Here is a 57671-nt window from a genome sequence, read left to right as displayed (position 1 = left end):
GCTGGACGACGACTCCGGCGACTACGGCATCGAGATCGACCCGCGCGAAGCCGACTGGTCGACCATGGGCCTGCTCCGCGAGCTGGGCTTCAACCGCGTCAGCCTGGGCGTGCAGGACCTCGACCCGGCCGTGCAGCGCGCGGTAAACCGCCTGCAGAGCCTGGAGCAGACCCGCACCCTGATCGAAGCCGCGCGCACTCTGCAGTTCCGCTCGATCAACCTCGACCTGATCTACGGCCTGCCCAAGCAAACCCCGGAAGGCTTTGCCCGCACCGTCGAAGAAGTGATCCGCCTGCAACCCGACCGCCTGTCGGTGTTCAACTACGCCCACCTGCCCGAGCGCTTCATGCCGCAACGGCGCATCGACAGCAATGACCTGCCCTGCGCGGCCGCCAAGCTGGAGATGCTGCACGCCACCATCGACCAGCTGACCGCCGCCGGCTACCGCTACATCGGCATGGACCACTTCGCTCTGCCCGACGACGAGCTGGCCATCGCCCAGGAAGAAGGCACCCTGCAGCGCAACTTCCAGGGCTACACCACCCATGGGCACTGCGACCTGATCGGCCTGGGCGTATCGGCCATCAGCCAGATCGGCGACCTGTACTGCCAGAACAGCAGCGACCTCAACACCTACCAGGACAGCCTGTCCAACGCCCAGCTGGCTACCCAGCGCGGCCTGCTGTGCAACCACGACGACCGCATCCGCCGGGCAGTGATCCAGCAACTGATCTGCCATTTCGAGCTGGATTTCGAGCCGATCGAACAGGCCTTCACCATCGATTTTCGCGGCTACTTCAACGACCTCTGGCCAGAACTGCTGACCTTGCAGCGCGACGGCCTGATCCGCCTGGACGACAAAGGCATCCGCATCCTGCCGGCCGGCCGCCTGCTGGCGCGTTCGGTATGCATGGTGTTCGACGCCTACCTGGCGATGCACAACCGCCAGCGCTTCTCGCGGGTGATCTGAACCGAGTCGTTCAACCGCATGGACAAAGTTCCTTGCCAGGCACACCATGGGCACAGCGAAGGCCCCGGCGCACACCCGCCGGGGCCCGGCCAGTTCGCACCACAACAGCGCACGCTGGCCTACAACCTACGCCGTGAGTTACCCTTACGTCTTATGTGTGCTTTCCCACAAGGATCGAATGAAAATGTCCGAGCCAGTCAAACTGCGCCCACACAACCAGGCCCATTGCAAGGACTGCAGCCTGGCCCCCCTGTGCCTGCCTCTGTCCCTCAACCTGGAAGACATGGATGCACTGGATGAAATCGTCAAGCGTGGGCGGCCGTTGAAAAAAGGCGAGTTCCTGTTCCGCCAGGGCGACAATTTCGGCTCGGTCTACGCGGTACGTTCCGGCGCGCTGAAAACCTTCAGCCTCAGCGACAGCGGCGAAGAGCAGATCACCGGCTTCCACCTGCCCAGCGAGCTGGTCGGCCTGTCGGGCATGGATACCGAAGCCTACCCGGTGTCGGCCCAGGCCCAGGAAACCACCTCGGTGTGCGAAATCCCGTTCGAACGCCTCGACGAGCTGTCGGTGCAGCTGCCGCAGCTACGCCGCCAGCTGATGCGGGTAATGAGCCGGGAAATCCGCGACGACCAGCAGATGATGCTGCTGCTGTCGAAAAAGACCGCTGACGAGCGTATTGCCACCTTCCTGGTCAACCTGTCGGCGCGCTTCCGCGCCCGCGGCTATTCGGCCAACCAGTTCCGCCTGAGCATGTCGCGCAACGAAATCGGCAACTACCTGGGCCTGGCGGTGGAAACCGTGTCGCGGGTGTTCACCCGCTTCCAGCAGAATGGCCTGATCCGTGCCGAAGGCAAGGAAGTGCACATTCTCGACCCGATCCAGCTGTGCGCGCTGGCCGGTGGCGCAATGGAGGCCTGAGGCCGGCGTTTAGCGGGTATACTTGGGCATTCGTTTTCCCAGGATACCCGCAACAATGCACAGCGACGCCTTCGACCTCAAAGCCCTGATCCGCCCGGTAGTGGACTTCCCCAAACCGGGCGTGATCTTCCGCGATATCACCCCGCTGTTCCAGTCGCCACGCGGGCTGCGCTATGTGGCCGACCAGTTCATCGAACGCTATGTCGAAGCCGAGTTCAGCCACATCGGCGCCATGGACGCGCGGGGCTTCCTGATCGGCTCGATCATCGCCCACCAGCTGAACAAGCCACTGATCCTGTTCCGCAAGCAGGGCAAGCTGCCGGCTGACGTGCTGAGCGAAGGTTACCAGACCGAGTACGGCGAAGCCTTCCTGGAAGTGCATGCCGACAGCCTGTGCGAAGGGGATTCGGTGTTGATCTTCGATGACTTGATTGCTACTGGCGGTACGCTGCTGGCAGCGGCCAACCTGGTGCGCCGGACCGGTGCGCAGGTGTTCGAGGCGGCGGCGATCATCGATCTGCCGGAGCTGGACGGGTCGCGCCGGCTGCAGGCGGCCGGGGTACCGACTTTCTGCCTGACCGAGTTTTCGCTCAGCGAATACTGAGTTGGGTTTTGGGGCTGCTTTGCAGCCCATCGCGACACAAGGCCGCTCCTACAGTATCCGAAAATTGCGCGGCCCCTGTAGGAGCGGCCTTGTGTCGCGATGGGCCGCAAAGCGGCCCCAACCATTCTGAATCAGAGCGAAATCGGCCGACGCCCCGCAAACGCATGGGCCAAGGTCCCACCATCCACCAGCTCCAGCTCGCCGCCCAGCGGCACGCCATGGGCAATCCGCGACGCCACCAGGCCCTTCTCGCTCAGCAACTGGGCAATGTAATGCGCCGTCGCCTCCCCTTCCACCGTCGGGTTGGTCGCCAGGATCACCTCGGTGAAGGTGCCCTGCTCCTCGATCCGCGCCATCAGCTGCGGAATCCCGATCGCCTCAGGCCCCAACCCATCCAGCGGCGACAAGTGGCCCTTGAGCACGAAATAGCGGCCACGGTAGCCGGTCTGCTCCACTGCATACACATCGGTCGGCCCTTCGACCACACACAACTGGGTATCGTCACGGCGCGTGTCGGCGCATTGCGGGCACAGCTCCTGCTCGGTCAGGGTGCGGCACTGACGGCAATGCCCAACCCCCTCCATGGCCTGGGTCAAGGCCTGGGCCAGGCGCAGGCCGCCGCTGCGGTCACGCTCGAGCAGTTGCAGGGCCATGCGCTGGGCGGTTTTCTGGCCGACACCCGGGAGAATTCGCAGGGCATCGATCAGTTGGCGGATGAGAGGGCTGAAGCTCATGGGAAAGGCCTGACAAATCAATAAGAGGCGGTTTATACCCAGCGGGGGCAGTGGCGTCAAATCAGCCATGCGCACATCGCAAGGCTTGCTCGGTCCCTGTAGGAGCGGCCTTGTGTCGCGATGGGGCGCGAAGCGGCCCCAGGTTATCAGCTTCACAGCATGGATTGCCGGGGCTGCTGCGCAGCCCTTTCGCGACACAAGGCCGCTCCTACAAAGACCGCGCAGGCTGCAGGAACGCACAAAAAAACCGCCGCTGTCATCAGCGGCGGTTTTCGGTAACGCAAATGCCCTTAGAACGGCATCTTGAAGCCCGGCGGCAGCTGCATGCCGGCGGTCATGCTGCCCATCTTGTCCTGGCTGTTCTGCTCGACCTTGCGCACGGCGTCGTTCAGCGCGGCGGCGATCAGGTCTTCCAGCACTTCCTTGTCGTCTTCATCAGTCGACATCAGGCTCTGGTCGATGCTGACACGCTTGACGTCGTGACGACCGGTCATCACCACGCTCACCAGGCCACCACCGGACTGGCCGGTGACTTCGGCGTTGGCCAGCTCTTCCTGCATCTTCTGCATCTTTTCCTGCATCTGCTGGGCCTGCTTCATCAGGCCGGCCATGCCACCTTTCATCATGGGGGTATACCTCGATTGGGTCATGTGATGCGGCCCGGCACCGGGCCGGCCGCATGGTTATCCGTTACTGGCCCTGGTTAACCAGGGCATCTACAGGCTCAATAGTATCCTGCCGCACCTTGGCGCCGAACAACTTGATCATCTGCTGGATCAACGGATCCTGCTCGATCGAGGTGACTGCGTCCTGCTGGCGCTCGGCGCGTTTGCGCGCCGCTGCCTGGGCTGGGGTTTCCTGCTCGGGCAGGATCAGCTCGATGCGCAGGTTCAGCGTGCGCCCCAGGTGCTGGTTGAGCGCTTCGTTGAGGCGCCGCTGCTGGGTGGCGTTGAACAGCGCACCCTGGCCAGGGTCCAGGTGCAGCAGCCAGTCGTCGCCATCGGCGGCAATCAACGTACAGTTTGCCGCGATGTTGCCTGTCATCCCGGATACAGGCAACTGTGGGAATAATTCCAGCCATTGCAGGGCCAGGCCGGTGGCCGGCTTGGCTGCGGGCAGCGGTTCGGCTGCCCGCTTGGGTGCTTCTTCCTGGACGTGTTCGGCCAGTTCGTCCAGGTAGCTGAAGCCGACCGGGTCGCTTTCGCCGCCGTAATAGTCTTCGTCCAACGGCGGTTCATCGTCGCGGTCCATGCCCACGGCGGCATAGGCGGACGGGTCGAAGGGTGGCTCGTCGTCGTGTGCCGGGGCGGCAGGTGCCGGCGTGGGTGGAGCGGGCGGTGCAGGAGCAGGAGCCGGCGCAGGCTCGGCCACTACCGGTGCAGGCGCTGGCGCGGGCTCTTCCCATGGCAGGTCAACCACCTCTGCCACAGGTTCTGGTGCTGGCTCAGGTTCGCTGACCGGGGCAGGCTCAGCCGCCACCACAGGCTCGACAACCGGCTGTGGCGCTGGCTCGACCGGTGCGGGCGCCTGCACTTGTTGCGCGGCAACCGGTGCAACAGGCTCCACGACAGCAGCGGCCGGCGGCGCCATGGCAACCGCCGGCGCTGCCACCGGTGTTGCAGGATCAGCTGTGGCCTGGCTGATCCCCACTGGCTTTAGTACCGGCTTCGGCGCGTCGTCGGTGTCGGCCGGGCGGAACGCCAGCATGCGCAGCAGGACCATTTCGAAACCACCGCGCGGGTCCGGCGCAAGTGGCAGGTCACGACGGCCGATCAGGCCCATCTGGTAATAGAACTGCACGTCCTCGGCTGGCAATGCCGAGGCCAGCGCCAGCACCCGCTCACGGTCACCCTGGCCGTTGTCCACCGCTTCCGGCAGCGCCTGGGCAATGGCCACGCGGTGCAGCACATTGAGCATCTCGGCCAGCACGCCCGCCCAGTCCGGGCCCTGCTCGGCCAGGTTGCGCACGGCCTCGAGCAAGGCCCGGGCATCGCCTTCGAGCAGCGCCTGCAGCACCCCGTAGACCTGGCCATGATCGAGGCTGCCGAGCATGGCCCGCACATCGGCGGCCAATACCTTGCCTTCGCCAAAGGCGATGGCCTGGTCGGTCAGGCTCATGGCGTCGCGCATCGAACCATCGGCCGCGCGCCCCAGCAGCCACAGGGCATCTGGCTCGAACGGCACGTTCTCGGCAGCCAGAACATGGCTGAGGTGCTCGACCACGCGCTCCGGGCTCATGTTCTTCAGCGAGAACTGCAGGCAGCGCGACAGGATGGTGGCCGGCAGTTTCTGCGGGTCGGTAGTGGCGAGGATGAACTTGACGTAGGGCGGCGGCTCTTCCAGCGTCTTGAGCAAGGCGTTGAACGAGTGGGTCGAGAGCATGTGCACTTCGTCGATCAGGTAGACCTTGAAGCGCCCACGGCTCGGGGCGTACTGCACGTTATCGAGCAGTTCGCGGGTGTCCTCGACCTTGGTGCGGCTGGCGGCGTCGATCTCGATCAGGTCGACGAAACGGCCTTCGTCGATCTCCCGGCACACCGAGCAGGTGCCGCAGGGCGTGGAGGTGATGCCGGTTTCGCAGTTCAGGCACTTGGCGATGATACGGGCGATGGTGGTCTTGCCCACACCCCGGGTACCGGTGAACAGGTAGGCATGGTGCAGGCGCTGGTTGTCCAAGGCATTGATCAAGGCCTTGAGCACATGGGTCTGGCCGACCATTTCGCGGAACGAGCGCGGACGCCATTTACGTGCAAGAACCTGATAACTCATCGAAAAACCATCGTAGCCTGATCGAGCGGAAGATCGCTAATGCTAGCGGAGCGGGGGCAAAATTGCACCCTGCGCAAGTCGTCTAAGCTTTGAAACTGGCGCGCCATCCAGGGAGGATTGCCTTTGCGAAGACTGCTGGCCCTGTTGCTGCTGTGGAGCACCTACAGCCAGGCTGAACAGCCCGTGTTGCGTTTTTCTGTCGCCGAGAGCTGGAGCATGCCGCTGGTGCGCATCGAAAGCGACCAGCCGGTGGAAGGTTTGCTGTACGACCTGATGCAGGCCTTGGCCAAGGAGGTGGGCGTACGCCCCGAATACCACGTCATGGCCCGCCTGCGCCTGCAGGAGGCGATGAACAGCGGTGATATAGATGTGCGCTGCTATGTCAGCACCCAGTGGTTCAATGACCGGCCGGGGGATTTTGTCTGGAGCATCCCGCTGCTGCACCAGCGAGACCTGCTGGTAGGCCGCGCTGGCGACAGTACTCCACTGCCCCCGGAGCAACTGCCTGCCCAGGCCATCGGCACAGTGCTTGGCTACACCTATTCGACCTTGCAACCGCTGCTGGACCAGGGCCGCCTGCACCGCGAGGACAGCCGCAGCCAGTTGCTGGTACTGCAGAAGCTGCAAGCCGGGCGCTATCGGCATGCGGTAAGCAACCAGCTGTCGTTGCAGTGGTTCAACCAGGGGCTACCCGCCGAGCAGCAATTGCAGGCGCTGGCGGTGCTGGAGGACCAGGACCTGGGGTGCATGGTACGCAATGACCCGGCGATACCGACCCAAGGGCTGCTGCGGGCACTGGTGCGGATGAAGCAGTCGGGAGAGATCGAGCGGATTGTGCAGCGGTATGGGGGGATGGGCAACCAAGAACCCATGTCTGTGGCTCGCCCCTGAGCCACGCGTACCTGATGAAAGACAAACCCGCCCGAAGCTTGCACGCCCGCTGTGGGAGCGGGTTCACCCGCGAACACCGGCAAAGCCGGTGCCATCCATCGCGTCGCGTTCTTCGCGGGTAAACCCGCTCCCACAGGGTTAATTGATATCCCTGCTATCTCTACTTACTCCAAGGCCGACTTCACTGGCTTCTACGCTCAACTGCCAGTGCCACAGCATCCGCCTGCCCCCAGGCAATCTGCATGGCCCGCAACCCGTGCTCCAGCAACTGCCGCGTCTCCTCGTCCTGGATACGCTCCAGCGCCCGCCGGCTGTCGCTATAGGCAAACATCAGATAGTGGGTGACATTCATCAACGCGAACTCCATCGGCACGATGCCTTCGCTGATGGCGCGGGAAAGGGATTTACCTTGGGGAAGCTCGAAGACGTGGGGTGGATCGGGGACTAGTTTTTTCATGGGTTCACCATACCGGGCTGAGAACACCCTTTCGCTTCCACACGTAGGGCGACAGTTGTACGCGGGGTGGAAGACCAGGGGTATGGTGAGCCCGGCAGGCCGGAGGCCTCCCACGTACAACTGTCATGACGACAGCCACCACACCCCAGGCTTCCACACCCGATCGCTGAACCGACAGCGACCGCAAAAGCCTAGTGGGTGGTGATTCCCGGGACAATCAGACGGGAGTCGACGCAGTGCGTAGGATATTTCGACACCTCCTACAGAAAAAGCGGGAAATTGCCCTGACCGTTGTAGGAAGCATCCTGAAAGCAGATCGCATTACTGCTACCGATTGCTCGTCTTGAGGAATGTCGCTCTCACACAGCCGCAACCAAACCCGCACTCAAGAACATCCCCACGCCAAACACAGAATGCGTGGCCAGGCTCTTCAGGCAGTTGCGCGCAGGCGTCGGCGTCCTCGACGCAAAGAACCCCGCACCCATCGCCGGTTGCATGAAGCACAAAGGCGCCACGACCGTCACCACACCAACAACCAGCGCAGGCAACAATGTAGGTGCCAGCAACCAGCCCTCCCCCACGATCATGACCAGCAGCATCGCGAACAGCACGCCGATGGCGTAATGAATCCCCCATCCCAACGCCAGCTCATGCCGCACCGGTTCCGCCTTGGCAATCGCCTGGTGCCGCACACGCCCGTGCAGTAAATGCCCCGCCCAACGCCCGACCATGGCGAAGTTCAGCGTGGCGACACCCATCCGCCTCAGCAGCAGCCCCCACAAGTCCATCACCATCGTGGCACCGATACCAATTGGCAAAGCAGCGGAAAACATCGCAGTAAACGTCATTGAACAAGCCCTCGAAGATTGACGGTCATCACCATGCCGCGCAGCATAGAAGTTGAAGTCAACTTCAAGTCAAGGGCCCGAAATGGACATTGCCGACGTCGCCAAACGCACAGGCGTACCCGCCTCGACGCTGCGCTACTACGAGAAGAAAGGCCTGCTCAAGTCACTCGCCGGGCCTGGCCAGCGGCGGCAGTTCGCAGCCGATGTTGCAGACCGGCTGGCGTTGATCGCCCTGGGCCAGGCTGCGGGGTTTTCGCTGGATGAAGTGGGGACGATGCTGGTGGACCTGCAGGTCGACCGGCAGATGCTGATCGCCAAGGCCGACGAACTGGATGCACGAATCAGGCGCTTGCAGGCGATGAGCAAGGGCCTGCGGCATGCGGCGCAGTGCCCTGAGGAAGATCACCTGGAATGCCCGAAATTCCAGCGGCTGATGAAGCTGTCGGCGGCGGGGCATGGGAAAAAACAGGGCAGTTCAATATTTGTCTTGAAGCGGCCAGATTAAATCACCACCCGACTGCATCGGGACGGTCGCGGCAGGAAGGCAGTCAGAAGGCACCTACCGGCGCCGGGCACATGCCTGCGTCTTGCAGCCCCCGAAGGATTGCTTCCTGGAAGGTACCAAGCCTGTTGCCCGGAGATCGAACACCAGCACCTGCGCATCAGTAGCGTGGCTGAACGTGACCGCCTGGGTTTCCGTCAGCTTCAGTCCATCGCCCTCCACAACAGTTTCTCCGTTCACCCGGAGCCTGCCAGCGACAACGTGGACATAGGCGTGTCGTCGCCCTGCGAGGGCCAAAGTATGCGACTCACCTTGTGAGAAGTTGCCCGCATAGATTTTCGTATCCTGGAGGATTTTCAGCGATCCGGCTTGCCCCGTTTTCGAGGCGATCAGCTGGAGCTTTCCATGCCGTTCTCCGGCCGGAAAGTGCTTCTGTTGGTATGAAGGCTTGGTGCGAGACAAATGAGGGGTCAGCCAGATTTGTAGCAGGTGCACAGGCTGGGTAGCGGAGGCATTGAATTCGCTGTGCTCGATACCTGAGCCGGCGCTGATGAGCTGAAAGTCGCCTGCGTGAATCCTGGTGCTGTTTGCCAGGGTGTCTCGATGGGCCAATGTTCCCTTGAGGACATAGGTCAGGATCTCCACATCACGATGGCCATGTTGACCGAAGCCTTTACCCTGTGAAATCCAGTCTTCGTTGATGACGCGCAGGTCCGAGAAACCACTCTCTTGCGGGTTTCTATAGCTTCCAAACGAGAAGGAATGCCGGGATTTCAGCCACGGCAAACGGGTCGCGCCCCGATCACCTGCCTTGCGGATCTCTTTCATGCTCACACCGAAATGCATTGCTTCAAAGAGGACGCAGCTTAGAGGAGAGTTTGATCGAATAAAAATATCAGAAACTGGTCTGAATCATCGATCTGATAGATTTAATAGACATTCGGTGATCCTGAGACGCTCGTTACTCATCAAAATCAATGATAGGTAACATCGATATTTGCCTGTTTTCTATCAGCCAAATGAAATGGAGAATGGCGCCTGAACTCAAATCTGGAACTGTCTGATGCGCTTTCTGCCTCTTGCTGCTGCCTCCTTCACTATCACACTGCTGGCGGGGTGCGCATCCGCGCCTAACCAGCCGACAAAGGAGTTGCTGACCGCAAAATCTCCAGAAGCTTTTTCCGCCTGCGTCATGCAGAAGTTGCAAGAGAATCAGCAATCGCCGAACGTCACCCATTCGAGCCGAAGCTATCGCGTGATCCTGAGCAGCCCTGTTGCGGCGGACAATGTGATCGAGACGTTCAAAGGAGACACGGGCGGGAAAGTCTACGTTTATCAGCGAGGGCTCTTTTCTGAAAACCTCGTTCGCGTAGCTTCCCAATGCGCTTGAGGAGAGGAAGGCTCTCACCAGGCCGAAGTTGTCGAGTTGGGTAATGCGAGGAATCCTTGAGAATTCAAGGACCTGAAATGGAGGCGGCCCCACCAGCCACACCCCGGCACTCGATGTTCCCGCTATGGCTGCTCCCTTCCGGGCCTGACCAGGTTAACGGGTAATCAATGCGGGGGGACCGATGGGGCCACCACTACAAGGCTCGCTGAACAGCGAGTGGCGCCATTGTACCGGTCTTGGGGGCAGATACAACCTCTGGAGCAGAAAAAGTCATCATTTCTCAATGACTTGTCCGGGTCGGGGTGGCCTGGAGCTGCCAATTCGCGGGTGAACCCGCTCCTACAGGGGTAGCGTTGACAGCAAGACCAGCGCAGGACCTGTGGGAGCGGGTTCACCCGCGAAGCAGGCGCCGCGGTGGATGGCACGGGCTTCGCCCGTGTTCGCGGGCATGCCCGCTCCCACAAGGACCGCGCAAGCCACAGGGGATTGCGCAGGGCGTTAGACAGCGATGCCCTGCTCGCCCAGGAAGGTGACGAAGGCATCTTCATCAAGCACCTTCACCCCCAACTCACTGGCCTTGGCCAGCTTGGACCCCGCCCCCGGCCCCGCCACCACGCAGTGAGTCTTGCCGGAAACCGAACCCGCCACCTTGGCCCCCAGGCTTTCCAGCTTTTCCTTGGCGATATCACGGCTCATGCGCTCCAGGGTGCCGGTCAGCACCCAGGTCTGGCCGGCCAGCGGCAAGCCTTCGGCGACTTTCTTCTCGCTGCTCCAGTGCATGCCGAACGCCAGCAACTGTGCCTCGATGTCCCGGGCCAGTTTCTGGTTGGCTTCATCCTTGAAGAACTCGCGCACGGCTTCGGCCTGCTTGGCCGCCAGGGCCTGGCGCAGGTCGATGCCGTCGGCGGCGATGATCTTGTCCAGGCTGTCGAGCTTGGCCACCAGCTTCTCGGCACCGGTCGGGCCAACCGAGGCGATATCGAGCTTGGCGATCATGCCGGCCAGGGTGGTGCTGGCGGCGAATTCGGCAGCCAGCTCGCCTTCGTCCTGCAGTTGCATGCCGCTGTCGAGCAACTGCTTGATGACCTTGCGGTTGTGCTCGTCCTCGAAGAAGTTGTGGATCTCGTACGCCACCTCCAGGCCGATGTCCGGCAGGTAGGTGAGCACTTGCGGCAGCGCTTGCTGCACGCGCGACAGGCTGCCCAGCGAGCGGGCCAGCACCTTGGCGGTCTCCTCGCCTACGTCCGGGATGCCCAGGGCGTAGATGAAGCGCGCCAGGCCCGGGCGCTTGCTGGCTTCGATGGCATCCAGCAGCTTCTTGCTGGACACTTCGGCAAAACCTTCCAGGCCGACGATCTGGTCGAATTCCAGCTTGTACAGGTCGGCCGGCGAGCCGATCAGGCCTTCGTCCACCAGCTGCTCGACGCTCTTCTCGCCCAGGCCGTCGATGTCCATGGCGCGGCGTGACACGTAGTGGATGATCGCCTGCTTGAGCTGGGCGCCACAGGCCAGGCGACCGACGCAGCGGTACACCGCCCCCTCGCTGGTGGTTTCCTTGCCCTTGCTACGCTTGACCAGCTGGGTACGCTCGACCTGCGAGCCGCATACCGGGCATTCGCTAGGCACCTGCACCGGGCGCGCATCTTCCGGGCGGCGCTCCAGCACTACCTGCATCACCTGCGGAATCACGTCACCGGCGCGGCGGATGATCACCGTGTCGCCAATGCGCAGGCCCAGGCGGGCGATTTCGTCCATGTTGTGCAGGGTGGCGTTGGACACGGTCACACCGGCGACCTTGACCGGCTTCAGGCGTGCCACGGGCGTTACCGCGCCGGTGCGGCCGACCTGGAACTCGACATCCAGCACCTCGGTCAGCTCTTCCATGGCCGGGAACTTGTGGGCGATCGCCCAGCGCGGCTCACGGGCGCGGAAGCCCAGTTCGCGCTGGGCGGCCAGGCTGTTGACCTTGAACACCACGCCGTCGATTTCGTAGGGCAGGCTGTTGCGTCGCTCGCCGATGTCGCGGTAGTAGGCCAGGCATTCTTCAATGCCAGCGGCATGCTTGAGTTCGCGGCTGATCGGCAGGCCCCAGGCCTTGAGCTGCTCGAGGATGCCGATGTGGCTGTCGCCGATGCTCGCGGACACCTGGCCGACGCCATAGCAGCAGAATTCCAGCGGGCGGCTGGCGGTGATTTTCGAATCCAGCTGACGCAGGCTGCCGGCGGCGGCGTTGCGCGGGTTGGCGAAGGTCTTGCCACCGGCTTCGGCCTGGGCGGCGTTGAGCCGGTCGAAACCGGCCTTGCTCATGTACACCTCGCCGCGCACCTCCAGCACCGCCGGCCATCCCTCGCCTTGCAGCTTGAGCGGGATGTTGCGCACGGTACGCACGTTGGCACTGATGTCTTCGCCAGTGGTGCCGTCGCCACGGGTGGCACCCTGCACCAGTTGGCCGTCGCGGTACAACAAGCTTACGGCCAGGCCGTCGAGCTTGGGCTCGCAGCTGTAGTCGACCGCACCGGGCTGGTCGAGGCCGTCTACCACGCGGCGGCCGAACTCACGCAAGTCGGCTTCTTCGAAGGCGTTGCCCAGGCTGAGCATGGGCACTTCGTGGCGGACCTGGCTGAACGCGGCCAGGGCTTCGCCACCCACGCGCTGGGTGGGCGAGTCGGGGGTTACCAGGTGCGGGTGTTCGGCTTCAAGCGCCTTGAGCTCGTTGAACAGGCGGTCGTATTCGGCATCGGGCACGCTTGGCTCATCGAGCACGTAGTAGCGGTAGTTGTGCTGGTCGAGCTCGGCACGCAGTTCGTGGATACGGGTTTCGGCGGTCATGGGATTTGTCTTCTCTTGCAAAGCAAAAGAGCAGCCTGGGGGTGGGTGCCGGGGGCTTGAGGTATTTATTGCCTGTCCGGCCTCTTCGCGGGTAAACCCGCTCCCACAGGGACATCACAGCCCTTGAGGTTTGTGGTGTCCCTGTGGGAGCGGGTTTACCCGCGAAGAGGCCGGCACAGGCGATAACAACACCCGAACCGACCAGCACGCCCTCAGGCTGCTCTTTCGTCTGGATCTGTCAGCGCTTCTGGGTCAGCGCACGGCGCTCGAACTCGACGATGCGCTGGCGGTAGTGCTCGATGGTCTGGGCGGTCAGCACGCTGCGCTGGTCGTCCTTGAGCTCACCGTTCAGTTCGTGCGCCAGCTTGCGCGCCGCAGCCACCATCACATCGAAGGCCTGCTTCGGATGACGCGGGCCCGGCAGGCCGAGGAAGAAGCTCACCGCGCGGGTGCTGAAGTGGTCGATGTCGTCCAGGTCGAACACGCCGGGCTTGACGGCGTTGGCCATGGAGAACAGCACCTCGCCGTGACCGGCCATGCTCTCGTGACGGTGGAAGATGTCCATTTCGCCGAAGCGCAGGCCGCTTTCCAGAATGTTCTGCAGCAGCGCCGGGCCCTTGAAGCCACCCTCGTCGCGGGAGATGACGCTGATCACCAGCACTTCCTCGGCCGGCGGCAGCTCCTTGACGCTGTTGCTGGCAGGCGCCGCACCGTTGCTGCGGGTATTTTCCGCGGCAAAGTCGTCATCGCTGTCGGCAAACAGGTCGGGCTCGCGTGGCTCGGCGCTCAGGTTCAGGTCGCCCTGCTGTGCATCCGCAGCAGCGGTGGCGCGCTTGCCGCGCTTGGCAGCCTTGGCCGGCTTGGGCTCACGCTCGCGATCACGCGCAGAAGCACTGAGCGACGGCAGGTCGCTTTCGTCCAGCTCAGGCTCCTTGTGGGTATCCAGCACCCGCGACGGGCCAAGCACTTCGGCATTGCCCTCTTCGTCCGGCAGGTTGGAATAACTGCGATCCAGACGGAATTTCAACTTGCCTTTCCCGCCGCGCATGCGGCGCCAGCCGTCGAAAAGAATCCCGGCAATGACAATGATGCCGATGACGATCAGCCACTCGCGCAGACCGATTTCCATGTAATCCCGTGCCTCTATAAAAATATGCTTGAAAACAAAGGGTTCAAAGCCCTTTAACACGTGGCGCCAACTCTATGTTCTGACAGGCGTTTTACCCACGCAAAAAACGAGTGACATTAAGCTAGCACGACCAAAGACAACTTTACACCGTCTGTCGCACATGGCGGGGGCATTTCGCTACGGAATATGCCCTTATCGTCGAGCATCAGGCATCGACCATGGCCATGGCCTCCTCCACATCGACGGCAACCAGACGTGAACAGCCCGGTTCATGCATGGTCACCCCCATCAATTGATCCGCCATCTCCATGGCAATCTTGTTATGGGTGATGTAGATGAACTGCACGCTTTCACTCATTTCCTTGACCAGACGGGCGTAACGCCCGACGTTGGCATCGTCCAGCGGCGCGTCGACTTCGTCGAGCATGCAGAACGGTGCGGGGTTCAACTTGAAGATGGCAAACACCAGCGCCAATGCGGTCAGTGCCTTCTCGCCGCCGGACAGCAGATGGATGGTGCTGTTCTTCTTGCCCGGTGGTCGCGCCATGATCGTTACCCCTGTATCGAGTAGATCTTCGCCCGTCAGTTCCAGATAAGCGCTGCCACCACCGAAAACTTTTGGGAAAAGTGCCTGTAATCCGGCATTTATCTGATCAAAGGTATCCTTGAAGCGGTTGCGGGTTTCCTTGTCGATCTTGCGAATGACGTTTTCCAGGGTCTCCAGGGCTTCGACCAGGTCGGCGTCCTGGGCGTCCAGGTAGCGCTTGCGCTCGGACTGCTGCTCGTACTCTTCGATGGCCGCCAGGTTGATCGCCCCCAGGCGCTGGATACGCGCCTCGAGCTGCTCCAGCTCCTGTTCGGTGCCCTGCTCGCTGGCCTCGGCCTCCAGGGTGGCGAGCACGCCTTGCAGGTCGTAGCCATCGGCCAGCAACTGCTCCTGCAGGGTCTTGCGCCGCACATCCAGGCCCTGGCACTCCAGGCGCAACTGCTCCAGCTGGCCACGCAGCAACTGGGCCTGCTGCTCGGCCTGGGTACGGCGCTTTTCGGCGTCGCGCAGTTCGCGGTCGGCTTCGTCCATGTGCAGGCGAGCCTGGCGCATTTCCTCGTCGACGCTCATGCGCCGCTCCAGCAGCTCTTCCAGCTTCAGGCGCAGTTCTTCCTGTGGGGCCTCGCCCTCTTCCAGGTTCAGGCTCAGTTGCTCCTGGCGCTCGGTCAGGCGCGCGGCCTGCTGCTCAAGGCGCTCCAGGGCCTGGCGGGTGGAATCATGCTGTGCGCGCAGCGAGCCCAGGCGTACAGCCAGCTGGTGGGCGTGATCCTTGTGCTGGCGGGCCTCCTGGCGCACGCGATCGAGGCTTTCGCGCAGGGTGTCGCGGCGGGCCATCAACTGCTCGCGCTGCTCGGTGTCCTGGGCCATCAGCTCCAGGGCCTCCTGCAGCAGCAGGCGGGCTTCGCCCAGCTGCTCATGCTCCACGGCGCGCTGTTCTTCCAGCTCGGTCAGCTCTTCCTGCAGGCGCCGGCGGCGCAGCTCGACCTGCTCGGCACGTGCGCGGCCAGCCGACAGGTTGGCCTTCAGCTCGCCATGCAGGCGGTTTTCTTCCTGGGTGCGACGGCGCAGTTGTTCACGCTGTTCTTCAAGGTCCAGCTGCTGCTCGCGCAGGGCCTGCAGTTGCTGTTCCAACTGCTCCAGCGCCGCTTCCTGCTCCAGTTGCTCCTGGCCCAGGCGCTCGATCTCCTGGCCACGCGCTAGCACGCCGCCTTCGGCTTCGCCGCCACGGCGCACCCGCAGGAAGTGTCGGCCAACCCAGTAGCCATCGCGGCTGACCAGGCTCTGGCCTTCGCCGAGCGACGCGCGCTGCGCCAGCGCCTGGGCAAGGTCTGCCACGGGCTTGACCTGGCCCAGCCAGGGCGCCAGGTCGACACGGCCTTCGACCTTTTCCAACAGGCTCCCGGGCAGCGACGAGCCGGTACCGCTCGCCAGCAGCAAGCGCAACTCGCCCTGCTCCAGGCCGGCAAAATCCAGATTACTGAAGTCGTCCACCAGCACAGCCTGCAGGTCGGCGCCGAGCACGGTTTCTACCGCAAGCTCCCAGCCCGGCTCGACCCGCAACCCTTCAGCCAGCCGCGGCTGTTGCTCCAGGCCTTGGCCCTGGAGCCAGTCCGCAGCACCTGCACCCGGCTCCAGGGCGGCCTGCTGCAAGGCTTCGAGCGAGGCCAGGCGCCCGCCCAGGCGTTGCAGGTCGCCCTGCGCCTGCTGTTGGGCCTGGGTGGCCTGCTGCAGTTGTTCACGCGCGCCTTCCAGGCGCTCGACCACCTGCTCTTCCGACAACTGCAACTCTTCCAGCAACATTTCGCTGCTAGCCAGCTGCTCGGCCAGTTCGAGCATGGCCGCATTCTGCGGGTCGCTGCCCAGCAGCTCACGCTCCTCGCCCAGCTTGCGCTGGCGCTCGGCCTGGCGTTCCAGGCTGGCCTCCAGCTGTTGCAGGCGCGCCTGCTGCACTTCGGCCTGGCGGCGCGGCTCGGCGGAACGGCTGTTGAAGCTGTCCCACTGTTCCTGCCAACCGTGCATGCCCAGCTCGGCCTCTTCAAGGGCGGCAGTGGCTTCTTCGGCAGCGGCCAGGGTCATTTCCTGCTCGGGTTCGAGCATGGCCAGCTCTTCGCCCAAGGTAGCCAGCAGGGTACGGTCGTGGCCCAGGTGCGACTCGGTTTCCAGGCGCGTGCGCTCGGCTTCCTTGAAGTCATCCTGCAGCTGGCGCAGGCGCTGCTGGCCGTGCTGGATGCTCTGCTCGACCCGGGCGATGTCACCGGCCACCGAGTAGAAACGGCCCTGCACCTGGTTGAAGCGTTCGGACAATTCGTGATGGCCATCGCGCAGGCGCTCGATGCTGGCATCGGCATTGCGCTGCTCGGCCACCAGCGCCTCATGGGACACATCCTGGTCGCCGATCACCGCCTCGCGCTGGCGCACCCGGTCGTCCAGGTCGCGCCAGCGCAAGGCCGACAGGCGTGCCTTCAGCTGGCGTTCCTGGGCCTTGTATTCGCGGTACTTCTCGGCCGCCTGGGCCTGCCGGTGCAGGCGCTCCAGCTGGCGCTCCAGCTCTTCGCGCAGGTCGGTCAGGCGCGCCAGGTTTTCCTGGGTGCGGCGGATGCGGCTCTCGGTTTCACGGCGGCGTTCCTTGTACTTGGAAATGCCGGCGGCTTCCTCGATGAAGTTGCGCAGCTCCTCGGGCTTGGCCTCGATCAGCTTGGAGATCATGCCCTGTTCGATGATCGAGTAGCTGCGCGGCCCCAGGCCGGTACCGAGGAAGATGTCGGTGATATCGCGCCGGCGGCACTTGGTGCCGTTGAGGTAGTAGCTGTTCTGCCCGTCGCGGGTGACCTTGCGGCGGATCGAGATCTCGGCGTAGGCGGCATATTCGCCGACCAGGGTGGTTTCGCTGTTGTCGAACACCAGCTCGATGCTGGCCTGGCTGACCGGCTTGCGGCCACTGGAGCCGTTGAAGATGACATCGGTCATCGACTCGCCGCGCAGGTTCTTCGCCGAACTCTCGCCCATCACCCAGCGCACGGCATCGATGATGTTGGATTTGCCACAGCCGTTGGGGCCGACCACGGCCGCCATGTTGCTGGGAAAGTTGACCGTGGTCGGGTCGACGAACGACTTGAACCCGGCCAGGCGAATGCACTTCAGGCGCATCGGTCAGCCTCGGGCCAACGCCGCCAGCACCAGTTCGCAGCTGCGCTGGCCATAGGCGGTGAGCACCTCGCGAATGCGCGGCAGATCACGGGCGATCACGGCGTCGAGCAGGCGGGCGAACAGGTCCAGGTAATCGATCATGTTGGCCTGGCGCTGGTCCAGCGACAGGTAGTAGGCACGGCTCATCGCCGGCTGCAGGTTTTCCACGGTTTCCTGCAGGAACGGGTTGTCGGCGAACGGATAGGCCGCCCGCATGACCGCGAAGCTGTCGGCGACGAAGGCCTTGATGTCCAGCTGGTCATGGGCCCGCTGCAGGCGCTGCTGGATCTCCAGGAACGGGCGCAGGTCGGCATCGGTGCGCCATTTTTGCGCAACCGCGTTACCCAGCAGGATGTAGAACTCACCCATCAGTGCGCACAGGCTGCGCACACTGCGCTCGTCGAGTTCGGTCACATGGGCACCCCGGCGCGGCAGGATCGCCACCAGGTGGCGGCGTTCGAGGATCAGCAGCGCCTCGCGCACCGAGCCGCGGCTGACGTTGAGAGCCTGGGTGACCTTCTGCTCCTGGATACGCTCGCCTGGCGCCAGCTCGCCGCGGATGATGCGTTCGGCCAGGTAATCGGCAATCTGCTCGGAGAGGCTGTCCGGGGCCTTGAACGTCATGGTTTTCCTTCAAAATCATTGAACTGGGCACAAGAAGCGGATTGTAGCGTACTTGGCCGGTAATCGCGCAGAGGGGCCTGGCGGTTTATTTGACCTGCAAGGCATCCAGGCGCCCGGCGCGATCTATGCTTGAAATATGGGCAATGTGTGCGGCCGGGCTCGGACATGAGCAATTTCTTGACCTTTGAGTCAGAAAAATATTGACCAGCTGGACAGCTCTTGCTTAGAGTCCGCCCAACAACAATAAAACCATTGCGAGGCCATCCCCGTGATCCAGTTTCTCGTCAACCAGGAGCTGCGTAGTGAGCATGCCCTGGACCCGAACATGACGGTGCTGCAGTACCTGCGCGAGCACCTGGGCAAACCTGGCACCAAGGAGGGCTGCGCCAGTGGTGACTGCGGCGCCTGCACCGTGGTGGTCGGCGAACTGACCCAGGACGACCAGGGCAACGACAGCCTGCGCTACCGCAGCCTCAACTCGTGCCTGACCTTCGTTTCGTCGCTGCACGGCAAGCAACTGATCAGCGTCGAAGGCCTCAAGCACCAAGGCCAGCTGCACAGCGTGCAACAGGCCATGGCCGATTGCCATGGCTCGCAGTGCGGCTTCTGCACCCCCGGCTTCGTCATGTCGCTGTTCGCCCTGCAGAAGAACAGCAGCGGCCCCGACCTGCACCAGGCCCAGGAAGCCCTGGCCGGCAACCTGTGCCGCTGCACCGGCTACCGGCCGATCCTCGACGCCGCCGAGCAGAGCTGCCGCCAGCCTTGCCGCGACCAGTTCGATGCCCAGCAGGCACAGACCATCAGCCGCCTCAAGGCCATTGCGCCAACCCAGACCGGCGAACTGAACAGCGGCGACAAGCGCTGCCTGGTACCACTGACCGTGGCCGACCTGGCCGACCTGTACAGCTCGCACCCCGAGGCGCGACTGCTGGCCGGCGGCACCGACCTGGCCCTGGAAGTCACCCAGTTCCACAAGACCTTGCCGGTGATGATCTACGTCGGCCATGTGGCCGAGCTCAAGCGCATCGAGAAAACCGCCAGCCACCTGGAAATCGGCGCCGCCACCCCGCTCACCGACTGCTACGGCGCGCTGAACGAGGAATACCCGGACTTCGGCGCCCTGCTGCACCGCTTCGCTTCGCTGCAGATCCGCAATCAGGGCACCCTGGGCGGCAATATCGGCAACGCTTCGCCAATCGGCGACTCGCCACCCCTGCTGATTGCCCTGGATGCGCAGATCGTCCTGCGCCAGGGCGAGCGCCAGCGGGTGATGCCACTGGAAGACTACTTCATCGACTACCGCATCACTGCCCGCCAGGACAGCGAGTTCATCGAGAAGATCATCGTGCCGCGCGCCACCAGCGACTGGGCGTTCCGCGCCTATAAAGTGTCCAAGCGCCTGGACGATGACATTTCCGCCGTGTGCGGCGCCTTCAACCTGAGCATCGAAGACGGCGTGGTCAGCGGTGTGCGTATCGCCTTCGGCGGCATGGCGGCGATCCCCAAACGGGCCCTCGCCTGCGAAGCGGCGTTGCGCGGCAAGCCGTGGAACCAGGCCGCCATCGAGCGCGCCTGCCAGGCCCTGGCGGAAGATTTCACCCCGCTCAGCGACTTCCGCGCCAGCAAGGAATACCGCCTGCTGACCGCGCAGAACCTGCTGCGCAAGTACTTCATCGAACAGCAAACGCCGTACATCGAAACCCGGGTGACCGCTTATGTCTAACCATCACGTAGCCAAGAGCCAGGCCGAGATGGCCGAACTGTTCAGCCAGGACCTGACCACCGGGGTCGGCCGCAGCGTCAAGCACGACAGCGCCGACAAGCATGTGTCCGGCGAGGCGGTGTACATCGACGACCGCCTGGAATTCCCCAACCAGCTGCACGTCTATGCACGCACCGCCGACCGCGCCCACGCGCGCATCCTGCGCATCGACACCACGCCGTGCTATGCCTTCGAGGGCGTGCGCATCGCCATCACCCACGAAGACATCCCCGGCCTCAAGGACATCGGCCCGGTGGTAGCCGGCGACCCGCTGCTGGCCATCGACAAGGTCGAGTTCTTCGGCCAGCCGGTGCTCGCCGTGGCCGCCCGCGACCTCGACACCGCACGCCGTGCGGCCATGGCCGCCATCGTCGAGTATGAAGACCTGGAGCCGGTGCTGGATGTGGTCGAAGCATTGCGCAAGAAGCACTTCGTGCTCGACAGCCACACCCACCAGCGTGGCGATTCCGCTGCTGCCCTGGCCAGTGCCCCGCACCGCATCCAGGGCACCCTGCACATCGGTGGCCAGGAGCACTTCTACCTGGAAACGCAGGTTTCCTCGGTGATGCCCACCGAAGATGGCGGCATGATCGTCTACTGCTCCACGCAAAACCCCACCGAAGTGCAAAAGCTGGTCGCCGAAGTACTCGACGTGCCAATGAACAAGGTGGTGCTGGACATGCGCCGCATGGGTGGCGGTTTTGGCGGCAAGGAAACCCAGGCCGCCAGCCCGGCGTGCCTGTGCGCCGTGGTCGCGCGCCTGACCGGCCAGCCCACCAAGATGCGCCTGCCACGGGTCGAAGACATGACCATGACCGGCAAGCGCCACCCGTTCTACGTCGAGTACGACGTGGGCTTCGACGACGACGGGCGCCTGCACGGCATCAACTTCGATCTGGCCGGCAACTGCGGCTACTCGCCCGACCTGTCCGGTTCGATCGTCGACCGCGCCATGTTCCACTCCGACAACGCCTACTACCTGGGCGATGCCACCGTGCACGGCCACCGCTGCAAGACCAACACCGCCTCCAACACCGCATACCGCGGCTTCGGCGGCCCGCAGGGGATGGTCGCCATCGAGCAGGTGATGGACCACATCGCCCGCCACCTGGGCCGCGACCCGCTGGCGGTGCGCAAGGCCAACTACTACGGCAAGACCGAGCGCAACGTCACCCACTACTACCAGACCGTCGAGCACAACATGCTCGAAGAGATGACCGCCGAACTGGAAGCCAGCAGCGACTACGCCGAGCGCCGCGAGTCGATCCGCCGCTTCAACGCCAACAGCCCGATCCTGAAGAAGGGCCTGGCGCTGACCCCGGTCAAGTTCGGTATTTCGTTCACCGCCACCTTCCTCAACCAGGCCGGTGCGCTGATCCATATCTACACCGACGGCAGCATCCACCTGAACCATGGCGGCACCGAGATGGGCCAGGGCCTGAACACCAAGGTGGCACAGGTGGTGGCACAGATCTTCCAGGTCGATTTCAGCCGCATCCAGATCACCGCCACCAACACCGACAAGGTGCCCAACACCTCGCCGACCGCGGCCTCCAGTGGTGCCGACCTGAACGGCAAGGCGGCGCAGAACGCTGCCGAAATCCTCAAGAAGCGCCTGACCGAGTTCGCCGCGCGGCACTACCAGGTGACCGAGGAAGACGTCGAGTTCCGCAACGGCCATGTGCGCGTGCGCGACCAGATCGTCAGCTTCGAGCAGCTGGTGCAGCAGGCCTACTTCGCCCAGGTGTCACTGTCCAGCACCGGCTTCTACCGTACGCCGAAGATCTACTACGACCGCAGCCAGGCACGTGGCCGGCCGTTCTACTACTTCGCCTTCGGCGCCGCCTGCGTGGAAGTGGTGATCGACACCCTGACCGGCGAGTACAAGATGCTGCGTGCCGACATCCTGCACGATGTGGGTGATTCGCTGAACCCGGCCATCGACATCGGCCAGGTGGAAGGCGGCTTCATCCAGGGCATGGGCTGGCTGACCACCGAAGAACTGGTGTGGAACGCCAAGGGCAAGCTGATGACCAACGGCCCGGCCAGCTACAAGATCCCGGCAGTGGCCGACATGCCGCTGGATTTGCGGGTAAAGCTGGTGGAGAACCGCAAGAACCCGGAAGACACCGTGTTCCACTCCAAGGCCGTGGGCGAGCCGCCGTTCATGCTCGGCATCGCTGCCTGGTGCGCGATCAAGGACGCCGTGGCCAGCATCGCCGACTACCGCGTGCAGCCACAGGTGGATGCGCCGGCGACGCCGGAGCGGGTGTTGTGGGGTTGCGAGCAGATGCGCAAGGCCGTGGCTGCAGCGCAACCTGCCGAGCCGGAGCTGGAAACCGTCACCCAGTAACGCCGCCGCTCCTACACAAAGCGGACCGCGTTGTTCTGAAGAGGAATTGCATCATGCACCAATGGATCAACGCCCTCGCCGACCACCAGTCCCGTGGCGAAGCCTGCGTGCTGGTTACCATCATCGAGGAACGCGGCTCGACCCCGCGCAATGCCGGCTCGAAAATGGTCGTCAGCGCCAGCGGCCTGTTCGACACCATCGGCGGCGGCCACCTGGAATACAAGGCCCTGCACATCGCCCGGCAGATGCTCGAAGAGCACCGCACTACCCCGCACCTGGAGCGCTTCAGCCTCGGTGCCAGCCTTGGCCAGTGCTGCGGCGGCGTCACGGTGCTGCTGTTCGAACCCATGGCCGCGGTGCAGGCGCAGATCGCGGTGTTCGGCGCGGGCCATGTCGGCCGGGCTCTGGTACCCTTGCTCGCCGCGCTGCCCTGCCGGGTGCGCTGGATCGATTCGCGCGAGCAGGAATTCCCTGCCCTGATCCCCGACGGGGTGACCAAGGTGGTCAGCGAGGAGCCGGTCGACGAAGTGGCAGACCTGCCGCCAGGCTGCTACTGCATCGTCATGACCCACAACCACCAGCTCGACCTGGAACTGACCGCCGCCATTCTCAAGCGCAACGACTTCACCTGGTTCGGCCTGATCGGCTCGAAGACCAAACGGGTCAAGTTCGAGCACCGCCTGCGCGAGCGCGGCTACGACGATGCCGTGATGGCGCGCATGCGCTGCCCGATGGGCCTGGCCGAGGTCAAGGGCAAGCTGCCCATCGAGATCGCCGTGTCCATCGCCGGTGAAATCATCGCCACCTACAACGCCTGCTTCGGCCAGCACGATGCTGCCGCCAATGCCGGCCCCATTGCCCAGTTGCTGCCGCCTTCCCGGCGCAGCCAAGCCATTTGACGAGTGTGTTATGACCGTTACCCGCAAAGCCTACCGTGCCGCCATCCTGCACAGCATCGCCGACCCGGCCGAGGTGGGCCTGGAGGCTTCCCATGAATACTTCGAGGACGGCCTGCTGGTAGTCGACGACGGCCGCATCCGCGCCGTAGGCCACGCCGCCGAACTGTTGCCGACCCTGGACGCCGATATCCCGGTCGAGCACTACCAGGACGCGCTGATCACCCCGGGCTTCATCGACACCCACATCCACTTCCCGCAGACCGGCATGATCGGCTCCTACGGCGAACAGCTGCTGGACTGGCTGAACACCTACACCTTCCCCTGCGAAAAGCAGTTCGCCGACAAGGGCCACGCCGACCAGGTGGCGAAGATCTTCCTCAAGGAACTGCTGCGCAACGGCACCACCACCGCCCTGGTGTTCGGCAGCGTGCACCCGGAATCGGTCAATGCCCTGTTCGAGGAAGCCGAGCGCCTGGACCTGCGCCTGATCGCCGGCAAGGTGATGATGGACCGCAACGCCCCGGACTACCTGACCGACACCGCCGAGTCCGGCTATGCCGAAAGCAAGGCACTGATCGAGCGCTGGCACGGCAAGGGCCGCCTGCACTATGCAGTCACCCCGCGCTTCGCCCCGACCAGTACGCCTGAGCAGCTGACGCTGGCAGGCCAACTGCTCAAGGAGCACCCGGGCGTGTACATGCACACGCACCTGTCGGAAAACCTCAAGGAAATCGATTGGGTCAAGTCGCTGTTCCCCGAGCAGAAGGGTTACCTGGACGTATACGACCACTTCGAGTTACTGGGCGAACGCTCGGTATTCGCCCATGGCGTGCACCTGTGCGATGACGAATGCCAGCGCCTGGCCGAAACCGGCTCGGCCGTGGCCTTCTGCCCCACCTCCAACCTGTTCCTCGGCAGCGGCCTGTTCAACCTGCCCCAGGCCGAGCGCTTCAAGGTCAATGTGGGCCTGGGCACCGACGTTGGCGCCGGCACCAGCTTCTCGCTGCTCAACACCCTCAACGAAGCGTACAAGGTGATGCAGCTGCAGGGCGCGCGCCTGCACCCGTACAAGTCACTGTACCTGGCCACCCTCGGCGGCGCCCGCGCGCTGCGCCTGGACGACCGCATCGGCAGCCTGCGCCCGGGCAACGATGCCGACTTCGTGGTACTGGACTACAAGGCCACGCCACTGCTGGACTACCGCATCCAGCAGTCCAACAGCATCGAGGAAACCCTGTTCGTGCTCACCACCCTCGGCGACGACCGCACCGTGCGCGAAACCTACGCCGCAGGGCGTTGCGTGCACCAGCGCTAAGGTTCTTTTGCCAGGCCCCGGTACAGTGCGCCGCCGATCGCAGCACCAATCAGCGGCGCCACCCAGAACAGCCACAGCTGTTGCAGGGCCCAGCCTCCGACGAACAAGGCCGGCCCCGTGCTACGCGCGGGGTTGACCGAGGTATTGGTCACCGGGATCGAGATCAGGTGGATCAGGGTCAGGGCCAGGCCGATGGCGATCGGTGCAAAACCCGCTGGCGCCCGGGCGTCGGTGGCGCCCATGATCACCACCAGGAACATCGCCGTCATCACCACTTCACTGACAAAGCCCGCCCCGAGCGTGTAGCCGCCGGGCGAGTGGTCGGCGTAGCCGTTCGAAGCCAATCCCGCAGACAGCTCGAAACCTGCCTTACCGCTGGCAATCAGGTAGATCACACCCGCCGCCAGGATGGCGCCGATCACCTGGGCGATCACGTAGGGCAACAGCTCTTTGGCCGGGAAGCGCCCGCCCACCACCAGCCCGAACGACACGGCGGGGTTGAGGTGGCAGCCGGAGATATGGCCGATGGCGAAGGCCATGGTCAGCACGGTGAGGCCGAAGGCGAAGGCGACGCCGAGTACACCGATGCCGATGGGGGAACTGGCGGCGAGTACCGCACTGCCACAGCCGCCAAGCACCAGCCAGAAGGTGCCGAGCAGCTCGGCGCCCATGCGTTTACCGAGGGACATGCTCATGAGTCCATTCCTCAAGAAGTTGAACGCAACGAATGCGCAAGCCCAACTGCTTGATGAAGGTTTGCTCACAAGAATTTAGCAGACCTTTGATCAATGACCAGAAATGGCCGTGCTTCTTGTGGGAGCGGGTTTACCCGCGAAGAAGGCGACACCATGTATGGCACCGGCTGCGCCGGTGTTCGCGGGTGAACCCGCTCCCACAACGGCGCATTACGTTCACCTAGGCAAACGATCAACCCTTGATCGATACCTTGGGCTTTTTCAAAAGATGCGAGAACACCGCATGCAGATCGTCCGAGGCACTCTCCTCGTCCAGGTTCAGCTTGCTGTCGATGTGGTCCATGTGGTGCATCATCAGGCTCACCGCCTGCTCGGCATCGCGCGCCTCGATGGCATCGATCAGCTGCATGTGTTCGTCATACGAGCAATGCGAGCGGTTGCCGCTTTCGTACTGGGCAATGATCAGCGAGGTCTGCGACACCAGGCTGCGCTGGAAGCTGACCAGCGGCGCATTACCTGCGGCCTCGGCCAGCTTGAGGTGAAATTCGCCGGAAAGACGAATGCCGGCACCGCGGTCACCACGGGAGAAGCTGTCGCGTTCCTCGCGCACCATCTGCCGCAGCTCGTTGAGCTGCTCGAGGGTAGCGTGCTGCACGGCCAGTTCGGTGATGGCCCGTTCAACCATGCGCCGGGAGAAGAACACCTGGCGGGCCTCTTCCACCGTCGGGCTGGCCACCACCGCGCCGCGGTTCGGCCGCAACAGCACCACGCTTTCGTGGGCCAGGCGCGACAAGGCGCGGCGGATGATGGTGCGGCTGACGCCGAAGATCTCGCCCAGCGCTTCCTCGCTCAACTTGGTGCCCGGTGCCAGACGCTGCTCGAGGATCGCCTCGAAAATATGCGCGTAGACGATGTCGTCCTGGGTACCACTGCGGCCAGCCTTGCCGGTACGCGCAGGTTTCTTCAGAGGTTGCAGCTGTTCGTTCATGGGCTCTCGAGGCACGAAGGAAAGTATGGCGCCATTGTACACAGGCTGAGCCGTTTCTGCAGGTGGCCTTTTACCTATATAGCCGTTGTACGACGCATTGCGCACACAAAACATAAAACATTATTTGCATTCTTTGTACACAAAAGCATAATCCACCGAGCAACTTCTTGACCCACAAGTCAACAAACCGGTCAGACGTCTGCCTTCCCTCGCGGAGCCGCCAAGTGCATTGCTCAGGCCCCTGGCTCCATAACAACAAGAAAGACTTGAGGAGTACTCGCTGTGGAAAGCCGCAAATCCGAAGCCCCTACGCTGGATCTTGCCCCACCGCTCGAAACGAGCTGGCTGGAGCGGATTTTCAAACTCAAGCAACACGGCAGCACCGTCAGAACCGAAATGATCGCCGGGGTGACCACCTTCATCACCATGGCCTACATCATCTTCGTCAACCCCAACATCATGGCCGACGCCGGCATCGACCACGGTGCCGCCTTTGTCGCCACCTGCATCGCCGCCGCGCTGGGCTGCCTGCTGATGGGCCTGTACGCCAACTGGCCGGTAGGCCTGGCGCCGGGCATGGGGCTTAACGCCTTCTTCACCTACACCGTGGTCGGCACCATGGGCTACAACTGGGAAACGGCACTGGGCGCAGTATTCGTCTCGGGTGTGCTGTTCATGTTCCTGACCTTGTCGAAAGTGCGCGAATGGTTGCTCAACAGCATCCCGGTCAGCCTGCGCCATGCCATGGGGGCCGGCGTCGGATTGTTTCTCGGGCTGATCGGCCTGAAGACGGCAGGCATCATCGTCGACAGCCCGGCCACGCTGATCAAGCTGGGCTCGCTGCATGAGCCGGGGCCGCTGCTGGCGGCGGTGTGCTTCCTGCTGATCGCCATCCTCAGCTACAAACGGGTGTTCGGTGCGATCCTGATCAGCATCATCGGTGTCACCCTGGCCGGCTGGGGCCTGGGCCTGGTGAAATTCGGCGGGGTGATGTCGATGCCGCCAAGCCTGGCACCGACCTGGATGGCCATGGATGTGGCTGGCGTGTTCAACGTCAGCATGATCAGCGTGGTGCTGGCGTTCCTGTTCGTGCACATGTTCGACACCGCCGGCACCCTGATGGGCGTGGCGCAGCGGGCCAACCTGGTGGCGCCGGACGGGCGTATCGAGAACCTGTCGAAGGCGCTGAAGGCTGACAGTGCTTCAAGTGTGTTCGGCGCCGTGGTCGGCGTGCCGCCGGTGACCAGCTATGTGGAAAGTGCTGCCGGCGTGGCCGCTGGTGGTCGTACCGGCCTGACTGCCGTGGTGGTCGGCCTGCTGTTCATCGCGGCGATGTTCTTCGCTCCGCTGGCCGGGATGATTCCGGCCTATGCCACCGCCGGTGCGCTGATCTACGTGGCGATGCTGATGATGGGCAGCATGGCGCATATCCACTGGGACGAGGCCACCGACAGCATTCCGGCGATCGTCACGGTGATCATGATGCCGCTGACTTTCTCGGTCGCCGACGGTATTGCCCTGGGCTTCATCAGCTATGTGGCATTGAAAGCAGGTACTGGCAAATACAAGGAAATCTCCGCCAGCCTGTGGGTGCTGTGCGCGATCTTCATTGCCAAGTTCGTGTTCCTCTGAACCCTGCTGCACCAACCAAGGGCGCCTCGGCGCCCTTTCTTTATTTGGCCGGCATCAATCTGCTGACCTGCACTGGCCTTTGTAGGAGCGGCCTTGTGTCGCGAAAGGGCTGCGGAGCAGCCCCGGCAATTTGTGCGTCTGCGCTGAAACCCTGGGGCTGCTTTGCAGCCCTTTCGCGACACAAGGCCGCTCCTACAAGGGCCAGTGCTACCGATCAGATGGCAGCTGGCTTGCCGGCGACAAACAGCAGACGAAAAAAAGCCCGCCAGTGTGAGAGCGGGCCAAAGGACCTACGAAGATTCTTCTAGCGACCAACTAGCTTCCACGATAGGTCGAATAGCTGTACGGCGAGATCAGCAGCGGCACGTGGTAGTGCTCCTGCTGCTCGTCGATGCCAAAGCGCAGCACGACAACATCCAGGAACGCCTGGGCCGGCAGCTGTACACCGCGAGCGCGGTAGTAGTCGCCAGCGCTGAACTGCAGCTGGTAGACGCCGGTACGGTAGTCGTCACCCTGCAACAGCGGCGCGTCGACACGGCCATCGCTGTTGGTCAGGGCAGTGTTCACCAGCTCCAGCTGCTGGCCTTCGACACGGTACAGCTCGACCTTGATCGAGCTGCCCGGGCAGCCATGCGCGGCATCCAGTACGTGTGTGGTCAAACGTCCCATTGCTTGTCGCCTCTTGTTCAATCTGTGGGCAAAAAATACACGGCCATCATCACGCCAAAGGGCCTGAGATGTGCGGGAATGACGCCATTAAGACATTCCATCGCAAAATTGTACACAATTTTTTGAGCCCTTCTGTCGCACCCGCCGTTTCTTGCCCATAAACGACCCATCGGTCGCAAATACAGGCGCCGTAAAGACGCCAACGTCATTAGCTGACCAATCAGGCAGGTTTCTTGCACTGTTTTTCCAGGTCGCTGCGAGGCGACAAAAGGGAAGAAATGCGGAAAAACAGGCTTACAAAAGATTTCAGAAGTTGTATACAATCAGCCCATCCGGTGGTGCGACATACCGACGCGGCCCGCCCACCCCCCGCACTAACGCACAAGAAGGAAGACTGCAGTGAGCGCTGACTACCCTCGCGACCTGATCGGTTACGGCAACAACCCTCCTCACCCGCAATGGCCGGGCAACGCTCGCATCGCGCTGTCTTTCGTCCTCAACTACGAGGAAGGTGGCGAACGCAACATCCTGCATGGTGACAAGGAGTCCGAGGCATTCCTCTCGGAAATGGTCGCCGCCCAGCCACTGCAGGGCGTGCGCAACATGAGCATGGAATCGCTGTACGAATACGGCAGCCGTGCCGGCGTGTGGCGCCTGCTGAAGCTGTTCAAGGACAGCGGCGTGCCACTGACCATCTTCGCCGTGGCCATGGCCGCCCAGCGCCACCCCGACGTGATCCGCGCCATGGCCGAGGCCGGCCATGAAATCTGCAGCCACGGCTACCGCTGGATCGACTACCAGTACATGGACGAGGCCCAGGAGCGCGAGCACATGCTCGAAGCCATCCGCATCCTCACCGAAATCACCGGCGAGCGCCCGCTGGGCTGGTACACCGGCCGCACCGGCCCGAACACCCGTCGCCTGGTGATGGAGGAAGGTGGCTTCCTGTACGACAGCGACACCTATGACGACGACCTGCCCTACTGGGAGCCGAACAACTCTACCGGCAAGCCGCACCTGGTGATCCCCTACACCCTCGACACCAACGACATGCGCTTCACCCAGGTACAGGGCTTCAACTGCGGCGAGCAGTTCTTCCAATACCTGAAGGACGCCTTCGATGTGCTGTACGCCGAGGGCGCCGAAGCACCGAAAATGCTGTCCATCGGCCTGCACTGCCGCCTGGTCGGCCGCCCGGCACGCCTGGCCGCACTGAAGCGCTTCGTCGATTACGCAAAAAGCCATGACCAGGTCTGGTTCGCCCGTCGCGTGGACATCGCCCGCCACTGGCACGCCACCCACCCGTACAAGAAAGAGAACGCCTGATGACCGCCTTCAACACCCTCAAGCCATCCGCCCTGGGCCGTGACGCCTTCGTCAAGGCATTCGCCGACATCTACGAGCACTCGCCGTGGGTAGCCGAAAAAGCCTACGACCTGGGCCAACTGGGCGAGCTGGACGAGATCGAGGCGCTGCACCAGCGCATGAGCGACATCCTGCTCAGCGCCAACCACGCCGACCAGCTGGCGCTGATCAACGCTCACCCGGACCTGGCCGGCAAGGCCGCCATCCAGGGCGAGCTGACCGAATCGAGCACCAACGAGCAGGCCGGCGCCGGTATTCACCAGTGCACCGCCGAAGAGTTCGCCCGTTTCACCGAGCTGAACGACGCCTACAAGGCCAAGTTCCAGTTCCCGTTCATCATGGCGGTTAAAGGCAGCAACCGGCACCAGATCCTCGCCTCCTTCGAAAAACGCATCCACAACGATGCCGATGCCGAATTCAAGGAAGCCCTGGCGCAGATCAACCTGATCGCCCTGTTCCGCCTGCTGCAGCTGTAAAGCCGCGGCAACGCTTGAGCCTTATCCAGAACAACGAACATAGAAGAGATATCCGCATGCGCACCCTGATGATCGAGCCCCTGACCAAAGAAGCCTTCGCCCCTTTCGGAGACGTGATCGAAACCGACGGCAGCGACCACTTCATGATCAACAACGGCTCGACCATGCGCTTCCACAAGCTCGCCACGGTCGAAACCGCCGAGCCTGAAGACAAGGCGATCATCAGCATCTTCCGCGCCGACGCGCTGGACATGCCGCTGACCGTGCGCATGCTGGAACGCCATCCGCTGGGCAGCCAGGCTTTCATCCCGCTGCTCGGCAACCCCTTTCTGATCGTGGTCGCGCCAGTTGGCGATGCACCTGTATCAGGTTTGGTCCGAGCCTTCCGCAGTAATGGCAGGCAGGGCGTCAATTACCATCGCGGCGTCTGGCACCACCCGGTGCTGACGATCGAAAAGCGGGATGACTTCCTGGTGGTTGATCGCAGTGGTTCCGGTAACAACTGCGACGAGCATTACTTCACCGAGGAACAGATGCTGGTCCTCAATCCCCACCAATAAGAAAAGGTCGGTCATTCAAGGGCAATGCCCGAGCGGGTGACCGGCAAGAGGTACATACTGTGGAAGCACACCTTCACGAATGGCTGAACCTGAGCATTCGCTGGGTTCACATGATCACCGGTGTCGCCTGGATCGGTGCATCGTTCTACTTCGTCTGGCTGGAGAACCACCTGAACCGAAGCAACCCGCGCGATGGGTTGTCGGGTGATCTCTGGGCAATTCACGGCGGTGGTATCTACCACCTGGAGAAATACAAGCTCGCACCCCCGAAAATGCCCGAGAACCTGCACTGGTTCAAATGGGAAGCCTACTTCACCTGGATGTCCGGTATCGCCCTGCTGTGCGTGGTGTTCTACTGGAACCCGACCCTGTATCTGCTGGCCCCTGGCAGCACCCTTAGCGGTGCCGAAGGCGTGGCCATCGGTATCGGCTCGCTGATCGCCGGCTGGTTCATCTACGACTTCCTGTGCGACTCGCCCCTGGGCAAGAAGCCAGCGCTGCTCGGTGCTGTACTGTTCGTGCTGATCATCGCCGCGTGCTGGGGCTTCAGCCTGGTGTTCAGCGGCCGTGGTGCGTACCTGCACACCGGCGCGATCATCGGCACTATCATGGTCGGCAACGTGTTCCGCATCATCATGCCGGCCCAGCGCCAGCTGGTGGCTGCGATCGAGAACAACCAGACCCCCGACCCGGTACTGCCGGCCAAAGGCCTGCTGCGCTCGCGCCACAACAACTACTTCACCCTGCCGGTGCTGTTCATCATGATCAGCAACCACTTCCCGAGCACCTACGGTAGCCAGTACAACTGGCTGATCCTGGCCGGTATCGCAGTAGCCGCGGTCCTGATCCGCCACTACTTCAACACCCGCCACGACAGCAACAAGTACGCCTGGACCCTGCCGGTCGGCGCCCTGGCGATGATCTGCCTGGCCTACGTCACCGGTCCGAAACCGATGGCCGTCAGTCCTGAGCAAGCCGCGGCGAAGGTCGAGTACCAGCCACTGCCTGCGACCGCTGTAGGTGGCAAGACCGCTGCCGAGCAACGCGCCGAGGACGCCGCCAAGGCTGCCGCAGCACCTGCCGCGCCGGCCGAAGCCCCTGCCCAGGCCACGGCCCAGGCTGGCGGCGAGAGCTTCGACAAGATCCACAATGTCATCCAGGAACGCTGCACCGTGTGCCACTCGTCCAAGCCGACCAGCCCACTGTTCAGCGCCGCCCCTGCCGGCGTGATGTTCGACACCCCGCAGCAGATCCAGGCCCAGGCCGCGCGCATCCAGGCGCAAGCGGTCGCCAGCCAGATCATGCCGCTGGGCAACATCACCCAGATGACCACCGAAGAGCGCAAGCTGGTCGGTGACTGGATCGCCAAAGGCGCCCCGGTCAACTGAAACACAATTGTCGGGATAACACCGCCCCCTGTGGGAGCGGGTTCACCCGCGAAGAGGCCGGCACTCCCGGCCTCTGTTTCAAGACATACGCAACAAGCAAGCATCGAGCGTTCAGCCTCAAGCGGGAACCTCAGGCTCTCTTAACCGGAAGCCTGCCGCCTGAGGCCGGCGCTTGGATCCGAGAATAAAAACAAAACTCGAGGTGCTGCATGTCCGAGTCACGCAAGGCGTACATCCCTGTTGCGCCGCCGCGCGAGCCCTTGCCCCTGTTCCAACTGATCCTGGTTGGCCTGCAACACGTTCTGCTGATGTACGGCGGCGCCATCGCCGTGCCATTGATCATCGGCCAGGCCGCCGGGTTGTCCCGTGAAGAAGTCGCTTTCCTGATCAACGCCGACCTGCTGGTCGCTGGCGTCGCTACCATCATCCAGTCCTTCGGTATCGGCCCGGTGGGCATCCGCATGCCGGTGATGATGGGTGCCAGCTTCGCTGCCGTCGGCAGCATGGTGGCCATGGCCGGCATGCCTGGCGTGGGCCTGCAGGGGATCTTCGGCGCGACCATCGCCGCCGGGTTCTTCGGCATGCTGATCGCGCCGTTCATGTCCAAGGTCGTACGCTTCTTCCCGCCACTGGTCACCGGCACGGTGATCACCTCGATTGGCCTGTCGCTGTTCCCGGTGGCAGTCAACTGGGCCGGTGGCGGCCACCAGGCAGATACCTTCGGCTCGCCGATCTACCTGCTGGTGGCCGGCCTGGTGCTGGCGGTGATCCTGCTGATCAACCGTTTCATGCGCGGTTTCTGGGTCAACGTGTCGGTGCTGGTGGGCATGGGCCTGGGCTACATCCTGGCCGGCTCCATCGGCATGGTCGACCTGTCGGGCCTGAACGACGCACCGTGGCTGCAAGTGGTGACCCCACTGCACTTCGGCATGCCGACCTTCAGCCTGGCACCGATCCTGTCCATGTGCCTGGTGGTGGTGATCATCTTCGTCGAGTCCACCGGCATGTTCCTGGCCCTGGGTAAGGTGACCGATCGTGAAGTTACCCCAGGGATGCTGCGCCGCGGCCTGCTGTGCGATGCAGGCGCGTCGTTCATCGCCGGCTTCTTCAACACCTTCACCCACTCTTCGTTCGCCCAGAACATCGGCCTGGTGCAGATGACCGGGGTGCGCTGCCGCTATGTCACCATCGTGGCCGGTGCACTGCTGATCCTGCTCAGCCTGCTGCCCAAGGCGGCCTTCCTGATTGCCTCGATCCCGCCTGCGGTACTGGGCGGCGCGTCCATCGCCATGTTCGGCATGGTCACCGCCACCGGGATCAAGATTCTCCAGGAGGCGGACATCGGCGACCGTCGCAACCAGCTGCTGGTTGCGGTGAGCGTCGGCTTCGGGTTGATCCCCGTGGTACGTCCGGAGTTCTTCGCCCAGATGCCCCAGTGGATGGAGCCCATCACCCACAGTGGCATCGCCATGGCCACGGTCAGTGCCCTGGTGTTGAACGTGCTGTTCAACATCCTTGGTGGTGCCGACCGCGCGGTGCACAACGAAGCCTGTCACCAGCATTGAGCAAGGGGGGCGGCGCACTGCCGCCCCGCCTCGAATTCGCCGTAAACGCTACACCGTCGGCCCGCCGGAATGGGCCGTCCGGGGCGCCTGCGCGCCAAAAAAACCCAACAAAAACAATAAGTCCGGGAACCACAACATGAAACGCATCACCTCGTCCCTCTTGCTGGGCAGCAGCCTGCTGGCCACCCTCCCCGCCCACGCTGGCGAATGGCTGCAGTGGCATGGCGAAAGCCTGACCTACCTGTACGGCAAGGATTTCAAGGTCAACCCACGCATCCAGCAGACGGTGACCTTCGAGCACGCCAACAAATGGAAGTACGGCGATACCTTCATGTTCGTCGACAAGGTCTTCTACAACGGCAAGCCCGACCCGGGCAAAGGCGTCACCTCCTACTACGGTGAGTTCAGCCCGCGCCTGTCGTTCGGCAAGATCTTCGACCAGAAGCTGGCGTTCGGCCCGATCAAGGATGTGCTGCTGGCCATGACCTACGAGCGTGGCGAGGGCGACAACGAGGCCTACCTGATCGGCCCCGGCTTCGACCTGGACATCCCCGGCTTCAACTACTTCACCCTCAACTTCTACCTGCGCAACACCGAAGGCAGCCGCCCCGGTGACAACGTCTGGCAGATCACCCCGGCCTTCTCGTACACCATTCCGGTGGGCAAGTCCGACATTCTGATCGACGGTTACATGGACTGGGTGGTCGACAACGACCAGACCCGCCGTGGTACCTACCACGCCAACCTGCAGTTCAACCCACAGGTCAAGTACGACCTGGGCAAAGCCCTGAACCTGGGCGCCAAGCAGCTGTACGTGGGCATCGAGTACAGCTACTGGAAGGACAAGTACGGCATCGACAGCCAAGGCAATATCGACAGTAACCAGAGCGTCACCAGTGCCCTGATCAAGGTGCACTTCTAGAAAGCTGACCAAACGCACAAGTTTGTACCACACTGCTCCAGGACGGAGCACTTGAGGCAAGGCGCGCAAGCCAGTAATCTGCGCGCCCCCTCGATCAGGGCAGAAGGGATTCTGCCTGCGTTTACTGACCGCTCAGTCAATGAATTCGGGCGGTTGGCCAACGTGTTGCCAGCCTGAAAGACCCTTTTCATCCGTTCAGAACGAAGTCGAGCAGGAAGGTTTTGCCAGCCCAGGAAAGTTGGCTCAACCCTTGCCAAACAGCTGTGGCCTATCGAAAAAAGCTGACTCAAAAGACAAAAAAGCGCCAACAACGAGCGCTGACAATAGATCAATCAAGGGAGCGACACTCGCAATGCGTACCATCAACAGCCTGATCCTCGCCGGCGGCCTGCTGGCCTGTGGCACCACCTTCGGCGGCGACCTGCTGCAATGGCAGAACAACAGCCTGACCTACCTGTGGGGCAAGAACTTCAAGGTCAACCCGTCGATCCAGCAAACCGTGACCTTCGAGCACGCTGATGGCTGGAAGTACGGCGATAACTTCATCTTTGTCGACAAGATCTTCTACCAGGGCCAGAAAGATGAGGGCAATGGCCCGAACACCTACTACGGCGAAATCAGCCCGCGCCTGTCGTTCGGCAAGATCTTCGACCAGAAGCTGGCCTTCGGCCCGGTCAAGGACGTGCTGCTGGCGATGACCTACGAGTTCGGCGAAGGTGATACCGAGTCGTACCTGATCGGCCCTGGCTTCGACCTGGACATCCCTGGCTTCGACTACTTCCAGCTGAACTTCTACAACCGCACCACCGACGGCAGCCGCGCCGGCGACAACGTGTGGCAGATCACCCCGGTGTGGTCGTACACCATTCCGGTCGGTTCGTCCGATGTGCTGATCGACGGTTTCATGGACTGGGTGGTGGACAACGACGAGAACCGCCGCGGCACCTACCAGGCCAACCTGCACTTCAATCCGCAGATCAAGTATGACCTGGGCAAAGCCTTGCACCTGGGCGAGAAGCAGCTGTATGTGGGTGTGGAGTACGACTACTGGAAGAACAAGTACGGCATCAAGGATTCCGATGCCTTCACCACCGACCAGAACACCATGAGCTTCCTGCTCAAGGTTCACTTCTGATCTGAGTATAGGGGCCGCCTTGCGGCCCATTCGCGGGTAAACCCGCTCCCACAGGGTCCGCACCGGATTCATGGCAGACGCTATACATGTGGGAGCGGGTTCACCCGCGAACCGGGGCAAAGCCCCGGCCATGCAACTCAGTTGGCCGGCCGAACCGCCCGCCACAGTTTCCCCGCAATGCCCACCACCGCCAGCACCACGGCACCGGCCACAACCCCGACACCGCCGTTCAGCAGCGCCACGGTCAACGCCCCGCCACGCCCTTCACTGAACGCCTCGATGGCGTGATGCAGCGGCCCGATGCCATGCACCAGGATCCCGCCACCGACCAGGAACATGGCCGCCGTGCCGATCACCGACAGGCTCTTCATCATGTATGGCGCGGCACGCAGAATGCCGTTACCCACCGCCCTGGCCAGGCGTGATGCCTTGCGGGTCATCCACAGCCCCAGGTCATCGAGCTTGACGATACCGCCCACCAGCCCGTACACGCCGATGGTCATGACCACCGCGATACCCGACAGCACGACGATCTGCTGGGTCAACGGCGAGTCGGCAACGATGCCCAGGGTGATGGCGATGATTTCCGCCGAAAGGATGAAGTCGGTACGTACCGCGCCCTTGATCTTGGCTTTCTCGAACGCCACCAGGTCGACATTGGCATCGGCCACCGCCTCCTTGAGCGCTTCATGCTCGGCGTCAGTCTCGGCCTTGCTGTGCAGGAACTTGTGCGCCAGCTTCTCGAAACCCTCGAAGCACAGGTAGGCGCCGCCCAGCATCAGCAACGGCGTCACCGCCCAGGGGATGAACGCACTGATCAGCAGCGCCGCCGGCACCAGGATGGCCTTGTTCACCATCGAGCCCTTGGCCACAGCCCACACCACCGGGATCTCGCGCTCGGCACGCACCCCGGTGACCTGCTGGGCATTCAGTGCCAGGTCATCGCCCAGCACGCCTGCGGTCTTTTTCGCCGCCACCTTGGTCATCACCGAGACGTCATCAAGCACCGTGGCGATGTCGTCGATCAGTACCAGTAGACTGCTTCCTGCCATGTTTGCCTGTATCCAGAAGAGTGAGTGCCCAGGATTCTAGCCCAAAGCCGCTGCCTTGAGCGCCCGTCGAGCCCGGTGCTACCATGCCCGATCCCTCTTAGAGGTGGCCAGACACGAGGAAGATCCCTGACCATGAGCACCATTCGCGAGCGCAACAAGGAACTGATCCTGCGCGCGGCCAGCGAGGAATTCGCCGACAAGGGCTTCGCCGCCACCAAGACCAGCGATATCGCGGCCAAGGCCGGCCTGCCCAAGCCGAACGTGTATTACTACTTCAAATCCAAGGACAACCTCTACCGCGAGGTCCTGGAAAGCATCATCGCGCCGATCATGCAGGCGTCGACCCCGTTCAATGCCGACGGTGACCCGAAGGAAGTGCTGAGTGCGTACATCCGCTCGAAGATCCGCATTTCCCGCGACCTGCCGCATGCGTCCAAGGTGTTCGCCAGCGAGATCATGCACGGTGCCCCGCACCTGTCGCCGAACCAGGTAGCGCAGCTGAACGAGCAGGCACGGCATAACATCGAGTGCATCCAGCGCTGGATCGACCGCGGGCAGATCGCCCATGTGGATGCGCATCACCTGATGTTCAGCATCTGGGCAGCGACCCAGACCTATGCCGATTTCGACTGGCAGATCTCTGCGGTGACCGGCAAGGCCAAGCTGGCCGACAGCGATTATGACGCGGCGGCGGAGACCATCATCCGCATGGTGCTCAAGGGCTGTGAGCCCGAGATAGCCTGACAGGGTAAGTGGGGCTGCCTTGCAGCCCATCGCGACACAAGGCCGCTCCTACAAGGGATCGCGTACTACCTGCGATCCCTTGTAGGAGCGGCCTTGTGTCGCGAAAGGGCCGCAAAGCGGCCCCAGCCATCTTCAGCCTTACGCCGCTACACCGGCATCCGCCTTCAACCCCACCTCCTCGATCGCACTGATCGCGCACTGCTCGTCGATATCCGACGTATCCCCGCTGATCCCTACCGCACCCAGCACCTTGCCGTCCTGATCACGCACCAGCACGCCACCCGGCGCCGGCACCACCGGCCGCTCGCCCAACCCGTTCAGCGCGGCAAAAAATGCCGGCCGCTGCTGCGCGTCCAGCGCCAGCAGGCGCGAGCCCTTGCCCAGGGCAATCGCGCCCCAGGCCTTGCCGGTGGCCACCTCCGGCCGGATCAGGCTGGCGCCATCCTCGCGTTGCAGCGCCAGCAAGTGGCCGCCGGCATCCAGCACCGCCACGGTCAGTGGCGCGGCATTGATCTTGCGGCCCGCTGCCAGCGCGGCATTCACCAGGCTGACCGCGACTTTCAGGTTCAAAGCGTTCATGGAAAGGTCCTCTTCTTGTTGTGAGAAGCCCTGAGGGCAGTTGAAAACCGATAGAACAAATAGAACACAACGAAAGATATTTTTGTATACAATATTTTGAAACGATCGTATGCGATGGCGCAAACCTCCGTTTTCACGGGCGCTCGAACGAAAGCGACGTCCGCCGACGAAAACCCGTTGACCTAAGCGGCCAGCCGTGAATACACTCTGGCACAAAGCAAGTTGTATACAATTACAAAATCGATGAGGCACAAACCATGAGCAAAATGAGAGCAATCGATGCAGCCGTTCTGGTCATGCGCCGTGAAGGTGTAGATACCGCGTTCGGCATCCCGGGGGCTGCCATCAACCCGTTGTACTCGGCCCTGAAGAAAGTCGGTGGCATCGATCACGTCCTCGCTCGTCACGTCGAAGGCGCCTCGCACATGGCCGAGGGTTACACCCGTGCCAACCCGGGCAACATCGGCGTGTGCATCGGCACCTCCGGCCCAGCCGGCACCGACATGGTCACCGGCCTGTACAGTGCCTCCGCCGACTCCATCCCGATCCTCTGCATCACCGGCCAGGCCCCACGTGCCCGCCTGCACAAGGAAGACTTCCAGGCTGTCGACATCACCAACATCGTCAAGCCGGTCACCAAGTGGGCCACCACCGTTCTGGAGCCAGGCCAGGTGCCTTACGCCTTCCAGAAGGCCTTCTATGAAATGCGCACCGGCCGCCCAGGCCCGGTACTGATCGACCTGCCGTTCGATGTGCAGATGGCCGAAATCGAATTCGACATCGACGCCTACGAACCGCTGCCAGTGCACAAGCCGTCCGCCACCCGCGTTCAGGCCGAAAAAGCACTGGCCCTGCTCAATGACGCCGAGCGCCCGCTGCTGGTAGCCGGTGGCGGCATCATCAACGCCGACGCCAGCGACAAGCTGGTCGAGTTCGCCGAACTGACCGGTGTACCGGTAATCCCGACCCTGATGGGCTGGGGCACCATCCCGGACGACCACGCACAGATGGTCGGCATGGTCGGCCTGCAGACTTCGCACCGCTACGGCAACGCCACCCTGCTGAAATCCGACCTGGTGTTCGGTATCGGTAACCGCTGGGCCAACCGCCACACCGGTTCCGTCGACGTCTACACCGAAGGCCGCAAGTTCGTGCACGTGGACATCGAGCCGACCCAGATCGGCCGCGTGTTCACCCCGGACCTGGGTATCGTTTCCGACGCCGGCAAGGCACTGGACGTATTCCTCGAAGTGGCCCGCGAGTGGAAAGCCGCTGGCAAGCTGAAGTGCCGCAAGGCCTGGCTGGAAGACTGCCAGGAGCGCAAGGCAACCCTGCAGCGCAAGACCCACTTCGACAACGTGCCGGTCAAGCCGCAGCGCGTCTACGAAGAAATGAACCAGGTATTCGGCAAGGACACCTGCTACGTCAGCACCATCGGTCTGTCGCAGATCGCCGGCGCGCAGTTCCTGCACGTGTACAAGCCACGCCACTGGATCAACTGCGGCCAGGCCGGCCCGCTGGGCTGGACCATCCCTGCCGCCCTCGGTGTGGTCAAGGCCGATCCGAAACGCAAGGTGGTCGCGCTGTCGGGTGACTACGACTTCCAGTTCATGATCGAAGAGCTGGCGGTGGGCGCACAGTTCAACCTGCCGTACGTGCACGTACTGGTGAACAACGCCTACCTGGGCCTGATCCGTCAGGCGCAACGTGGCTTCGACATGGATTACTGTGTACAACTGGCGTTCGAGAACATCAACTCGACCGACGCCGCCACCTACGGTGTCGACCATGTCGCCGTGGTCGAAGGCCTGGGCTGCAAGGCCATCCGTGTATTCGAGCCGGCCGAAATCGCCCCTGCCCTGCTCAAGGCACAGAAGATGGCCGAAGAGTTCCGCGTGCCGGTGGTGGTCGAAGTGATTCTCGAACGTGTGACCAACATTTCCATGGGCACCGAGATCAACGCGGTCAACGAGTTCGAAGACCTGGCCCTGGTCGGCAACGACGCGCCAACCGCCATCTCGCTGCTGGACTGATCGCCTGACGCCCCCGTGCCGGCCCCTACCTGGGGGGCGCCGGGGGCCTTCATCGCAAGGAGACACAACATGCCTCGCTTCGCTGCCAACCTGTCCATGCTGTTCACCGAACAGGACTTCCTGGCCCGCTTCAAGGCTGCCGCCGATGCTGGTTTCAGCGGCGTCGAATACCTCTTCCCGTACGACTTCAGCGCTGCCGAGATCAAGCAGCAGCTGGACGCCAACGGCCTGACCCAGGTGCTGTTCAACCTGCCGGCGGGCGATTGGGCCAAGGGTGAGCGCGGTATCACCTGCCACCCTGACCGCGTCGAGGAATTCCGCGCCGGTGTCGACAAGGCCATCGAATACGCCAAGGTGCTGGGCAACACCCAGGTCAACGCCCTGGCCGGCATTCGCCCACAAGGCCCGGACTGCGCCACCGTGCGCAAGACCTTCGTGGAAAACCTGCGCTACGCCGCCGACAAGCTGAAAGCCGCCGGGATCCGCCTGGTCATGGAAATGATCAACACCCGCGACATCCCCGGCTTCTACCTGAACACCACCAAGCAAGCGCTTGAAATCCAGGCCGAGGTTGGCAGCGACAACCTGTTCCTGCAGTACGACATCTACCACATGCAGATCATGGAAGGTGACCTGGCTCGTACCATGGAAGCCAACCTGAAACTGATCAACCACATCCAGCTGGCCGACAACCCCGGCCGCAACGAGCCAGGCACCGGCGAGATCAACTACCGCTTCCTGTTCGAGCACCTGGACCGCATCGGCTACCAGGGCTGGGTGGGCGCGGAGTACAAGCCGCTGACCACCACCGAAGCGGGCCTGGGCTGGCTGAAGACCCATAACGCAATCTAAGGCTGATCGGGGTCCCGTGACACATGCCTGACCCTGTGGGAGCGGGTTCACCCGCGAATGCGATGTTGGCTTCACTGCCGCTTTCGCGGGTAAACCCGCTCCCACAGAGTTTTGTGTCCAACAAGGGGGCCTGTGCAGCCTGCTCCATCGAGATTCAACAAATACAACGAGGTAATCTCTCATGGCTAAAATCGGTTTCATCGGCACCGGCATCATGGGCAAGCCCATGGCTCAGAACCTGCAGAAAGCAGGTCACAGCATCTTCGTCTCCACCCACCACGACGCTGCCCCGGCCGACCTGATCGCCGCCGGTGCCGTGGCCCTGGCCAACCCGAAGGAAGTTGCCCAGGAAGCCGAGTTCATCATCGTCATGGTCCCCGACACCCCGCAGGTCGAGAGCGTCCTGTTCGGAGACAACGGCGTGGCCGAAGGCGTGGGCCCGAACAAGGTCGTGATCGACATGAGCTCGATCTCCCCTACCGCTACCAAAGCCTTCGCCGAGAAGATCAAGGCCACTGGCGCTGCCTACCTGGACGCCCCGGTGTCCGGTGGCGAAGTCGGTGCCAAGGCCGCGACCCTGAGCATCATGGTCGGTGGCTGCCCGAAAGCCTTCGAGCGCACCCTGCCGCTGTTCGAAGCCATGGGCAAGAACATCACCCGCGTCGGTGGCAATGGCGACGGCCAGACCGCCAAGGTGGCCAACCAGATCATCGTTGCCCTGAACATCCAGGCCGTTGCCGAAGCCCTGCTGTTCGCCGCCAAGAACGGCGCCGACCCGGCCAAGGTACGTGAAGCACTGATGGGCGGCTTCGCCTCGTCGAAGATCCTCGAAGTGCACGCCGAGCGCATGATCAAGGGCACCTTCGACCCAGGCTTCCGCATCAACCTGCACCAGAAGGACCTGAACCTGGCCCTGCAGGGTGCCAAGGAACTGGGCATCAACCTGCCCAACACCTCCAATGCCCAGCAAGTGTTCAACACCTGCCAGGCCCTGGGCGGCGGCAACTGGGACCACTCGGCGCTGATCAAAGGCCTGGAGCACATGGCCAACTTCTCGATCCGCGACGAAAAATGATTTAGATCCGGGGGCTGCTGCGCAGCCCTTTCGCGACGCAAGGCCGCTCCTACAACGGATCGCGGTCCCCTGTAGGAGCGGCCTTGTGTCGCGAAAGGGGCGCAAAGCGCCCCCAAAATCTCAGATCCAACACCTTTGAACCTGCGACCACAGGTTCAAAGGTGGCACCGAGCAACACCCGCCCCTGGTTCGGCCTGCACGGAGGCAGTTCCAGGGGCGTTTTTGATTCTGCAGAACAACAATAATTGGGAGCCTGCCATGTCGGTCGATCCGCAAAAACTTCTCCGCGAGCTGTTCGACACAGCCATCGCCGCCGCCCACCCCCGTCAAGTCCTCGAACCCTACCTGCCCGCCGACCGCAGCGGCCGGGTCATCGTCATCGGTGCCGGCAAGGCCGCAGCCGCCATGGCCGAAGTGGTCGAGAAAAGCTGGCAGGGCGAAGTCTCCGGGCTTGTTGTCACACGGTACGGTCACGGCGCCAACTGCCAGAAGATCGAGGTGGTCGAAGCTGCCCACCCGGTCCCCGATGCCGCCGGCCTGGCCGTGGCAAAACGCGTGCTGGAACTGGTCAGCAACCTCAGTGAAGACGATCGCGTCATCTTCCTGCTGTCCGGCGGTGGCTCGGCGCTGCTGGCCCTGCCCGCCGAAGGCCTGACCCTGGCCGACAAGCAGCAGATCAACAAGGCGCTGCTGAAATCCGGCGCCACCATCGGCGAGATGAACTGCGTACGCAAGCACCTCTCGGCGATCAAGGGCGGCCGCCTGGCCAAGGCCTGCTGGCCGGCCACGGTGTACACCTATGCCATTTCCGATGTCCCGGGCGACCTCGCCACGGTGATCGCCTCCGGCCCGACCGTGGCCGACCCGAGCACCTCGGCCGATGCCCTGGCCATCCTCAAGCGCTACAACATCGAAGCGCCCAAGGCCGTTATCGACTGGCTCAACAACCCAGCCTCGGAAACCGTCAAGGCCGATGACCCGGCCCTGGCCCGCAGCCACTTCCAGCTGATCGCCAAGCCCCAGCAGTCGCTCGAAGCCGCCGCGGTCAAAGCCCGCCAGGCCGGGTTCAGCCCGCTGATCCTCGGCGACCTGGAAGGCGAATCACGCGAAGTGGCCAAGGTGCACGCCGGTATCGCCCGGCAGATCGTCCAGCACGGCCAGCCGCTGAAGGCACCCTGCGTGATCCTGTCCGGCGGCGAAACCACCGTGACCGTGCGCGGCAATGGCCGTGGCGGGCGCAACGCCGAATTCCTGCTCAGCCTCACCGAAAGCCTGAAAGGCCTGCCGGGCGTGTACGCCCTGGCCGGTGACACCGACGGTATCGATGGCTCGGAAGAAAACGCCGGCGCCTTCATGACCCCGGCCAGCTACGCCCGTGCCGAAGCCCTGGGCCTGTCGGCCAGCGACGAGCTGGACAACAACAACGGCTACGGCTATTTCGCCGCCCTGGATGCGCTGATCGTCACCGAGCCGACCCGTACCAACGTCAACGACTTCCGCGCCATCCTGATCCTCGAGACTGCCCAATCATGACGCCTGATAAAAAAGTCAAAATCCTCGCCACCCTTGGCCCTGCGATCAAAGGCATCGACGACATCCGCCAACTGGTAGAAGCCGGGGTGAACATCTTCCGCCTCAACTTCAGCCACGGCGAGCACGCCGACCACGCCCTGCGCTACCAGTGGATCCGCGAAGTCGAGCAGCAACTGAACTACCCGCTGGGTATCCTCATGGACCTGCAGGGGCCGAAGCTGCGCGTCGGCCGCTTTGCCGACGGCAAGGTGCAGCTGCAACGCGGCCAGGCCCTGCGTCTGGACCTGGACAACACCCCGGGCGACAGCCGCCGGGTCAACCTGCCGCACCCCGAGATCATCGCCGCCCTCGAGCCGGGCATGGACCTGCTGCTGGACGACGGCAAGCTGCGCCTGCGCGTCACCGCCAAGCACAGCGACGCCATCGACACCGAAGTGCTGGCCGGCGGCGAACTGTCCGATCGCAAGGGTGTCAACGTGCCGCAAGCGGTGCTCGACCTCTCCCCGCTCACCGAAAAAGACCGCCGCGACCTGGCCTTCGGCCTGGAGCTGGGCGTGGACTGGGTGGCTCTGTCGTTCGTGCAGCGCCCCGAAGACATCACCGAAGCACGCCAGCTGATCGGTGACCGTGCCTACCTGATGGCGAAGATCGAAAAGCCATCGGCAGTCGAACAGCTGCAAGCCATCGCGGAGCTTGCGGATGCGATCATGGTGGCCCGTGGCGACCTGGGCGTGGAAGTGCCGGCCGAAAGCGTGCCGCAGATCCAGAAACGCATCATCGGCACCTGCCGCCAGCTGGGCAAACCGGTGGTGGTGGCCACGCAGATGCTCGAATCCATGCGCTTCTCGCCAGCGCCGACCCGCGCCGAAGTCACCGACGTGGCCAACGCCGTGGCCGAAGGTGCCGATGCGGTGATGCTGTCGGCCGAGACTGCCTCGGGTGAGTACCCGCTGGAAGCCGTGCAGATGATGAGCAAGATCATCCGCCAGGTGGAGAACGGCCCGGACTACCAGGCCCAGCTCGACGTTGGCCGGCCGAAGGCCGAGGCCACCGTGTCGGACGCCATCAGCTGCGCCATCCGCCGTATCAGCGGCATCCTGCCGGTGGCGGTGCTGGTCAACTACAGCGAGTCGGGCGCCTCGACCCTGCGCGCGGCCCGCGAACGGCCACGGGCCCCGATCCTCAACCTGACCCCGAACCTGACCACCGCGCGCCGCCTGAGCGTAGCGTGGGGCGTGCACTCGGTGGTCAACGACCGCCTGCGCCAGGTGGACGAGGTTGTTTCCACTGCACTGGAGATTGCCCAGGCACAAGGCATGGCCAGCCGTGGCGACACGCTGCTGATCACCGCCGGTGTGCCTTTCGGCAAGCCAGGGTCGACTAACACGCTGCGGATCGAGACCTTGATCTAAAGCACCGCATCTCTCCTGTGGGAGCGGGCGTGCCCGCGAAGAGGCCAGCAGGGACAACGATGTTGCCTGAGCTGACGCATTCGCGGACACGCCCGCTCCCACAGGGTCGGTGGTGTCGCACACAACTGCGGAAAACCCGAGGCCCAAAGAGGCCCACCGCTCCCCATCAACCTCACTGACTGCCCCGATGTACACCAAAAATTTCGTCAACCCGTGCCCCGACTGGGCCACGGCGTTACTCAACGGCTTCAGCCAGGTGCTGCTGCTGCGCAACCCCCTGTGCGGCCTGTGCTGCCTGCTGGCCATCCTGCTGACCGCCCCCGGCCTGGTCGGTGGCGCCCTGCTCGGCGCCCTGGCCGGCCTGCTCACCGCCCAGGCACGCGGCTACGACCGTGCCGACCGCCAGGCCGGGCTGTACTGCTACAACGGCGTGCTGATCGGCATCCTGATCAGCGCCGTGCTGCCCTGGTCGGTCATCCTGCCGCCACTGATCATCGCCGCTGGCGGCCTGTCCAGCATCATCACCCACCAGTGGCGCAAGCGCGGCGGCAAACTGCTGATCGCCTACACCGCGCCCTTCGTGCTGCTGGGCTGGGCCGTATTGCTGATCGCCAGCCCCTCGCCCAGCGGCTTCGTCGAAGCCGACCCGCTGTACGCGTTGGCGCGCGGCGTGGGCCAGATCTTCCTGCTCGACCAGCCGCTGGCCGGCCTGCTGATCATCATCGGCATGTTCATCGCCAACCCTTATGCCGCAATGTGGGCGGTGATCGGCTCGGCCATCGGCGGCGGCGTGGCACTGTTCGCCGACCAGGCGCAAGCCGCCTGGCTGGGTTTGTTCGGCTTCAATGCCGCGCTGGCAGCTTTAGCATTCAGCCGCCAGGGTGAAAAGCCTTGGGTGACGTTACTGGCAATTGCCTTGGCCCTACTACTGCAACCGCTGTTCAAGTTACTACCGATAGCCGGTTTGACCGCACCCTTCGTCACAACCTGCTGGCTGATGCACTTGGGCATTCATCTCATGCAGCTGGGCGAAAGACGCAATACCAAAGGGTTACACAGCTAAACTCGATGCTGATTGCTAACTAGAGCTATCATGTCGGCGACCCTTTCTGATTGCAGCTGCCAGTCCAGGCATGGCCAAGTTCGGTTTAGAGTAGTCGTCGATGCCTGATTCATTAATGAATATCATGTCAGGGTCAGGTAAAATACGGCCATTCTCCACTACTACATGATCGGGATTGACGTTCATAAGTACGAACCCCTCCTCAATAAATTTCTTGTCGAGGGGTTTCAACGGTGACATTTCAATGCCTTCAGCTGTTACCAAATATTCACTAATGAATAGACTTCGGTCGCGATTGACATAGAATTTTCCGCGAAGACTTGCGCTCGGGTCGCTACGCTCCAGAATTTTTCCATCTACTGATTTTGCCCTGAACGGCTCAATTCGTTCACCAGCCGACCTTGCTCGGTTATAAGCAAAACCCTGAACCCGCTTATCCGTGTTGTTGATTTTCTTGAATACTGGTTCGAAAGCAGCCCAGTTCTGTTTGAATCGGCTGGTACCTTGGGGATCGCTGAAATTGACAGGGTCTCCTCCGCAATATGCATAGGAATTAAGACCTCCCTTTTCAAAGGGGCTGAATACGTCGGGACTGCAAAAGCGCATCAAGACCGGGCGGTATAGCCGCCTCCCATTCCCCAGAAAATAACCTTGCACCAAGTGATCCAGTAGCTGGCCGTTGTAACACAATCGATCTCCACGTGATCCGCTGTGCAATGAGCCGTAGACCGAAAATGCAAATGATTGGGGTGGCCTTCGGGAATGCCTCATTTTATCGTCCATCCCTATCTCCAAGTCTGAGCAGCACGAGCCCTGAATGTTGCATCGCGCCTGTGAAAATCGAAACTGGCATTTCTACCAGGTTGGCTCAGTTTTACTTCACGTTGCATCTGCTGACAGAGACCCTCTAGGCTTGCTACTCACACCATCGGAATAGCCCTCGCATGTCCACCCCACAATCCCTGCGTGAACGCCTCTACATCATGGTCTTCCAGACCGACACCGTAGCCGGCCGGCGCTTCGACAAGATCCTCCTGCTGATCATCCTGGCCAGCTTGGTCACCGTCATCCTCGACAGCATCGACGAAGTGCACCAGGGTTACGCCGGCGTGCTGGCGGGTATCGAGTGGGGCTTTACCGCGATCTTCCTGGCCGAGTACCTCACCCGCCTGTACTGCTCGCCCAAGCCGTTGCGCTATGCCTTCAGCTTTTATGGCCTGGTCGATCTGCTGGCGATCGTGCCGGGGATCATCGCGCTGTACTACAGCGACGCCCAGTACCTGCTGATCATCCGCGTGATACGGATGCTGCGGATCTTCCGCGTGCTCAAGCTCAGCCCGTACCTCAAGCAGGCCCATTACCTGATGGAGGCGCTGCGCGGCAGCAAGCAGAAGATCATTGTGTTCCTGGTGACGGTATCGACCCTGGTGACGGTGTTCGGCACCTTGATGTATGTGATCGAAGGGCCTGAGCATGGCTTTACCAGCATTCCCAAGGGTATCTACTGGGCCATCGTTACCCTGACCACGGTAGGCTTTGGCGACATCGTGCCAAAGACACCGCTGGGGCAGGTGCTGTCGTCGCTGGTGATGATTACCGGTTATTCGATCATCGCCGTACCGACCGGGATCTTCACCGCCGAGCTGGCCAATGCCATGCGCGGGGAGCAGCTGCAGCATGATTGCCCGACCTGCAGCAAGAAGAGCCATGAGCATGGCGCGGCGTTCTGTTCGCGGTGCGGGAATGTGCTGTTTCCCAAGCAATGATTCCGCCTGTTCCGGCCCTTTCGCGGGTAAACCCGCTCCCACAGGATCACCACATACCCGAACCGTGCGCGGTCCCTGTGGGAGCGGGTTTACCCGCGAAAGGGCCAGAACAGGCAGAAGCATAACCAAAGTGTTTTTTGTTCTTTAACCCCCACAAACCCACCCGCTATAGTCGCAGGCAAACTGCCAACACCTTCTCGATAACAAGGAAGCAACGTGAAAAAACTCTTCACCGCCTCGCTGCTCGCCGCAGGCCTTGCCCTGGGCAATTTCGCCCAGGCTGCCCCCACCCTGCTCAACGTTTCCTACGACGTGATGCGCGACTTCTACAAGGACTACAACCCGGCCTTCCAGAAGCACTGGGAAGCCGAGCACAACGAGAAGGTCAACGTGCAGATGTCCTTCGGCGGCTCGAGCAAGCAGGCGCGAGCGGTGATCGATGGCCTGCCGGCCGATGTCATCACCATGAACATGGCCACCGACATCAACGCCCTGGCCGACAACGGCAAGCTGGTGCCGGACAACTGGGTAACCCGCCTGCCGAACAACAGCGCGCCGTTCACCTCGGCCACTGTGTTCATCGTGCGCAAGGGTAACCCCAAGGCGCTGAAAGACTGGCCCGACCTGCTCAAGGATGGCGTTCAGGTGATCGTGCCCAACCCCAAGACCTCGGGTAACGGCCGCTACACCTACCTGTCGGCCTGGGGCTATGTGCTCAAGCAAGGCGGTGATGAAAACAAAGCCAAGGACTTTGTCGGCAAGCTGTTCAAGCAGGCGCCGGTATTGGACACCGGTGGCCGCGCCGCCACCACCACCTTCATGACCAACCAGATCGGCGACGTGCTGGTGACCTTCGAGAACGAAGCCGAAATGATCGCCCGCGAGTTCGGCCGCGACCAGTTCGAAGTGGTCTACCCGAGCGTGTCGGCCGAAGCCGAGCCGCCGGTCAGCGTGGTCGACAAGGTGGTGGCGAAGAAAGGCACCCAGGCAGCGGCCGAGGAATACTTGAAGTACCTGTGGTCGCCAGCCGCTCAGGAAATCGCCGCACAGAACTACCTGCGCCCGCGTGATGCGACGGTACTGGCCAAGTACACCGACCGCTTCCCGAAAGTGGACTTCCTGTCGGTAGAGAAGACCTTCGGTGACTGGCGCACCGTGCAGAAGACCCACTTCAATGATGGTGGGGTGTTTGACCAGATCTACACCAACAATCAGTAATTGATGCAGGCAGGTCCGGCCCTATCGCCGGCAAGCCCGCTCCCACAGGTACTCCACAGTACTCAAGACCTGTGCAGTACCTGTGGGAGCGGGCTTGCCCGCGAAAGGGCCGGTACAGGCAACATCAGACCTGACGGAATACCAGAGCCTTCAAGCCCCCCGCCGGGTCCACGTCAGGAAACTCCGGCGGGTTCTCCAGCCGCTCGACGAATGCCAGCGACGGCGCCTGCTCCGCCATCCCCTCGATCAGAAACTCTGGCCCGATGCCCGGGTCGTTCACGCACGCCAGCACCGTCCCGCCCTCGCTCAACAACTCCGGCAAGCGCCGCAGGATCTTCGCGTAATCCTGGGTCAGCACAAAGCTGCCGCGCTGGAAGGTCGGCGGGTCGATGATGATCAGGTCATAAGGCCCGTACTTGCGCACCTTGCCCCAGGACTTGAACAGCTCGTGCCCCAGGTACGCCACGCGCGACGCATCGTGGCCATTGAGGCGATGGTTGTCACGGCCCCGGGACAACGCCGACTTGGCCATGTCCAGGTTCACCACCTGCTCGGCGCCACCGGCAATCGCCGCCACCGAGAAACCGCAGGTGTAGGCGAACAGGTTCAGCACGCGCTTGCCCGCCGCCTGCTCGCGCACCCAGCGCCGACCATAGCGCATGTCGAGGAACAGGCCATTGTTCTGCCGCACGCCCAGGTCCAGCAGGTAGGTCAGCCCGTCCTCGACCACCTCGCGCTGCTGGCACGGTTCGCCCAGCAGCCACTGGCCCGGGCTGTCGGGCAGGTAGCGATGCTGGAGAAGGATGGCCTGGCCAACCCACTGCGGGCGCTCGGCGAGAGTACGCAGCATCGCCTCCAGTTCGGCCAGCTGGCCTTGCGCCGGCTCGCGGAACAGGGCGACCGACAGCACGCCTTGCAGCCAGTCGACGGTGACCTGCTCCAGGCCCGCCCAGCAGCGGCCGCGGCCGTGGAACAGGCGGCGGGTTTCCTGCGGGGCAGGGTCGAGGGCGGCGAGCAGGTGTTGCTCCAGAGTCTGGATCGGCGAAGTCATCATGGGTCGCAAGCTGGTAAAAGCGGCATTCTACCTTGCGGGCCCTTTCGCGGGTAAACCCGCTCCCACAGGATCACCACAGGCCCGAACCGTGTGCAGCACCTGTGGGAGCGGGTTTACCCGCGAAAGGGCCCGCAAGACCACCTCATTCCTCTGCCACAACCCGCGCTGGCCGGAACCACCACCCCTGCTGCATCCCCGCCGCCGCCAGCAGGATCAACGCCACCCCCAGCCACTGCAACGGTGCCAGCCGGTGCCCGAACGCCACCCAGTCCACCAGAATCGCCGCAATCGGGTAGATGAACGACAGTGCCCCGGTCAGTGCCGTGGGCAAGCGCTGGATGGCGCTGTACAGCAACACATACATCAATCCGGTGTGCACCATGCCCAAGGTCACCAGGCTGGCCAGCGCCGGCACTTCACCCGGCAACCCGCCAAGCTTGACCCACGGCGCCAGCAACAGCACACCCGTGGCCACCTGGATCAGCGCGATCAGGTGCGGTGGCGTGCCACTCAGGCGCTTGATGATCAACGCCGCGATGGCATACAGGAAGGCCGCCCCCAGCGCCAGCGCAATGCCCAGCAAATAGTCCTCACCGCCACCCTGCCCCGCGCCATGGGCACTGACGATGGCCAGCATGCCGAGGAACGCCACGCTCAGCCAGGTGACCTTGGCCAGGGTGATCTTCTCGCCCAGGAATACTGCCGCCAGCCCCACCAGCATGAACGGCTGCACGTTGTACACCGCCGTGCCGATGGCAATCGACGCCCGCGAGTAGGAGGCGAACAGCAGCACCCAGTTGCCGACGATGGCCACACCGCTGGCAATCGCCAGCAGGAACGCCGTACGGCTGATCACACCCGGCCGCAGGAAGCCGAACCCCGCGCAGATCGCCAGCAAGGTCACGGCACCGAACACGCAGCGCCAGAACACCACCTCGAGCACCGGCTGGCCGGACACCAGCACGAACCAACCGATGGTCCCGGAAATCAGCATGGCAGCGACCATTTCCAGCGAGCCACGACGCAATGAACTGTCCATCTCACACCTCCTGTTGAAGACGGCAACAGTATGCAAAGGTTGCTGGCCGCCCTTCCAGCGGATAACGAAGGAAGATTGGCATGTTTGCCTTTACTATCAAGGTAAATCACGCGAACTACCTGATTGAGGTGATCATGACCGATGCCATCGACCAACTGCTGATCAACGCGCTCATGGAAGACTCGCGCCGCTCGCTCAAGGCCCTGGCGCAAATCAGCGGGCTGTCGGCGCCCAGCGTCAGCGAACGCCTGCGCCGCCTGGAGGAACGCGGCGTGTTGCGCGGTTACACCGTAGAGGTCGACCCGCGCGCCTTTGGCTACCAGTTGCAGGCCATCGTGCGCATCCGCCCGCTACCCGGGCAGCTGCAGGAGGTGGAACGGCAGATCGTCGCCATTGCGGAGTTCACCGAGTGCGACAAGGTTACTGGCGAGGACTGCTTCATCGCTCGGCTGCATGTGCGCTCGATGGAGCAGCTGGATACCCTGCTCGACCGCATCAATGTGCTGGCCGAGACCAACACCGCCATCATCAAGAAAAGCCCGGTGAAGCGGCGGTTGCCGCCGATGGATTGAGTTTTGCCTGTACGGGCCTCTTCGCGGGTAAACCCGCTCCCACAGGATCTCGACGGGCCTGAATGCTGTGGAGTACTTGTGGGAGCGGGTTCACCCGCGAAGAGGCCGGCACAGGAAAAAGCTGACTAATTTTTGTACACAAGAATGTCACCATAAGTGCCGTTTTTGTGTGCACTTTCCAAGATCACGCCCCAATACGTTACACACTTCCCACAACTTATTCTGACCAAATGATCAACTAAATCATCCTCGAAAAATTTAAACCTGTTCATTTGGTCAACTTATATCCCATTCATTTCATCAACTTATATTTCAACAAGATAGATTCGAAATGATGGCCAGCTGAAGTTTGCTTTTTCCTTGGCATGGAACTCGCTTTTGTGTGTTCGTGTTTTGTATACAAACCAAGCAAAACATAAATACACAAGAACCCGCGACGCCGACCCAACATCGGCCGCCGCGCCCCAAACCCTGAGATGCCAACGCTGCACCGACGAGATGGCGAGCCCGTGCGCATGCCCGCTCATCGCAGTCCACGTGCATCAGGAGCCCGCCGGAATGAGTACCAGCCTCGACCTTGCCCCTGAACTATCCGTCGCCAGCACCCACCCCGCTTCCCCTCTCGCCGGCAGCCAGCCGGAACTTGCCCTGAGCCCGCGCCTGCATAACCGCGACCTCGCCCCGACGCGCATCGAAGGCCGCCGCTGGGGCGGCTACAGCATCTTCGCGCTGTGGACCAACGATGTGCACAACATCGCCAACTACTCGTTCGCCATGGGCTTGTTCGCCCTCGGCCTGGGTGGCTGGCAGATCCTGCTGTCGCTGGCCATCGGCGCGGCGCTGGTGTACTTCTTCATGAACCTGTCCGGCTACATGGGGCAGAAGACCGGCGTGCCGTTCCCGGTCATCAGCCGCATCGCCTTCGGCATCCACGGCGCGCAGATCCCGGCGCTGATCCGCGCGGTCATCGCCATCGCCTGGTTCGGCATCCAGACCTATCTGGCTTCGGTGGTGCTGCGCGTGCTGCTCACCGCCGTATGGCCGCAAATGGCGGCCTATGACCATGACAGTATCCTCGGCCTGTCGAGCCTGGGCTGGGCATGCTTCGTGTCGATCTGGCTGGTGCAGCTGGTGATCCTGGCCTACGGCATGGAGATGGTGCGCCGCTACGAGGCCTTTGCCGGCCCGGTGATCCTGCTGACCGTCGCCGCCCTGGCGGTGTTCATGTACTTCAAGGCCGACGCCCGCATCGCCTGGTCGGTGGCCGAACCGCTGACCGGCTACGAGATGTGGCGCAACATCTTTGCCGGCGGCGCGCTGTGGCTGGCGATCTACGGCACCCTGGTGCTGAACTTCTGTGACTTCGCCCGCTCCTCGCCATGCCGCAAGACCATCCGCGTCGGCAACTTCTGGGGCCTGCCGGTGAACATCCTGGTGTTCGCCGTGATCACCGTGGTGCTGTGCGGCGCGCAGTTCCAGATCAACGGCCAGATCATCGACAGCCCTACCCAGATCGTCGCCGCCATCCCCAGCACAGCGTTTCTGGTACTGGGCTGCCTGGCCTTCCTGATCGTCACCGTGGCGGTGAACATCATGGCCAACTTCGTCGCCCCGGCCTTCGTCCTCAGCAACCTGGCACCGCGTCACCTGAACTTCCGCCGCGCCGGGCTGATCAGCGCCACCCTGGCAGTGCTGATCCTGCCGTGGAACCTGTACAACAGCCCGCTGGTGATCGTGTATTTCCTGTCCGGCCTGGGTGCCCTGCTCGGCCCGCTGTACGGGGTGATCATGTCCGACTACTGGTTGCTGCGCAAAGGCTGCATCAACGTGCCGCAGCTTTACAGCGAAGACCCGGCCGGCGCGTACCACTACACCAAGGGCATCAACCTGCGCGCGGTGGCCGCCTTCGTGCCGGCCGCACTGCTGGCCATCGTCCTGGCCCTGGTGCCCAATTTCCATGGCGTGGCGCCGTTCTCCTGGCTGATCGGTGCCGGCATCGCCGCCGCCCTGTACCTGCTGATCGCCCCACGCAAACGCCAATACCACGACGTCAGCGGCGAATGCATCGCCGTTGACCACAGCAGCCATTGACCAGGGAGGACTACCCATGCGCATTCTGATCGCCAACGTCAACACCACCGAAGCCATCACCGAAGCCATTGCCGAACAGGCCCGTACGGTGGCCGCACCCGGCACCGAAATCATCGGCCTCACCCCATGGTTCGGTGCCGAGTCGGTGGAAGGCAACTTCGAAAGCTACCTGGCCGCCATCGCGGTGATGGACCGGGTGCTGGCTTACGAAGGCCCTTACGACGCCGTGATCCAGGCGGGTTACGGCGAACATGGCCGCGAAGGCCTGCAGGAACTGCTGAACGTGCCGGTGGTGGACATCACCGATGCCGCCGCCAGCACGGCGATGTACCTGGGCCATGCCTACTCGGTGGTGACCACCCTGGACCGCACCGTGCCGCTGATCGAGGACCGCCTGAAGCTCTCCGGCCTGTATGACCGCTGCGCATCGGTACGCGCCAGCGGGCTGGCGGTGCTGGAGCTGGAAGCCGACCCACAGCGCGCCGTGGAGGCGATTGTCGAGCAGGCAGAACGCGCCGTGCGCGACGACAAGGCCGAGGTGATCTGCCTGGGTTGCGGCGGCATGGCCGGGCTGGACGAGCAGATCCGCCAGCGCACCGGCGTGCCGGTGGTGGATGGTGTGAGTGCGGCGGTGACCATAGCCGAATCGCTGGTGCGCATGGGCTTGAGTACCTCCAAGGTACGTACCTATGCCACGCCACGGGCGAAGAAAGTGGTGGGTTGGCCGGTGCGGTTCGGGCGTTAGGCATCTTTCGCCTGACCTGGCCTCTTCGCGGGTAAACCCGCTCCCACAGGGACCGCATTGCTCTCAGGGCCTGTGCAGTACTTGTGGGAGCGGGTTTACCCGCGAAGAGGCCGGTCCTGCCGAAGCATCATTCTGGCCAACTGCTGTGTACTCAACTTCATCGTTACTCTGTTCAGGGCTTCCTGGCAGAACAGTACCAGCGGATCAGGTCGGGCAGCTATGCGCACCATCATTCAGGCCCTGACGCACGTTGCGGCTGAGCAGGCTGGCCTTGCCGTCGTGCCAGGTCAGGGTCAGGACGTAGAGGGTGTCGAAGTCGTCGCCGCTCCAGTCGTCGGTGATCACCCGCTCCTCACCGAGGGCCTTGCCAGCCACGGCATTGATCAGGTCAGGGAGGTAGCCATGCGACCAGGCGGTGTACACGGTCGCGTTACGGTACTTGTCGCGCAGCAGCTCTTCGGCCAGCGCGTCGGTGTCGTTGGCGCCATAGTCGATGTTTACCGGCAGGCCCAGGCGAATGGCGCTGGGGCTGATGGTCATCAGCGGGCGAATGTAGCTGTAGCTTTCGTCCTTGCTGCCTTCCTCGACATGCCGCGAGGGGTTGGCAGCGAACACGTAGTCGGCCTTGCCAAAGCGCTCGGGCAGCACGGTAGCCAGGTCCAGCGCACGGTTGAGGCCCTGGCAGTTCAACTGGCCCAGCCCCTCGCCCGGCTTCTCGGCGTGGCGCAGGAACACAAGGGTCTGGGTGCCATCCACCGGTTGCGCCCGGCTTTCGACAGCTTCCAGCGCCAGCGGTACGGCTATGGCTGTAAGCGTCAGGCTCAGCAACCAGTGACGACGACGGCGGAAGAATGTTGGCAACTTCATCAAGACAGGCCCATGTGGCAGAAAGAATCGGGTAGACCCGCCACATCACCCCGCCAACAGCACCGCGGGGCATCCTTGTAGTGAATGCCGTCCATGGCAACGAGTGAGGGTGAGAGTGCCCTGAACCCGTTTGGTTCCTCCCTGGAGGTGGATGCCGTTCCCTAGGCAAGGCTTAGATTAGAGGATGGGTGTTGCTGAAATGTGTCCGTTCGTTACTCGTTGCTCTCGCTGATTACCGTTACGGTGGCCCGGCTGCTTCTTCCATAGAGACTGAGTCGAGAATGGTTACATCAAATACCTGCTCGATAACCTGCTTCGGGCCCTGATTCAGACTCCAGGTGAAGAACACCAGAAAGCCCAGCAAGAACACGAATAGAATCGAGCCCACGAGACTTTGTGCCACACCCGACCAAAATCCTGGTTTGGCTTGCCTGACTTCGCTGCTCGCTTTATCGGAATAGTACTGTTCAAGCTCCACAGCTTGGGCTGCGATCGAGGCATCAAGAAAGCCTTGAGCAAGCTGGCTGGCCTGATTGCGGTAGCTCTCGATCTGCGAGGGGCTGTTGCTGACATCATGGAAAGGGGCCAAGTCTTCATCCTTCGGCTCCCGGTCATGCTTGATCTTGAAAGCCTGGATAAACTCGATTTTCTGCCTCTTGTACAACGAATAGGCAATGATACCGAGTGTATCTTGCTCATTCTCCACAAGCACCGAGTATATGTGGTTGTAACAGCCATCGGCCATATGGCTCTTACCCTTTGCGCAGGCGGGAATACGCAGCCGCGAATGCTGCCTTCAGTTCCGAACGGGTTTTTCGGGAGTTGGTAACCACACTCGCGAGTTCGCGTGGTAACGAGATTTCCATTCGCGCGCCAGATGCCACCAACAGCGCGTTCGCTTCGCGTACCACCCGTGAGGAAAAATGCGATTTCATGGATAGGCTACCCTCTTCACTCAATGAGTCTGCAAGGTTAGCCGTACCCGGGAGGCTCCTCAATCAGACACTGGCCGACAGCGCGTGTAGTCCTTTTCCTCAATCATCCCGCGTCAGCACTTCCAGCAATTCGATCTCGAAGGTCAAATCCGAATTCGGCGGAATCGCCCCCACGCTGCGTTCGCCATAGCCCAGGTGCGCCGGTACCAGCAGCTTGCGCTTGCCGCCAACGCGCATGCCCATCAGGCCTTGATCCCACCCCTTGATTACCCGACCCGTGCCGATCACGCACTGGAACGGCTTGCCGCGCGACCAGGACGAATCGAACTCGCTGCCGTCGGCCAGCCAGCCGGTGTACTGGGTGGTGATCAGGGCGCCTTTGACGGCGGCTTTGCCATCCCCCTCCACAAGGTCGATGATCTGCAGTTCTTGGTTCACGGGGCATACTCCAACGCTGGAAACAAAGCCGCCCTTTTCTCAGGAATGCACCGGTTTGGCAAGTTCGCGTGGCGTTTCGTGCTGGCGCATCGATCACAGCACGCCGCCTGAATCAGCCGAGCTGCTCGAAGGCTTCCTGGCCAGTCAGTTCCTTGGTCTGGTTGGCGAAGCAATACCAGGCGGGTTTCTGTTCGACGAAGATTTGCAAGTCGAAATGCCATTCCTGGTCGCCGTCGAGCAGGCCGACCGGCACGGCGTGGAAGTCATTGGCCTTGAGCCGGTAGTACAGGTGCGTGCCGCACTGGCCGCAGAAGCCGCGCTGGGCCCAATCGGAAGACTCATAGACGCTGGGCGCGCGCCCTTCGATCACCGGTGGCTGGCTGCAATGCACCACCAGCAATGGGCCGCCGGTCCATTTGCGGCACATGCTGCAGTGGCAGGCGCTGATATGGTTGTTGTCGACGGTGACCTTGAGCCGGG

52 protein-coding genes and 1 other RNA gene (2 of these 53 cut by a window edge) are annotated in these 57671 nt (G+C 62.7%); 30 read left to right on the top strand and 23 right to left on the bottom strand.

Features of this window, described 5'->3' with window-relative positions; genetic code table 11:
- The 3 genes from hemN to CAG00_RS08275 form a co-directional block, all read left to right on the top strand.
- Positions 1 to 970, top strand: partial view of an oxygen-independent coproporphyrinogen III oxidase gene (gene hemN / locus CAG00_RS08285; RefSeq protein ID WP_085664015.1) — the 3' portion only. Its footprint begins 413 nt before the window's first position; 970 of the gene's 1383 nt are visible here — the last part of the coding sequence; the start codon falls outside the window, past its left edge; the stop codon is at positions 968 to 970.
- 184 nt (positions 971 to 1154) lie between these two features.
- Positions 1155 to 1889: a Crp/Fnr family transcriptional regulator FnrA gene (fnrA, locus tag CAG00_RS08280; RefSeq protein ID WP_015271145.1), complete on the top strand. Its 735-nt coding sequence runs from the start codon at positions 1155 to 1157 to the stop codon at positions 1887 to 1889.
- Positions 1890 to 1944: 55 nt separating this feature from the next.
- Positions 1945 to 2493, top strand: coding sequence for an adenine phosphoribosyltransferase (locus CAG00_RS08275; RefSeq protein ID WP_009683910.1), 549 nt, complete (start codon positions 1945 to 1947; stop codon positions 2491 to 2493).
- Between the two features lie 131 nt (positions 2494 to 2624).
- Here the strand turns inward: CAG00_RS08275 and recR are convergent, their stop codons facing one another.
- The 3 genes from recR to dnaX form a co-directional block, all read right to left on the bottom strand.
- Positions 2625 to 3227, bottom strand: a complete 603-nt coding sequence (recR, locus tag CAG00_RS08270; RefSeq protein ID WP_003259670.1) for a recombination mediator RecR — start codon at positions 3225 to 3227, stop codon at positions 2625 to 2627.
- A gap of 290 nt (positions 3228 to 3517) precedes the next feature.
- A complete protein-coding gene (locus CAG00_RS08265) occupies positions 3518 to 3853 on the bottom strand; it encodes a YbaB/EbfC family nucleoid-associated protein (RefSeq protein ID WP_003259671.1) in 336 nt (111 codons plus the stop codon).
- Positions 3854 to 3917: 64 nt separating this feature from the next.
- Positions 3918 to 5996: a DNA polymerase III subunit gamma/tau gene (gene dnaX, locus CAG00_RS08260; RefSeq protein WP_085664014.1), complete on the bottom strand. Its 2079-nt coding sequence runs from the start codon at positions 5994 to 5996 to the stop codon at positions 3918 to 3920.
- A 123-nt stretch (positions 5997 to 6119) separates the two neighbouring features.
- Between dnaX and CAG00_RS08255 the strand changes: the two genes are divergently transcribed.
- Complete coding sequence (locus tag CAG00_RS08255; RefSeq protein WP_085664013.1) at positions 6120 to 6887, top strand: ABC transporter substrate-binding protein; 768 nt, start codon at positions 6120 to 6122, stop codon at positions 6885 to 6887.
- Between the two features lie 181 nt (positions 6888 to 7068).
- Here CAG00_RS08255 and CAG00_RS08245 read toward each other — a convergent pair whose 3' ends face one another.
- Positions 7069 to 7344 (bottom strand): hypothetical protein, encoded by a 276-nt coding sequence (locus CAG00_RS08245; RefSeq protein WP_013973508.1) that lies wholly within the window; start codon positions 7342 to 7344, stop codon positions 7069 to 7071.
- Between the two features lie 359 nt (positions 7345 to 7703).
- Positions 7704 to 8192, bottom strand: coding sequence for a DUF2938 domain-containing protein (locus tag CAG00_RS08240; protein WP_085664012.1), 489 nt, complete (start codon positions 8190 to 8192; stop codon positions 7704 to 7706).
- Between the two features lie 82 nt (positions 8193 to 8274).
- Here CAG00_RS08240 and CAG00_RS08235 point away from each other — a divergent pair, with 82 nt between their 5' ends.
- Entirely contained in the window at positions 8275 to 8697 is a 423-nt protein-coding gene (locus CAG00_RS08235; protein WP_085664011.1) for a helix-turn-helix domain-containing protein, read from the top strand.
- Positions 8698 to 8751: 54 nt separating this feature from the next.
- On the opposite strand, the gene CAG00_RS08230 is transcribed toward CAG00_RS08235, so the two are convergent.
- A complete protein-coding gene (locus CAG00_RS08230; protein WP_085664064.1) occupies positions 8752 to 9522 on the bottom strand; it encodes a pirin family protein in 771 nt (256 codons plus the stop codon).
- 235 nt (positions 9523 to 9757) lie between these two features.
- On the opposite strand from CAG00_RS08230, the gene CAG00_RS08225 reads away from it, so the two are divergent.
- Positions 9758 to 10084 (top strand): hypothetical protein, encoded by a 327-nt coding sequence (locus CAG00_RS08225; RefSeq protein ID WP_085664010.1) that lies wholly within the window; start codon positions 9758 to 9760, stop codon positions 10082 to 10084.
- 87 nt (positions 10085 to 10171) lie between these two features.
- On the opposite strand, the gene ffs is transcribed toward CAG00_RS08225, so the two are convergent.
- The 5 genes from ffs to CAG00_RS08200 form a co-directional block, all read right to left on the bottom strand.
- Positions 10172 to 10268: signal recognition particle sRNA small type (gene ffs, locus CAG00_RS08220), an RNA gene on the bottom strand.
- 314 nt (positions 10269 to 10582) lie between these two features.
- Entirely contained in the window at positions 10583 to 12913 is a 2331-nt protein-coding gene (gene ligA, locus CAG00_RS08215) for an NAD-dependent DNA ligase LigA (RefSeq protein ID WP_085664009.1), read from the bottom strand.
- Between the two features lie 238 nt (positions 12914 to 13151).
- Positions 13152 to 14042: a cell division protein ZipA gene (gene zipA, locus CAG00_RS08210; RefSeq protein ID WP_025340022.1), complete on the bottom strand. Its 891-nt coding sequence runs from the start codon at positions 14040 to 14042 to the stop codon at positions 13152 to 13154.
- A gap of 205 nt (positions 14043 to 14247) precedes the next feature.
- Positions 14248 to 17736 carry a chromosome segregation protein SMC gene (gene smc / locus CAG00_RS08205; RefSeq protein ID WP_085664008.1) on the bottom strand — a complete coding sequence of 1163 codons (3489 nt, stop codon included), beginning with the start codon at positions 17734 to 17736 and terminating at the stop codon, positions 14248 to 14250.
- 3 nt (positions 17737 to 17739) lie between these two features.
- Positions 17740 to 18399: a GntR family transcriptional regulator gene (locus tag CAG00_RS08200; protein WP_015271155.1), complete on the bottom strand. Its 660-nt coding sequence runs from the start codon at positions 18397 to 18399 to the stop codon at positions 17740 to 17742.
- Positions 18400 to 18667: 268 nt separating this feature from the next.
- Between CAG00_RS08200 and xdhA the strand changes: the two genes are divergently transcribed.
- From xdhA to guaD, 4 genes are read left to right on the top strand one after another with little or no spacing between them, the layout of a single operon-like run.
- The gene (xdhA, locus tag CAG00_RS08195; RefSeq protein WP_085664007.1) at positions 18668 to 20122 is read left to right on the top strand and encodes a xanthine dehydrogenase small subunit; all 1455 of its coding nucleotides are present in this window, start codon (positions 18668 to 18670) and stop codon (positions 20120 to 20122) included.
- On the top strand, positions 20115 to 22514 hold the full coding sequence (xdhB, locus tag CAG00_RS08190) for a xanthine dehydrogenase molybdopterin binding subunit (protein WP_085664006.1): 2400 nt from the start codon (positions 20115 to 20117) through the stop codon (positions 22512 to 22514). Before xdhA ends, xdhB begins: the two co-directional genes overlap by 8 nt.
- Before the next feature lie 53 nt (positions 22515 to 22567).
- Positions 22568 to 23413, top strand: a complete 846-nt coding sequence (gene xdhC, locus CAG00_RS08185) for a xanthine dehydrogenase accessory protein XdhC (protein WP_025340026.1) — start codon at positions 22568 to 22570, stop codon at positions 23411 to 23413.
- 10 nt (positions 23414 to 23423) lie between these two features.
- Positions 23424 to 24728 (top strand): guanine deaminase, encoded by a 1305-nt coding sequence (gene guaD, locus CAG00_RS08180; protein WP_075045889.1) that lies wholly within the window; start codon positions 23424 to 23426, stop codon positions 24726 to 24728.
- Here guaD and aqpZ read toward each other — a convergent pair.
- A complete protein-coding gene (aqpZ, locus tag CAG00_RS08175) occupies positions 24725 to 25423 on the bottom strand; it encodes an aquaporin Z (RefSeq protein WP_025340028.1) in 699 nt (232 codons plus the stop codon). The genes guaD and aqpZ overlap by 4 nt on opposite strands.
- A 232-nt stretch (positions 25424 to 25655) precedes the next feature.
- Positions 25656 to 26411 (bottom strand): GntR family transcriptional regulator, encoded by a 756-nt coding sequence (locus CAG00_RS08170; RefSeq protein ID WP_085664005.1) that lies wholly within the window; start codon positions 26409 to 26411, stop codon positions 25656 to 25658.
- Positions 26412 to 26693: 282 nt separating this feature from the next.
- Here CAG00_RS08170 and CAG00_RS08165 point away from each other — a divergent pair, with 282 nt between their 5' ends.
- Positions 26694 to 28043 carry an NCS2 family permease gene (locus CAG00_RS08165; protein ID WP_013973528.1) on the top strand — a complete coding sequence of 450 codons (1350 nt, stop codon included), beginning with the start codon at positions 26694 to 26696 and terminating at the stop codon, positions 28041 to 28043.
- 315 nt (positions 28044 to 28358) lie between these two features.
- Here the strand turns inward: CAG00_RS08165 and uraH are convergent, their stop codons facing one another.
- A complete protein-coding gene (uraH, locus tag CAG00_RS08160) occupies positions 28359 to 28712 on the bottom strand; it encodes a hydroxyisourate hydrolase (protein WP_003259496.1) in 354 nt (117 codons plus the stop codon).
- Positions 28713 to 29111: 399 nt separating this feature from the next.
- Between uraH and puuE the strand changes: the two genes are divergently transcribed.
- The 7 genes from puuE (at position 29112) to CAG00_RS08125 (ending at position 36123) form a co-directional block, all read left to right on the top strand.
- Complete coding sequence (puuE, locus tag CAG00_RS08155) at positions 29112 to 30038, top strand: allantoinase PuuE (protein ID WP_025340029.1); 927 nt, start codon at positions 29112 to 29114, stop codon at positions 30036 to 30038.
- A complete protein-coding gene (gene uraD, locus CAG00_RS08150; protein ID WP_025340030.1) occupies positions 30038 to 30553 on the top strand; it encodes a 2-oxo-4-hydroxy-4-carboxy-5-ureidoimidazoline decarboxylase in 516 nt (171 codons plus the stop codon). The genes puuE and uraD overlap by 1 nt, the downstream gene beginning before the upstream one ends.
- Before the next feature lie 56 nt (positions 30554 to 30609).
- A complete protein-coding gene (locus CAG00_RS08145) occupies positions 30610 to 31113 on the top strand; it encodes an ureidoglycolate lyase (protein WP_003259500.1) in 504 nt (167 codons plus the stop codon).
- A 59-nt stretch (positions 31114 to 31172) separates the two neighbouring features.
- Positions 31173 to 32501 carry a urate hydroxylase PuuD gene (locus tag CAG00_RS08140; RefSeq protein ID WP_013973534.1) on the top strand — a complete coding sequence of 443 codons (1329 nt, stop codon included), beginning with the start codon at positions 31173 to 31175 and terminating at the stop codon, positions 32499 to 32501.
- A gap of 209 nt (positions 32502 to 32710) precedes the next feature.
- Positions 32711 to 34066 (top strand): nucleobase:cation symporter-2 family protein, encoded by a 1356-nt coding sequence (locus tag CAG00_RS08135; RefSeq protein WP_085593158.1) that lies wholly within the window; start codon positions 32711 to 32713, stop codon positions 34064 to 34066.
- 136 nt (positions 34067 to 34202) lie between these two features.
- Positions 34203 to 34988, top strand: coding sequence for an outer membrane protein OmpK (locus CAG00_RS08130; protein ID WP_075045891.1), 786 nt, complete (start codon positions 34203 to 34205; stop codon positions 34986 to 34988).
- Between the two features lie 352 nt (positions 34989 to 35340).
- Positions 35341 to 36123: an outer membrane protein OmpK gene (locus tag CAG00_RS08125; RefSeq protein ID WP_025340033.1), complete on the top strand. Its 783-nt coding sequence runs from the start codon at positions 35341 to 35343 to the stop codon at positions 36121 to 36123.
- A 137-nt stretch (positions 36124 to 36260) separates the two neighbouring features.
- On the opposite strand, the gene CAG00_RS08120 is transcribed toward CAG00_RS08125, so the two are convergent.
- A complete protein-coding gene (locus CAG00_RS08120; RefSeq protein ID WP_085664004.1) occupies positions 36261 to 37175 on the bottom strand; it encodes a DUF808 domain-containing protein in 915 nt (304 codons plus the stop codon).
- A gap of 132 nt (positions 37176 to 37307) precedes the next feature.
- Here CAG00_RS08120 and CAG00_RS08115 point away from each other — a divergent pair, with 132 nt between their 5' ends.
- Entirely contained in the window at positions 37308 to 37919 is a 612-nt protein-coding gene (locus CAG00_RS08115) for a TetR/AcrR family transcriptional regulator (RefSeq protein WP_025340035.1), read from the top strand.
- 138 nt (positions 37920 to 38057) lie between these two features.
- Here the strand turns inward: CAG00_RS08115 and CAG00_RS08110 are convergent, their stop codons facing one another.
- A complete protein-coding gene (locus tag CAG00_RS08110; protein WP_013973539.1) occupies positions 38058 to 38498 on the bottom strand; it encodes a heme-binding protein in 441 nt (146 codons plus the stop codon).
- 257 nt (positions 38499 to 38755) lie between these two features.
- On the opposite strand from CAG00_RS08110, the gene gcl reads away from it, so the two are divergent.
- From gcl to CAG00_RS08080, 6 genes are all read left to right on the top strand, one after another.
- Positions 38756 to 40531 carry a glyoxylate carboligase gene (gene gcl / locus CAG00_RS08105; protein WP_015271168.1) on the top strand — a complete coding sequence of 592 codons (1776 nt, stop codon included), beginning with the start codon at positions 38756 to 38758 and terminating at the stop codon, positions 40529 to 40531.
- 69 nt (positions 40532 to 40600) lie between these two features.
- Complete coding sequence (hyi, locus tag CAG00_RS08100; protein ID WP_003259508.1) at positions 40601 to 41383, top strand: hydroxypyruvate isomerase; 783 nt, start codon at positions 40601 to 40603, stop codon at positions 41381 to 41383.
- 181 nt (positions 41384 to 41564) lie between these two features.
- Positions 41565 to 42458, top strand: coding sequence for a 2-hydroxy-3-oxopropionate reductase (locus tag CAG00_RS08095; protein ID WP_046615025.1), 894 nt, complete (start codon positions 41565 to 41567; stop codon positions 42456 to 42458).
- Between the two features lie 258 nt (positions 42459 to 42716).
- Complete coding sequence (locus CAG00_RS08090) at positions 42717 to 43991, top strand: glycerate kinase (RefSeq protein WP_025340038.1); 1275 nt, start codon at positions 42717 to 42719, stop codon at positions 43989 to 43991.
- On the top strand, positions 43988 to 45403 hold the full coding sequence (gene pyk / locus CAG00_RS08085; protein ID WP_025340039.1) for a pyruvate kinase: 1416 nt from the start codon (positions 43988 to 43990) through the stop codon (positions 45401 to 45403). The genes CAG00_RS08090 and pyk overlap by 4 nt, the downstream gene beginning before the upstream one ends.
- A gap of 187 nt (positions 45404 to 45590) precedes the next feature.
- A complete protein-coding gene (locus CAG00_RS08080) occupies positions 45591 to 46466 on the top strand; it encodes an urea transporter (RefSeq protein WP_085664003.1) in 876 nt (291 codons plus the stop codon).
- 15 nt (positions 46467 to 46481) lie between these two features.
- Here CAG00_RS08080 and CAG00_RS08075 read toward each other — a convergent pair whose 3' ends face one another.
- Positions 46482 to 47237, bottom strand: a complete 756-nt coding sequence (locus CAG00_RS08075; RefSeq protein WP_371915765.1) for an RHS repeat-associated core domain-containing protein — start codon at positions 47235 to 47237, stop codon at positions 46482 to 46484.
- Between the two features lie 173 nt (positions 47238 to 47410).
- Here CAG00_RS08075 and CAG00_RS08070 point away from each other — a divergent pair, with 173 nt between their 5' ends.
- Both CAG00_RS08070 and CAG00_RS08065 read left to right on the top strand, forming a co-directional pair.
- Entirely contained in the window at positions 47411 to 48232 is an 822-nt protein-coding gene (locus CAG00_RS08070) for an ion transporter (RefSeq protein ID WP_085664001.1), read from the top strand.
- Positions 48233 to 48448: 216 nt separating this feature from the next.
- Positions 48449 to 49450, top strand: coding sequence for a sulfate ABC transporter substrate-binding protein (locus tag CAG00_RS08065; RefSeq protein WP_015271174.1), 1002 nt, complete (start codon positions 48449 to 48451; stop codon positions 49448 to 49450).
- 124 nt (positions 49451 to 49574) lie between these two features.
- Here the strand turns inward: CAG00_RS08065 and CAG00_RS08060 are convergent, their stop codons facing one another.
- Complete coding sequence (locus CAG00_RS08060) at positions 49575 to 50501, bottom strand: class I SAM-dependent methyltransferase (protein ID WP_085664063.1); 927 nt, start codon at positions 50499 to 50501, stop codon at positions 49575 to 49577.
- Between the two features lie 145 nt (positions 50502 to 50646).
- The gene (locus CAG00_RS08055) at positions 50647 to 51543 is read right to left on the bottom strand and encodes a DMT family transporter (RefSeq protein WP_024087447.1); all 897 of its coding nucleotides are present in this window, start codon (positions 51541 to 51543) and stop codon (positions 50647 to 50649) included.
- A 134-nt stretch (positions 51544 to 51677) separates the two neighbouring features.
- Here CAG00_RS08055 and CAG00_RS08050 point away from each other — a divergent pair, with 134 nt between their 5' ends.
- The 3 genes from CAG00_RS08050 (at position 51678) to CAG00_RS08040 (ending at position 54951) form a co-directional block, all read left to right on the top strand.
- A complete protein-coding gene (locus CAG00_RS08050) occupies positions 51678 to 52115 on the top strand; it encodes an Lrp/AsnC family transcriptional regulator (RefSeq protein ID WP_025340043.1) in 438 nt (145 codons plus the stop codon).
- Positions 52116 to 52673: 558 nt separating this feature from the next.
- Complete coding sequence (locus CAG00_RS08045; RefSeq protein ID WP_075045895.1) at positions 52674 to 54206, top strand: NCS1 family nucleobase:cation symporter-1; 1533 nt, start codon at positions 52674 to 52676, stop codon at positions 54204 to 54206.
- 16 nt (positions 54207 to 54222) lie between these two features.
- Positions 54223 to 54951, top strand: a complete 729-nt coding sequence (locus CAG00_RS08040) for an aspartate/glutamate racemase family protein (RefSeq protein WP_075045896.1) — start codon at positions 54223 to 54225, stop codon at positions 54949 to 54951.
- A 204-nt stretch (positions 54952 to 55155) separates the two neighbouring features.
- Here CAG00_RS08040 and CAG00_RS08030 read toward each other — a convergent pair whose 3' ends face one another.
- The 4 genes from CAG00_RS08030 to CAG00_RS08015 form a co-directional block, all read right to left on the bottom strand.
- On the bottom strand, positions 55156 to 55818 hold the full coding sequence (locus CAG00_RS08030) for a histidine phosphatase family protein (RefSeq protein ID WP_085588975.1): 663 nt from the start codon (positions 55816 to 55818) through the stop codon (positions 55156 to 55158).
- 238 nt (positions 55819 to 56056) lie between these two features.
- Complete coding sequence (locus CAG00_RS08025; protein WP_085663999.1) at positions 56057 to 56563, bottom strand: hypothetical protein; 507 nt, start codon at positions 56561 to 56563, stop codon at positions 56057 to 56059.
- 289 nt (positions 56564 to 56852) lie between these two features.
- Positions 56853 to 57191, bottom strand: a complete 339-nt coding sequence (locus CAG00_RS08020; protein ID WP_085614511.1) for an FKBP-type peptidyl-prolyl cis-trans isomerase — start codon at positions 57189 to 57191, stop codon at positions 56853 to 56855.
- Between the two features lie 112 nt (positions 57192 to 57303).
- Positions 57304 to 57671: the 3' portion of a GFA family protein gene (locus CAG00_RS08015; protein WP_085614512.1), read on the bottom strand. The gene runs 40 nt beyond the window's last position; the window shows 368 of its 408 coding nt (coding positions 41-408); its start codon lies beyond the right edge, outside the window — the gene reads right to left on this strand; its stop codon occupies positions 57304 to 57306.

Origin of the sequence: Pseudomonas sp. B5(2017) (assembly GCF_002112825.1) — a bacterium.
GTDB lineage: Bacteria > Pseudomonadota > Gammaproteobacteria > Pseudomonadales > Pseudomonadaceae > Aquipseudomonas > Aquipseudomonas putida_Z.
This window is presented reverse-complemented; position numbering and strand designations above follow the sequence as displayed.

Bases quoted from the DNA above. Each gene is read 5' to 3' on its own strand.
- fnrA (WP_015271145.1), top strand. From the start codon at position 1,155: ATGTCCGAGCCAGTCAAACTGCGCCCACACAACCAGGCCCATTGCAAG.
- CAG00_RS08275 (WP_009683910.1), top strand. From the start codon at position 1,945: ATGCACAGCGACGCCTTCGACCTCAAAGCCCTGATCCGCCCGGTAGTG.
- recR (WP_003259670.1), bottom strand. From the start codon at position 3,227: ATGAGCTTCAGCCCTCTCATCCGCCAACTGATCGATGCCCTGCGAATT.
- CAG00_RS08265 (WP_003259671.1), bottom strand. From the start codon at position 3,853: ATGATGAAAGGTGGCATGGCCGGCCTGATGAAGCAGGCCCAGCAGATG.
- dnaX (WP_085664014.1), bottom strand. From the start codon at position 5,996: ATGAGTTATCAGGTTCTTGCACGTAAATGGCGTCCGCGCTCGTTCCGC.
- CAG00_RS08245 (WP_013973508.1), bottom strand. From the start codon at position 7,344: ATGAAAAAACTAGTCCCCGATCCACCCCACGTCTTCGAGCTTCCCCAA.
- CAG00_RS08240 (WP_085664012.1), bottom strand. From the start codon at position 8,192: ATGACGTTTACTGCGATGTTTTCCGCTGCTTTGCCAATTGGTATCGGT.
- CAG00_RS08235 (WP_085664011.1), top strand. From the start codon at position 8,275: ATGGACATTGCCGACGTCGCCAAACGCACAGGCGTACCCGCCTCGACG.
- CAG00_RS08230 (WP_085664064.1), bottom strand. From the start codon at position 9,522: ATGAAAGAGATCCGCAAGGCAGGTGATCGGGGCGCGACCCGTTTGCCG.
- CAG00_RS08225 (WP_085664010.1), top strand. From the start codon at position 9,758: ATGCGCTTTCTGCCTCTTGCTGCTGCCTCCTTCACTATCACACTGCTG.
- ligA (WP_085664009.1), bottom strand. From the start codon at position 12,913: ATGACCGCCGAAACCCGTATCCACGAACTGCGTGCCGAGCTCGACCAG.
- zipA (WP_025340022.1), bottom strand. From the start codon at position 14,042: ATGGAAATCGGTCTGCGCGAGTGGCTGATCGTCATCGGCATCATTGTC.
- smc (WP_085664008.1), bottom strand. From the start codon at position 17,736: ATGCGCCTGAAGTGCATTCGCCTGGCCGGGTTCAAGTCGTTCGTCGAC.
- CAG00_RS08200 (WP_015271155.1), bottom strand. From the start codon at position 18,399: ATGACGTTCAAGGCCCCGGACAGCCTCTCCGAGCAGATTGCCGATTAC.
- xdhB (WP_085664006.1), top strand. From the start codon at position 20,115: ATGTCTAACCATCACGTAGCCAAGAGCCAGGCCGAGATGGCCGAACTG.
- xdhC (WP_025340026.1), top strand. From the start codon at position 22,568: ATGCACCAATGGATCAACGCCCTCGCCGACCACCAGTCCCGTGGCGAA.
- guaD (WP_075045889.1), top strand. From the start codon at position 23,424: ATGACCGTTACCCGCAAAGCCTACCGTGCCGCCATCCTGCACAGCATC.
- aqpZ (WP_025340028.1), bottom strand. From the start codon at position 25,423: ATGAGCATGTCCCTCGGTAAACGCATGGGCGCCGAGCTGCTCGGCACC.
- CAG00_RS08170 (WP_085664005.1), bottom strand. From the start codon at position 26,411: ATGAACGAACAGCTGCAACCTCTGAAGAAACCTGCGCGTACCGGCAAG.
- uraH (WP_003259496.1), bottom strand. From the start codon at position 28,712: ATGGGACGTTTGACCACACACGTACTGGATGCCGCGCATGGCTGCCCG.
- uraD (WP_025340030.1), top strand. From the start codon at position 30,038: ATGACCGCCTTCAACACCCTCAAGCCATCCGCCCTGGGCCGTGACGCC.
- CAG00_RS08145 (WP_003259500.1), top strand. From the start codon at position 30,610: ATGCGCACCCTGATGATCGAGCCCCTGACCAAAGAAGCCTTCGCCCCT.
- CAG00_RS08135 (WP_085593158.1), top strand. From the start codon at position 32,711: ATGTCCGAGTCACGCAAGGCGTACATCCCTGTTGCGCCGCCGCGCGAG.
- CAG00_RS08130 (WP_075045891.1), top strand. From the start codon at position 34,203: ATGAAACGCATCACCTCGTCCCTCTTGCTGGGCAGCAGCCTGCTGGCC.
- CAG00_RS08125 (WP_025340033.1), top strand. From the start codon at position 35,341: ATGCGTACCATCAACAGCCTGATCCTCGCCGGCGGCCTGCTGGCCTGT.
- CAG00_RS08120 (WP_085664004.1), bottom strand. From the start codon at position 37,175: ATGGCAGGAAGCAGTCTACTGGTACTGATCGACGACATCGCCACGGTG.
- CAG00_RS08115 (WP_025340035.1), top strand. From the start codon at position 37,308: ATGAGCACCATTCGCGAGCGCAACAAGGAACTGATCCTGCGCGCGGCC.
- CAG00_RS08110 (WP_013973539.1), bottom strand. From the start codon at position 38,498: ATGAACGCTTTGAACCTGAAAGTCGCGGTCAGCCTGGTGAATGCCGCG.
- gcl (WP_015271168.1), top strand. From the start codon at position 38,756: ATGAGCAAAATGAGAGCAATCGATGCAGCCGTTCTGGTCATGCGCCGT.
- hyi (WP_003259508.1), top strand. From the start codon at position 40,601: ATGCCTCGCTTCGCTGCCAACCTGTCCATGCTGTTCACCGAACAGGAC.
- CAG00_RS08095 (WP_046615025.1), top strand. From the start codon at position 41,565: ATGGCTAAAATCGGTTTCATCGGCACCGGCATCATGGGCAAGCCCATG.
- CAG00_RS08090 (WP_025340038.1), top strand. From the start codon at position 42,717: ATGTCGGTCGATCCGCAAAAACTTCTCCGCGAGCTGTTCGACACAGCC.
- pyk (WP_025340039.1), top strand. From the start codon at position 43,988: ATGACGCCTGATAAAAAAGTCAAAATCCTCGCCACCCTTGGCCCTGCG.
- CAG00_RS08080 (WP_085664003.1), top strand. From the start codon at position 45,591: ATGTACACCAAAAATTTCGTCAACCCGTGCCCCGACTGGGCCACGGCG.
- CAG00_RS08075 (WP_371915765.1), bottom strand. From the start codon at position 47,237: ATGAGGCATTCCCGAAGGCCACCCCAATCATTTGCATTTTCGGTCTAC.
- CAG00_RS08070 (WP_085664001.1), top strand. From the start codon at position 47,411: ATGTCCACCCCACAATCCCTGCGTGAACGCCTCTACATCATGGTCTTC.
- CAG00_RS08060 (WP_085664063.1), bottom strand. From the start codon at position 50,501: ATGACTTCGCCGATCCAGACTCTGGAGCAACACCTGCTCGCCGCCCTC.
- CAG00_RS08055 (WP_024087447.1), bottom strand. From the start codon at position 51,543: ATGGACAGTTCATTGCGTCGTGGCTCGCTGGAAATGGTCGCTGCCATG.
- CAG00_RS08050 (WP_025340043.1), top strand. From the start codon at position 51,678: ATGACCGATGCCATCGACCAACTGCTGATCAACGCGCTCATGGAAGAC.
- CAG00_RS08045 (WP_075045895.1), top strand. From the start codon at position 52,674: ATGAGTACCAGCCTCGACCTTGCCCCTGAACTATCCGTCGCCAGCACC.
- CAG00_RS08040 (WP_075045896.1), top strand. From the start codon at position 54,223: ATGCGCATTCTGATCGCCAACGTCAACACCACCGAAGCCATCACCGAA.
- CAG00_RS08030 (WP_085588975.1), bottom strand. From the start codon at position 55,818: ATGAAGTTGCCAACATTCTTCCGCCGTCGTCGTCACTGGTTGCTGAGC.
- CAG00_RS08025 (WP_085663999.1), bottom strand. From the start codon at position 56,563: ATGGCCGATGGCTGTTACAACCACATATACTCGGTGCTTGTGGAGAAT.